We start from the raw sequence: 44,453 nt of genomic DNA, 5'->3' as shown, positions 1-44,453 counted from the left end.
TAAATTTAATCTATCCCTTTATACGCAATACATTTACTTTCCTCTTTTGATGATCTTAAATGTCTTATTTTTCGTAATGTGTATAACAAGGAATAGTGATGAAATTTAAAAAATGTCTTCTGCCTGTGGCAATGTTAGCGTCATTCACTCTGGCAGGATGCCAGTCAAATGCTGACGATCATGCCGCCGATGTTTATCAAACCGATCAACTGAATACCAAACAAGAAACTAAAACCGTTAATATTATTTCCATTCTTCCCGCAAAAGTTGCCGTAGACAACTCCCAAAATAAACGGAACGCACAAGCCTTCGGCGCGCTTATTGGCGCAGTCGCTGGCGGTGTTATCGGCCACAACGTCGGTTCTGGCAGCAATTCCGGAACGACGGCAGGGGCAGTTGGCGGCGGAGCTGTAGGCGCGGCAGCGGGTTCTATGGTGAATGATAAAACCTTAGTGGAAGGTGTTTCTTTAACATATAAGGAAGGCACCAAAGTGTATACCTCTACCCAGGTGGGTAAAGAGTGCCAGTTTACGACAGGTTTAGCCGTTGTTATTACCACAACGTATAACGAAACGCGTATTCAGCCAAATACTAAATGTCCTGAAAAGAGCTAATAATCAGGAGGAGTCATGAAGAAAGTTTTTCTTTGCGCCATCTTGGCCTCCTTAAGCTATCCGGCTATCGCCTCATCATTGCAGGATCAACTCTCTGCTGTAGCAGAAGCTGAACAGCAAGGTAAAAATGAAGAGCAAAGGCAGCATGACGAATGGGTCGCGGAGCGCAACAGGGAAATCCAGCAAGAGAAGCAACGTCGCGCAAATGCCCAGGCCGCCGCTAACAAAAGAGCGGCAACGGCAGCAGCAAATAAGAAAGCTCGTCAGGATAAACTGGACGCCGAAGCCTCTGCGGACAAAAAACGCGATCAAAGTTATGAAGATGAGCTACGCAGCTTAGAGATTCAGAAACAAAAACTGGCGCTGGCGAAAGAAGAAGCCCGCGTTAAGCGAGAAAACGAATTTATCGATCAGGAACTGAAGCACAAAGCTGCGCAAACCGATGTGGTGCAATCTGAAGCTGACGCCAACAGAAATATGACTGAAGGCGGTCGCGATCTGATGAAAAGCGTGGGCAAAGCAGAAGAGAACAAATCGGACAGCTGGTTTAATTAATCGATGTTAGTAACTTCAAGCCTATGATTCTTGAAGATAAAAAACCCTCTGTAGTAACAGAGGGTTTTGTTCATTCATAGTGCAGGGATTAAAATCATTCCCACTCAATGGTAGCTGGCGGCTTGCCGCTGATGTCATACACCACGCGGGAAATACCGTTCACTTCATTGATAATGCGGTTGGAAACGCGACCGAGGAAATCGTACGGCAGATGCGCCCAGTGTGCGGTCATAAAGTCGATGGTTTCGACAGCACGCAGAGAGACAACCCAGTCATACTTACGACCATCGCCCATTACGCCAACGGAACGTACCGGCAGGAACACAGTGAACGCCTGGCTGACTTTGTCGTACAGGTCCGCTTTACGCAGTTCTTCAATGAAGATGGCGTCAGCACGGCGCAGCAGGTCACAGTACTCTTTCTTCACTTCACCCAGCACACGAACGCCAAGGCCTGGTCCCGGGAACGGGTGACGGTACAGCATGTCGTACGGCAGGCCCAGCTCCAGACCAATCTTACGCACTTCGTCTTTGAACAGCTCTTTCAGCGGTTCAACCAGGCCCATCTTCATCTCTTTCGGCAGGCCGCCCACGTTGTGGTGAGATTTGATGACGTGTGCTTTACCGGTTGCAGAAGCCGCAGATTCGATAACGTCAGGGTAGATGGTGCCCTGCGCCAGCCACTTCACGTCTTCCAGTTTCAGCGCTTCTTCATCGAATACTTCAACGAAAACGCGCCCGATGATTTTACGTTTTGCTTCCGGATCGTTTTCGCCAGCCAGCGCTGACAGGAAGCGATCTTCTGCCGGTACGTGAACAATGTTAAGACCAAAGTGATCGCCAAACATATCCAGAACCTGCTCTGCTTCGTTGAGACGCAGCAGGCCGTTGTCGACGAATACGCAAGTCAGGTTTTTACCGATAGCGCGGTGCAGCAGCATTGCGGTTACGGAGGAATCCACACCACCAGAGAGGCCGAGGATGACTTTATCGTCGCCGACCTGCTCGCGGATGCGAGCTACAGCATCGTCGATAATTTTCGCTGGCGTCCACAGGGCTTCACACTGGCAGATATCACGCACAAAACGCTCCAGCATGCGCATACCCTGGCGGGTGTGAGTCACTTCCGGGTGGAACTGTACGCCATAGAAGCGTTTTTCTTCGTTAGCCATAATGGCAAACGGGCAGCTTTCGGTGCTGGCTACGGTGACGAAGTCGGACGGGATAGCGGTAACTTTATCGCCGTGGCTCATCCAGACATCGAGCAGCGGTTTTCCGTCTGCGGTCAGCGCATCTTCGATACCGCGAACCAGTGCGCTGTCGTTTACGACTTCAACCTGCGCGTAGCCAAATTCACGTTCGTTAGAGGCTTCAACGTGACCGCCCAACTGCATTGCCATGGTCTGCATGCCATAGCAAACGCCGAATACCGGTACGCCTGCTTCAAAGACATACTGCGGCGCACGCGGGCTGTTTTCTTCGGTGGTGCTTTCCGGGCCGCCGGAAAGAATAATGCCGCTTGGATTGAAGTCACGAATTTGTGCTTCTGTCACATCCCACGCCCACAGTTCGCAGTAAACACCCAGCTCACGCACGCGGCGCGCAACCAGTTGAGTGTACTGAGAACCGAAGTCCAGAATGAGGATGCGATGCTTATGAATGTTTTCCGTCATTGACGCTTATTCCGAGGCAAGTGAAACAGATAATATAAATCGCCCGACATGAAGTCGGGCGAAGAGAATCAGGAGCCCAGACGGTAGTTCGGGGACTCTTTAGTAATGGTCACGTCGTGAACGTGGCTTTCCTGAATGCCCGCACCGCTGATACGTACAAACTCCGCTTTAGTACGCAGTTCGTCGATAGTACCACAGCCGGTCAGACCCATACAGGAGCGCAGGCCGCCCATCTGCTGGTGAATGATCTCTTTCAGGCGACCTTTATAAGCTACGCGACCTTCGATACCTTCCGGCACCAGTTTGTCGGCAGCGTTATCGCTCTGGAAATAACGGTCAGAGGAACCTTTGGACATCGCGCCCAGGGAACCCATACCACGGTAAGATTTGTAAGAACGGCCCTGGTAGAGTTCGATTTCACCCGGAGATTCTTCAGTACCCGCCAGCATGGAACCTACCATCACCGCGCTTGCGCCAGCGGCGATAGCTTTGGCGATGTCGCCGGAGAAGCGAATACCACCATCTGCGATAACCGGAATACCGGTGCCTTCCAGGGCTTCAACTGCGTCAGCAACGGCAGTGATCTGCGGAACACCTACGCCAGTAACGATACGAGTCGTACAGATAGAACCAGGGCCGATACCGACTTTAACCGCGCTGCAACCAGCTTCTGCCAAAGCGCGTGCACCTGCAGCTGTTGCCACGTTGCCGCCGATGATTTGCAGATCCGGATATTTAGCACGGGTTTCACGGATACGCTGCAAAACGCCTTCTGAGTGACCGTGGGAGGAGTCGATCAGCAGAACGTCAACGCCAGCGGCAACCAGCGCGTCAACACGCTCTTCGTTACCCGCACCTGCGCCAACTGCAGCACCAACACGCAGACGGCCTTGCTCGTCTTTACAGGCGTTCGGTTTACGTTCCGCTTTCTGGAAGTCTTTCACGGTGATCATGCCGATCAGGTGGAATTCGTCATCAACCACCAGCGCTTTTTCAACGCGTTTTTCGTGCATTTTTGCCAGCACCACTTCACGGGCTTCACCTTCACGCACGGTGACCAGACGCTCTTTCGGCGTCATGTAAACGCTAACCGGCTGGTTCAGGTCGGTAACAAAACGCACGTCACGACCGGTGATAATACCCACCAGTTCGTTTTCTTCGGTAACGACCGGATAGCCCGCAAAACCGTTACGCTCAGTCAGTTCTTTCACTTCGCGCAGCGTCGTGGTTGGCAGAACAGTCTGCGGATCAGTCACCACACCAGATTCGTGTTTTTTCACACGGCGAACTTCTTCTGCCTGGCGTTCAATGGACATGTTTTTGTGGATAAAGCCGATACCGCCTTCCTGAGCCAGAGCAATAGCCAGGCGCGCTTCCGTTACGGTATCCATTGCTGCGGAAAGCATAGGGATATTCAGACGAATAGTTTTCGTCAGCTGGGTGCTGAGGTCAGCAGTATTCGGCAGAACGGTAGAATGAGCAGGAACGAGGAGAACGTCGTCAAACGTCAGAGCTTCTTTAGCGATACGTAGCATGGGCAATATCTCGACCAGAGTGGTTAATAAATATTGCCGCGGCATTATACAGAGCGTAACCGATTGCATCTACCCCTTTTTGCAAAAAATGCTTGCTATCCCCGAAGGGCGGGTTACTATCGACTGAATAACCTGCTGATTTAGAATTTGATCTCGCTCACATGTTACCTTCTCAATCCCCTGCAATTTTTACCGTTAGTCGCCTGAATCAAACGGTTCGTCTGCTGCTTGAGCATGAGATGGGACAGGTTTGGATCAGCGGCGAAATCTCTAATTTCACACAACCGGCTTCCGGTCACTGGTACTTTACACTCAAAGACGACACCGCCCAGGTACGCTGCGCGATGTTCCGCAACAGCAACCGCCGGGTGACCTTCCGTCCACAGCATGGACAACAAGTTTTAGTTCGCGCCAATATTACGCTCTACGAGCCGCGCGGTGACTACCAGATAATCGTTGAGAGTATGCAGCCGGCCGGTGAAGGGCTGCTGCAACAGAAGTACGAACAGCTCAAAGCGAAGTTGCAGGCTGAAGGTTTGTTCGATCAGCAATACAAAAAACCACTTCCCTCCCCTGCGCATTGCGTTGGTGTGATCACCTCAAAAACCGGTGCTGCGCTACATGATATTTTGCATGTGTTAAAACGTCGCGATCCTTCTCTACCGGTGATCATCTACCCCACCGCCGTTCAGGGCGATGACGCACCGGGGCAAATTGTTCGCGCCATTGAACTGGCGAATCAGCGCAATGAGTGCGACGTGTTGATCGTTGGGCGCGGCGGCGGTTCGCTGGAAGATTTATGGAGTTTTAACGACGAACGCGTAGCGCGGGCGATTTTTGCCAGCCGCATTCCGGTCGTCAGCGCCGTCGGGCATGAGACGGATGTGACCATTGCCGATTTTGTTGCCGATCTGCGTGCGCCAACGCCGTCTGCCGCCGCTGAAGTAGTGAGCCGTAATCAGCAAGAGTTACTGCGCCAGGTGCAATCGACCCGTCAACGGCTGGAGATGGCGATGGATTATTATCTCGCCAACCGCACGCGTCGCTTTACGCAGATCCATCACCGATTACAGCAACAGCATCCGCAGCTCCGGCTGGCACGCCAGCAAACCATGCTTGAGCGCCTGCAAAAGCGGATGAGCTTTGCGCTGGAAAATCAACTTAAGCGTACCGGGCAACAGCAGCAGCGGTTAACACAGCGGCTGAATCAGCAAAATCCACAGCCGAAGATTCATCGCGCGCAAACGCGCATTCAGCAACTGGAATATCGTTTAGCAGAAACCCTGCGCGTACAGCTTAGCGCCACGCGTGAACGTTTCGGTAATGCAGTAACGCACCTCGAAGCCGTAAGCCCACTGTCAACGCTGGCGCGTGGATACAGCGTTACTACTGCTACTGACGGCAATGTACTGAAAAAAGTGAAGCAAGTTAAAGCGGGTGAAATGCTAACCACACGTCTGGAAGACGGCTGGATAGAAAGTGAAGTTAAAAACATCCAGCCAGTAAAAAAATCGCGTAAAAAGGTGCATTAAGCCAGCACGAATTCAACGCGTTTTTTCGATATCAAGCCATGCCCGTGCTGACAGAAGTAATCTACTGCACCGCAGGCTTTTAACACCTGCAACGGTTGATGGCAGTCTGGACAAAGAGCTTTCATTTCAATAATTTCCCCGCAGGATGGGCAACGCGCATGGTCGTTATCCTGATCAAGCACATGCTGACATTGTGGACAATGCAGTTCCATATGAATTCCTCCGGTAGCCATCCCTCTACATTCATAGAGGGAATGGCAGATAAAATACTTACGGATAATTATTTATTTTTCTTGATGTGCTTCATCAGACGCTTACGTTTACGCATCTGGGTTGGCGTCAGGGTGTTACGCTTGTTCGCATACGGGTTTTCCCCTTCTTTGAACTGAATACGAATCGGCGATCCCATTACGTCCAGCGATTTGCGGAAGTAGTTCATCAAGTAGCGCTTGTAGGAATCAGGCAGGTCTTTCACCTGATTACCGTGAATCACCACAATCGGCGGGTTATAACCACCAGCGTGGGCATATTTCAGCTTCACACGACGACCGCGTACCAGCGGCGGTTGGTGATCTTCAACAGCCATCGTCATGATGCGCGTCAGCATAGAGGTCCCCACACGACGGGTGGAGCTGTCATACGCTTCACGTACTGATTCAAACAAGTTACCAACACCACTGCCGTGCAAGGCAGAGATAAAGTGCACACGAGCAAAATCGATAAAGCCCAGACGGAAGTCCAGCGTTTCTTTCACCTGCTCTTTCACTTCCTGGCTCAGGCCATCCCACTTATTCACCACAATGACAAGTGAGCGCCCACTATTGAGAATAAAGCCCAGCAGCGAGAGATCCTGATCGGAAATACCTTCGCGCGCATCAATCACTAACATCACCACGTTGGCATCTTCAATGGCCTGCAACGTTTTGATTACGGAGAATTTCTCTACAGCATCGGTGATTTTGCCGCGTTTACGTACGCCAGCGGTGTCAATGAGCACATACTCACGTCCATCGCGTTCCATTGGAATGTAGATACTGTCACGCGTCGTGCCAGGCATGTCATAAACAACAACGCGCTCTTCACCAAGAATACGGTTAGTGAGTGTAGACTTACCTACGTTCGGACGACCCACAATCGCCAGTTTGATCGGCAGACTTTGCGGGTCGAAGTCGTCTTCCTCTTCTTCTTCGCCGTTCTCTTCCGCTTCAAATTGCGCCCAGTATTCAGCGTCTTCGTCGACTTCCTCTTGCGGTGCGAGATCTTCCATCCACGGCAGCAGCACATGCTCCAGCAGACTTAATACGCCACGACCGTGAGACGCGGCGATCGGGTAGATTTCACCTAAGCCAAGCGAGTAGAAATCAACCACTGCCTGATCGGGATCCAGACCGTCAGTTTTGTTTGCCACCAGGAAGGTCGGTTTTTCACGGGAGCGCAGATGTTTGGCAATCGCTTCATCTGCCGGCATCAGGCCCGCGCGCGCATCCACCATAAACAGTACGACGTCCGCTTCTTCAATCGCCAGCAGCGACTGTTCCGCCATGCGGGTTTCTACACCGTCTTCTGTGCCATCAATCCCGCCGGTATCAATACAGATAAACTCACGGCCTTCAATTTCCGCACGACCGTACTTACGGTCACGAGTCAGACCCGGGAAATCCGCAACCAGCGCATCTCGGGTGCGAGTTAGACGGTTAAATAACGTGGATTTTCCTACGTTAGGGCGCCCGACAAGCGCGACCACAGGTACCATGTTTAAAGCCTCATTTTTATAAATCATCAGACAACGCACGCTATATTCGCGTCGTTGTTAAAAACAGGAAAACGGCCCCTGTCCAGGAGCCGTTTTCAAAGTGAACGACAGAGACGATTAACGTGTAATAGAGTACACGGTTCCGTCTTTTGCCTGGATCAGCAGTTTGCCGTCAGCGGCAACCGGTTCAGTCTGGAAACCGGAACTATCAACTTTTTGCTGGGCAACGAAACGACCATCTTCGACGTTAATCCAGTGCAGATAACCTTCACTGTCACCTACCACCAGGTTGCCATTATACAGCACCGGAGAAGTCAGCAGGCGATGCAACAGATCGCTTTGTGTCCACAGCGTAACGCCGCCATCAATGGTCAACGCCATCACCCGGTCATTTTGATCGACCAGATAGATGCGATTGCCGTCGACGATGAAATCATTCACCGAACCCAGTTCGCGTTTCCACATAATCTGACCACTGCGCAGATCAAGCGCCGTCAGGTTACCATTATAGGCCAGCGCGAAAACAACGCCGTTAACAACGACGGGAGTCGTGTCAACATCGCTCAGACGGTCAATTTCGGTAGAACCGGTCGCCTGGGAAATACGCTGCTGCCAAATCATCTGGCCCTGTTCCATCAGCACTGCGCTGACGCGACCATTATCGCCACCCACGACGGCCGCACCAAAAGCCGTTGCCGGCGCAGACTCGCCACGCAAAGAGAGCGAAGGCATATCGAGGTTAACTGTCCATTTGACAGCGCCGTCAGCCTCGTTCAGCGCTTGTAACTGACCGTTACTGGTGTGGATTAACACCAGACCGTCGCTGACCACCGGGCGCGAAAGTGCTTCACCCGCGACTTTAGTTTGCCATGCCACAGTACCATCGCTGGTATTCAGCGCGTAAACCTGCGCCTTTTCGCTGCCAATGTAGACATGCCCACCAGACACGGTCAGACCGCCAGAAAGTAATGCAGGCTCTTTAGAGAACCAGCCATCTTTCTCGGCCAGGCTGACAGACCAGATTTCTTTGCCATCATCCGCATTCAGCGCTTTTACCAAACCAGCGCGGTCCGCTGCATAGACAACGTTGTCCGCCAGTGCCGGATGAAGATTGGAATAGAAGTTGCCAATGCCGCTACCAACGGAAGTGCTCCACGCCGTGGTCGGCGTAAACTGGTTTTCAACGGTTGGCAATGGGGACATCTTTACCACATCTTCTTCGCTGTTAAACAGCGAACAGCCGCTTAAAAGGGTAACGGAAAGCAGTCCTGGCAGCAGTAATTTACGCAATTGCATCGGGTCCCTCTCAGATGGACAAATTATTAATTTTCATCTGCATCATTTCGCTCAGTGCCGGAGTAACATCGCTTTTCACGCCTGCTTCCCATGCACTACGCGCACCTTGCTTATCACCTTTGCTCAGCAATGCTTCACCACGCAGGTCGGCAACAATGGCAGCCCACCCTTCACCTTTGATGGTATCAAGGGTTTTCAGCGCGGCATCAGCCTGCTTGAGCTGTACCTGAACGCGAGCAAGACGCAGATTTATCACGGCTTTGAGATTTTCATCGCTCGTGTCTGCCAGCCCCTGTTGTAACTGGGCGGCAGCTTTCTCTAGTTCATTTTTGTCAACAAATTGCTGCGCAAGTTCCAAAGAAGCCAGCGCACCATAAGTATTTTTATTTTCAGCAGCAAATTTTTCCGCCGCCGGGATGCTATCCGGTTTGCCTTCGCTCACTGCGGTAACCGCATTTTGATAGGCAAGAGAAGCGGAGCGTGCAGAATCAACCTGATGGCTGTTCCAGTAGCGCCAGCCAATCAGTGCGCCAACGCCCAAAATCACCCCAACAGCCAGTGCTTTGCCATTTTCAGCAAAAAAGCGTTTAACCGCTTCTACCTGGTCGTTTTCGTTCTCGTAAATTTCCACGCTGTCCTTCTCCTTCCTTAACCCAGTAACGTGCGCAAATGCGCGGCTACGCTATCCTGCGCAACTGCCGTTTGCTCACCAGAGCGCAAATCCTTCACTACTGCTGTGCCGTTAGCCACTTCAGACTCACCCAGCACCACAGCAACGCGGGCACCCCATTTATCAGCACGGGCAAACTGTTTCTTAAAGTTGCCGCCGCCGTGGTTGGTCATCAATTTCACGCCCGGTAATTCATCACGCAGACGCTCAGCTAATGCCATAGCCGCAGATTGTGTATCAGCACCTGAAGCCACCAGGTATATATCGACAACAGGATCGGCTTTAAATTCCGGATTAACGGCCTGAACTAACAATACAAGACGTTCGAGGCCCATCGCAAAACCGACTGCCGGTGTTGCACGACCGCCCAGTTGTTCCACCAGACCGTCATAACGACCGCCTGCACACACGGTGCCCTGGGAGCCGAGACTGTTAGTCACCCACTCGAAAACGGTACGGTTATAGTAATCCAGACCACGCACCAGACGCTGGTTTACGGTGTAAGCGATCCCCGCGCTCTCAAGCAGTTTGCACAGACCGGCAAAATGCTCACGAGATTCCTCGTCCAGATAATCACCTAATGCCGGAGCGTCGTTGAGAAGCGCCTGCACTTCCGGATTTTTTGAATCCAGCACGCGCAGCGGGTTAGTGTACATGCGGCGTTTGCAGTCTTCGTCCAGCTTTTCTTTATGCTGCTCAAGGAATGCCACCAGCGCATCGCGGTAATTGGCGCGTGCTTCCAGCGAACCGATAGAATTCAGCTCAAGAGTTACGTGTTCGGAAATACCCAGCGCGCGCCACCAGCGGGCGGTGAGCATAATCAGTTCAGCGTCGATATCCGGACCTTGCAGACCGAAAACTTCGCAGCCCAACTGATGGAACTGACGATAACGCCCTTTCTGCGGACGCTCGTGACGGAACATCGGCCCGATATACCACAGACGCTGTTCCTGATTGTACAGAAGACCATGCTCGATGCCGGCGCGTACACAGCCCGCCGTCCCTTCAGGGCGCAGAGTCAGGCTGTCGCCATTGCGATCCTCAAAGGTGTACATCTCTTTTTCAACCACGTCGGTGACTTCACCAATCGCACGTTTGAATAGCGGGGTCTGCTCTACAATCGGCAAGCGGATTTCACTGTAACCGTAGCTGCCGAGCACGTTTTTCAGTGTGCCTTCAATGCGCTGCCAGATGGCCGTTTCGCCAGGCAGGTAATCGTTCATGCCGCGAATGGCTTGAATGTTTTTTGCCACGTTTATTCTCTTTCTGAATATAAAAATGAACCCTCAACGCTTCCCTCAATGTTTGGGGAGCCATGCGGGTTCAATCATACACGGGAAGCGAGGCGCTTCCCATCACGTTATTATTTTTCGACCTGCTGAACGTCAATTCGACGCGCTTCGTCCAGCTGACTGGCTTTCGCACGAATGCGTGCTTCCAGCTGGTCGATCATATCGTTGTTGTCCAGACGGTCTTTGCGCACGCCATCTTCATAGAGGCCGCTTTTCTTGTTGCCGCCGGTGACGCCGAGTGTAGAAACCAGCGCCTCACCTGGGCCATTCACCACGCAGCCGATAATCGAAACGTCCATCGGAGTGATGATATCTTCCAGGCGTTGCTCCAGCGCGTTAACCGTACCGATAACATCAAACTCCTGACGCGAACAGGTCGGACAGGCGATGAAGTTGATACCTCGCGAACGGATACGCAGCGATTTCAAAATATCGAAACCGACTTTGATCTCTTCGACCGGATCGGCCGCCAGTGATACGCGCAGCGTGTCGCCGATGCCTTCAGACAGCAGCAGACCTAAACCAATGGCGGATTTTACTGCCCCGCTGCGCGCGCCACCCGCTTCGGTGATCCCCAGATGCAGCGGCTGATCGATTTGTTTTGCCAGCAAACGATAAGACTCAACAGCGAGGAAGACGTCAGACGCTTTCACGCTGACTTTGAACTGATCGAAGTTCAGGCGATCGAGATGATCAACATGGCGCATGGCGGATTCCAGCAACGCCTGCGGCGTCGGTTCGCCATACTTTTCTTGCAGATCTTTTTCCAGCGATCCGGCGTTAACGCCAATGCGGATCGGAATGTTTTTATCGCGCGCACAGTCAACTACCATGCGAATACGCTCTTCATTACCGATATTGCCAGGGTTAATACGCAGACAATCGACGCCGTATTCCGCTACTTTCAGCGCAATGCGATAGTCGAAGTGGATGTCAGCCACCAGCGGCACGTTAACCCGCTGTTTGATGAGTTTGAACGCTTCTGCCGCGTCCATCGTCGGTACGGAGACACGGACGATATCAGCGCCAACGCGTTCCAGCGCCTTGATTTGATTGACCGTTGCTTCGACATCTGTCGTACGCGTATTGGTCATGGACTGTACGGCGATGGGAGCACCATCGCCAATCGGCACATTCCCAACGTAAATACGTGTTGATTTTCTACGTTGAATTGGAGCCTGGTTATGCATGAAAAATCTCCCGCGTTACCCGTCTGTTACTGCGCCGGTGATTGTTCGGCATTGAGGGTCAGACGCGCAACCTGGTTAGTTCTGATAAAACGACTCAGATCGACAGGTTTCCCTTGATACTGGATCTGTACTGCGGCTGGCGCACCAATTTTCAGTTTGTACGGTGCCTGGCCGGTTAAGTTCAAATTACCGTCTTTACGCTGCATACCGCTAAACAATTTTTTACCGGTAGCATCAGTAACCTCCAGCCAGCAATCGGCAGTAAAGTTCATCACCAGCGCATTCGGATCAGCCGCCGGCGTAGTCACGCCTGCCTGATCGGTTGGCAACGGCGCAGCGCCATCTGGCGTTGTTGTTGCCGTTGGTGCCGGGGTCGCGGCGGTATCAACATTTGCCTGCGAAGGCGAAACAACCGCATTCTGTTGCGGATCAACAGCTGGTGCTGGCGCAGTTACGGCAGGTGTTTGCGTGTTGGTTGCGGTAGTATCCACAGACGCTGGCGGCGTGGACGTTGTAGCCGGGTCTGTAGTTGTCGACGTATTTAACGGAACACTCTGCCCCTGCTCGCTATTACTGCTCAGTTCCGCCGAAGATTGATCGGCCATAGTGGTGATCTCTTCCTGCTGAGCTTTGTGGTCTTGCCACCACCAGGCACCGCTCAGGCCGATAACCACAAACAACACCAGCCAGGTGAAGGTCATCAGCCAGCCGTCACGTTTTTTGCGGCGTTTACCGAGGGAAAAACTCTGCATCGGCGCAACTTTCGCAGCCCGTAGTGGAGCCTGCTTTTCCAGCCCTGGCAGCAGTTCTTCTTCTGGAATATGTACCAGACGCGCATAAGAGCGGATATATCCGCGCAGGAATGTTGAAGCAAGATCGGCGGGTGCCTTATCTTCTTCAATGTCGCGTACCGTGGAAACCTTCAGGCAAAGTCGCTCGGCAACGGCCTGCTGACTAAGTCCTAGTTGTTCGCGAGCATTACGCAGGCGAGCGCCGGTAGTAAGTGCTTCATTTTGGTCGTGCGTGGCTTCAGTATTCATTCGCTGCAGGTACGTTTAAATGAGAATTGAGATGCCGGTGAACCATCATGCTCACCCACACCGCGAAACATCCGTTAAGTTAACCGTTATCATACAGTATAAGACCGTCTGTGTGCTCGTGACAAAGCCCACATTCACTAAGGCTAACTTACTGTTGCATCGTTACATACTGCCTTAAAGTCAGCAAAAACGCACCGTTAATATTGACCAGACAATTGCAACTTAATACTTCATTCATAAAAGATTACGCCACGGTACATAAAGTAACCGTGGCGTAATGGCTATCAGACCGCTTTAATGTCGATGGCTTCACCCTGCATCCGTTTACGCAGGGTACGTTTCGTACGGTCGATAACATCGCCCGCCAACTGACCACAGGCAGCATCGATATCATCACCACGGGTTTTACGCACAATAGTGGTGAAACCGTAGCTCATCAGCACTTTTGAGAAACGGTCGATACGGCTGTTCGAGCTGCGTCCATACGGCGCGCCCGGGAAGGGGTTCCACGGGATCAGGTTGATCTTACACGGCGTATCTTTCAGCAGTTCCGCCAGTTGGTGCGCGTGTTCAGTGCCGTCGTTAACGTGGTCAAGCATCACATACTCAATAGTGACACGGCCCTGATTGGCGTTGGATTTCTCCAGATAACGGCGCACCGCAGCAAGGAACGTTTCGATATTGTACTTTTTGTTGATCGGCACAATTTCGTCACGAATTTCGTCGTTCGGCGCGTGCAGGGAAATTGCCAGTGCAACGTCGATCATATCGCCCAGTTTATCCAGCGCCGGAACTACACCGGAAGTAGAAAGCGTGACGCGACGTTTAGACAGGCCAAAACCGAAATCATCAAGCATGATTTCCATCGCCGGAACGACGTTGTTCAGGTTGAGCAGCGGCTCGCCCATGCCCATCATCACTACGTTAGTGATTGGGCGCTGACCGGTGACTTTTGCTGCGCCGACGATTTTCGCCGCACGCCACACCTGGCCAATAATTTCCGATACCCGCAGGTTGCGGTTAAAGCCCTGCTGGGCGGTGGAACAGAATTTACACTCCAGCGCACACCCCACCTGCGAAGAGACGCAGAGCGTGGCACGGTCGTCTTCCGGGATATACACCGTTTCGACGCGCTGATCGCCAACGGCGATCGCCCATTTAATGGTGCCGTCGGATGAACGCTGTTCTTCAACCACTTCCGGTGCGCGGATCTCCGCCACCTCTTTCAGTTTGCCGCGCAACACTTTGTTGATGTCGGTCATCTCATCAAAGTTGTCGCAGCAATAGTGATACATCCACTTCATCACCTGATCGGCGCGGAAGGGTTTTTCACCTAAATCTTTAAAAAACTCCCGCATCTGCTGACGGTTGAGATCCAGCAGGTTGATTTTTCCATCTTTCGTGGTGACGTTTTCAGGTGTGACTAATTGTTCAGACATATGCTATTCCGGCCTCGTTATTACACGTTATGGCCCCTGGAGGGTTGAAAAAAGAAACGCCCCGGTGAGCGGCTGCTCGTCCGGGGGCGCTGCATTGTACAAATTCTGGCGCACGGATGCCACGTTTGCACGCGGCATTTACGAAATTATTAACGGGTGCGCGGGCACACTTCGCCTTCGCCAAAGAAATAAGCGATTTCGCGAGCGGCAGATTCGACGGAATCAGAACCGTGGGTACCGTTTTCGGTCAGGCTGTCAGCGTAATCAGCGCGCAGAGTACCAGCCAGTGCGTTTGCCGGATTGGTCGCGCCCAGCAGATCGCGGTGACGCTGCACGGCGTTTTCACCTTCCAGCACGGAAACCACGATCGGGCCAGAGGTCATGAATTCAACCAGACCATCAAAGAACGGTTTTCCATCGTGTTCAGCATAAAAGCCACGTGCCTGTTCAACGGTCAGGTGCAGCATTTTGGTGCCGACAATTTTGAACCCTGCAGCTTCAAAGCGCGCAAAGATATTACCAATGACGTTTTTTGCTACCGCGTTCGGTTTGATGATGGAAAAAGTACGTTCAATAGCCATTTTTACCTCTGTAAATTGTTCTGTTGTTGTCTGTACCAGCGTACGAGATGGCGCGGATTATAATGAGCAACAGGGCCGTTGACTATTGATGAAGGTAACATTTTTTTAAAATAAAATGAGTTTTAGCAACAATCAGGGGCAAAACAGACTATTGCATGACAAATTTCACTGTCGCGATTTGCCCCACATCATCCATCACCAGCAATTGATAATCACCTTTATCCGTCAAATGCAGGGTCACGTTGCGCCCGCGTTCAGTTAACGGTTCGCCATTCAGAAACCACCAGCGTTCACCTGCCCCTCCACTTGATTGCAACGGCAAAGTCGCTTCCGCTGCGCCCGGTAAACGTTTAATAATCGCGCCATCGCGAACGCCTGTCAGCTGCAGAGGGAGCTTGGCATCGTGACCGTATGGCGGGCAAATTGTCGAGGCCGGTGGTAAGCGCACAGCGCGACGTTCTGATGCGGGCAGCCAGGGTTCCAGCGGTAGCGGCCAGACATTTATCATTTCTTGTCGCGCTTGCGGGCAATCAGCGGCAACACGTTTGCCATTTTCATCCAGCCAGATGGGGAAACGAATGCCATTAATGCCTTCCTGCTCCGGCAGTAATAGAGTTGGCGGCTGACTCCCGTCCAGCAGCCAGGTTGCCAGGCGGCGGCGACAGTTACCGTCACCTTCCGGCAAAGACTGTCCGCCCGGCCAGCAGATAACGCCACGAGTGACTGAGTTCGGGCGCGGGTCTTCCGGCAGATTCGCACTGCGCGACAGTAAGATATTATTGACCTGATTCAACAATGGTACGGCACTGGCAAAGCCAAACTGACCAACAACGGGCGTGCCGTCCGGTCTGCCAGTCCAGATCCCAATGACATAGCGAGCGTTAACCCCAATCGCCCAGGCGTCACGATAGCCATAGCTGGTGCCCGTTTTCCATGCCAGTGGGGCGACGCGCGGCAAGGCACTATCCGGCAAGGGTTTCGCTTCATCAGCCATAATCCGGCGAATGATCCACGCCGCCCCCGACGACATTAAAGGCCGTTCAAGCAGCGGATCGTCAGGCTGTAAGCGCAATTTGCCTGCCTTGCCGTGGCGAGCAAACGCGGTATACGCTGCCGCCATATCTTCCAGTTTTGCACCAGCGCCGCCGAGAATGAGTGAAAGATTCGGCGCAGCACCGTTGGGCAAATATAACGGCAATCCAACATTGCGTAACTTTGCCGCAAACCGTTTCGGTCCATAGGCTTCCAGCACCTGCACAGCAGGTAAGTTCAGCGAGCGCACCAGCGCCTCGCTCATGCTGATCGGGCCATGAAAACCGCTATCAAAGTTACCTGGTCGATAATCACCGGTGCGCCGGGGGACGTCTTGCAGCAGTGATGCCGGGTGGATCAAGCCTTCATCCAGCGCCAGACCATAAACAAACGGTTTGAGCACCGATCCTGGCGATCGGATCGCATTGACCATATCAACATGACCAAAGCGTGAATCATCGTTGAGATCAACCGATCCCACCCAGCCGCGAACACGCATATCGGTATGATCAACCACGATCATCGCCAGTGAGCTGCGCGGTGGCAACCGCCCTTTCCAGTTTTGCGCCAGTTCTTCCAGACGTCGTTGAAGACCGGCATCCAGCGTAGTAACGATTTTGTCGCTTTTGCTTTTACCGAGCATCATGCGCGAAAACAGCGGTGCCAGTTGCGGCATTTGTCGGGGTGCCAGCCAGATGGGTTCTTCCCTTGACTCTTTTACCTGCTCACGGGACCACACACCTTGCACGGCCATCCGTTCGAGCACTTTATTACGCGCGGCTTCGGCACGCTCCGGCCAACGATCCGGGCGAAGACGGCTGGGCGCTTGCGGCAAAACCGCCAGCATTGCCGCCTCGGAATAGCTTAAATTCGCAGGCGACTTTCCGAGATAAGCCCAACTTGCCGCACCGATCCCCTGCAACGTACCGCCAAACGGAGCGCGGTTAAGATACAAGGTCAGAATTTCACGCTTAGACAGATGCCATTCCAGTTGCAACGCGCGCCAGAGCTGGCGAATTTTGCCGCCAAATGTTTTGGGGTGAGGATCAAGCAGACGAGCAACCTGCATAGTGAGCGTGCTGCCACCGGAAATAACCCGTCCCGAAGTGAGATCTTGCCATGCTGCGCGCGCCACCGAGAATGGATTCACCCCCGGATGCTTCCAGAACCAGCGATCTTCATAATTGATCAGCGCTTCAAGGTAACGTGGAGAAACATCTTCGATTGTTACCGGATAACGCCAGATGCCGTCAGCATCGGCGAAGCGCCATAGCGGCGTACCATCCTGCGCCACGACCACTCGTGCGGGATTGACTTCATGCAGCGGTAGAGGCCAGAGTTTATCTGCTCCCCACGCTGCAAGAAAAAGGAGAAATGGCGCAGCTGCCAGCGTTATCCAGCAGCCGCGTTTGGTTAACAAGCGAGGCATTTACGGTCGGACAATCAGCAGATCTTCAGCCGCGCCGGTCGCCCGCCATTGGGGAACATACATTGATTCCACCATCGGTTGCGGTACCTGATACGTTCCCGGCGTCACCGCCCGCGCCAGATACACCAGCGTTACCGGTTGGTATTCATCAACGGCAACCGCCGCCACAAAGCGATCGTCACGGAACTCAATGTGCTTAATGCTCGCCTGCTGCATCTGGTTCAGTAAGTTTTGCACTTCGCCACCACTTTGCTCCAGGCTGGCGCTACCGTTCGCCAGATTCTGATTTTCCAGTTCCAGACCCGCAGGCAGCAGATCCACGACTAACGCATCCGGCACGCTGTTACTGGCTTTTACCTGCAACCAGACCAGCACCAGATCGCCGCTACGTAACGAGTCCAGCGATTTGCTCTTACCATCAGTACCAAGAATATGACGCTCGATTTGCAGCACATTGTTCGCCGGTAAAGGTGCGGATTGCGGATAACCGCTGGCATCCATACGCAACCATAACGGCTGATCGCCACTGTTTCTCACCTGCAAGGTGGCAAGTTGATCGCTATTCAGATTGCTGTTTAGCGTTTTCTCGCCTGTCAGCGGCTCAGCTGAGAAAGAGGTTTGCGCCTGCCATTTACCCGGTAAATCCTGAATCGTACGGGCAGCCAGGAACAACGCGTTACTTTCCTGCGTCGATAGCCAGCGTTCACCAAACGCCTGCTGCGAAAGTGTGTTCAGCAAAGTGTACTGCTCATCGGGTAGCAGTTTATTTTCTTCCAGCAAGGAGAGCATTAACGCGTTGTCGCGCAGTGGACTACCGTAATCACCCAGCCATATCCGCTCATCACTATTTCTCGGCGTTTTCAGCGCCAGCACAATCGCTTCTTCACCACGCGTTGCATCACCCATGGTTTTCAGCGCAACGCCAAGTTGCAGCAGCGGTAAACCAGAAGCGGCATCTGCACGATGCTCCCAGATTTCACGCAGCGCACCCAGTGGTGCTTTTTGCTGACGGGCCAGCACCAGCGCAGCGTAAGACTGAACGGCGAATTTACTGGCTTTGAGATTATCCGCGTACGGGATCGACATCATGCCCGGATCTTGTAAATAGCGCAGCAGACGCTCATTACCCCGGTTAATGGCGTCTGTCGGCACGCTGTAACCCTGTTCGCCTGCGCGGACCAGGAAATCCATCACGTAAGCCGTCAGCCAGTACTCTTCGTCACCGTTTTTATCCCACAGCGCAAAGCCGCCGTTATCACGTTGCATTTGCAGCAAACGGGAAATGCCGATATCGACCGATGCACGGCGTTTCTCATCACTGTCGCCTTTGATGCCCAACGCCTGCAGTTGGGCTGCGTTGGTATAAAGTGACGGGAACAGGCCGCTGGCGGTTTGCTCAAGACAGCCGTACGGATACGCTTTTAACTCTTTGATATAACGTGCAATGTTCAGCGGTGGTTTGCCGCTCAACAACAATTGCCCTTCCAGCGTAACAGGCGAGAAGTTTTGCAATCCATCCGCCGGAATCGCCCATGTCTCACCAGGCTGTAACGCCGTACCGTAATTAACCGTTTGTGCCGGGAACGCCGGACGGACGCCGATTTTCCACTGCTTATGCTGATCGGCAACGGTTTCACCCGGTAACGCTAACCCGCTAATGGTGGCCTGAATTTCTCCATCGCCATAACCCGGCAATGCTCGCACCGGGATAAACAGCGTAGTACGCACACCTGGCGCTAATTCAACGGCTGCGGGTGAATCGCTGACCAGTTCAAGCAAACCACTGGCGGTCAGGGCAACGTTCAGTTTTTGCGGTTTATCGGTAAGATTAGTGATATCCAGCGTCAGACGCGAGGTATCGCCACTCGCCATAAAGCGCGGCATGTTCAGTTCAGCAATCACCGGTGCGGCAACTATCACTTTGCTTTCGTTGCTACCGAAATCATCTGCCGTCCAGGCTTGCGCCATGACGCGCAATTCACCGTTAAAATCGCCAATCGGCAGTGTAACCGAGCCTTCGCCCTGTTCGTTGAGCGTTACCGGCAGCGCCTGCTGCGCGACAATATTGACGTGATTGACCGGCGGTTTACCACCACGTTTCAGCTCATCACCATCGCCACCGAAACGCAGAGCTGCCAGACGCCCCTGACCTTCAATAACCTGACCGTAAATATCGTAAATGTCTGCGCCATAGCGTTTCTGACCAAAGAACGCCTGCCACGGATCTGGCGTGACGTAGTCAGTAATATTCAGCACACCACTATCAACGGCAGACACCAGCACATTCACCTGTTTAGGCTTCTCGCCATTTTTAGTGCTGGCTTTAATTTTCACGGTTAATGGTTGATTGGGACGCATTTTTGCTGGTGTTTCCAGCGCCAGATCGAGGCGACGGTTTTCATCGCCAAGCGGCAGATGCAACACACCAACCGCGCGTTTTGGCGTCGCGGAGCGAGATTTATCGCCAGGACGTACCACCAGCGTACTTAAATACAGATCATGACGATTCCAGGTTTTATCGACCGGAATCGTCAGATCCAGCCCTTGAGCCCGAACATCAATCTCTTGCCACCACAGCGGCCCTTCACTGGACTCGACCATCGCATAACCTTTACCCGCCGTTGGCGCGGCGATATGCAACTTAATGGTGTCGCCAGGGCGATAACTGGCTTTATCCAGTTTCAGCGTGACACGGTCGGGTCGCACTGCGCCGCTACCGTCGCTGTTGTCCTGCCAGCTATAGCCAGCCCAGAAACGAACACTACTGACCGCTTCATTCGGCGCTTTGACTTCCAGACGATAAGCGCCCCACTCTACCGGAAAACTGACCTTGCCGGTTTCGTCCGCTTTCAGATCCAGAGTTTGTTCATTTTCGATCAGATCTTTTTGATCAAACTGTGACTGCCAGCCTTCATCTTCTGACCAGTTCCAGTAGTAATCGCGGCGTTCGCGAATCAGGCGCACCTGCAAGCCCGACACGGCTTTTTTCACGCCTTGCGCATCGCTATAAACGATGTCAAAAGCGGCGTTACTGCCTTCATCAACAATGGGCTGTTTCACCGTGCTGTCAGTACGATAATCGTAAACCGATTTCGAGGCGAACTGCGGACGGATCCCCGGCAATGCATCGGCAGGCCAGATAGCCTGCTCAGCGCGGCGCGTCACCGGGCGACCGCCCGATTCCAGCAAACTACCCTGGAAAATAACCTGTAATGGGGAATGCGTTTCCTTCCACTGGCTTTCTGTAGAAACTTCGCCGCGCCCTTTATCATCCAGCGTCAACTGAACTTCATCCAGCGTGCGGGAAAGATTTTCGGCAGCTATATCGCCGAATTCAAAACCAGGTAAGGCTGACACAGCTTCACGCAGTGGGCGCAGGAAAAGTTGCCCTTGCAAAGTATTACCATTAGCAGGTGCACCATACAGGTAGTACCCCACCACGGAGAATTTCACTTCATCTTTCGGCGTTAGCGGGGTTTTCTCACCGGTCAGATTCAGCGCCATGCGCTCTGGCATAAAATCTTCGACGTGGAAATCCCACATCCGATACTGGTTATCGCCCGTGTTAGCGCGAATATGCCACATACCGGTTGCCGCATTGCTATCGAGTGGCCAGGTAAAGTGGTAGAGGCCATTCTCCGGCTGACTAACGACGCTCCTGAGTACCTGCCCATCGGGTTTAATCACGTCTAACTTGATGGGTTGATTGGGCAACGCTTTACCGTCTGCATCACGCAGCAAACCATTGAGGATTACCGTTTCACCTGGGCGATAAAGATCGCGTGGGCCAAACATGAAAAACTGTTTGCTATAGCCTGGCGCGCCAGCAATGTTAAATTCTGCTAAGTCCAGCGCCGGAAGTTTTAAATCGAGTAGCGTTGTCTGACCGTCTTTACGCGCCAACAGTAATGCCGCGTTTTTATCATTTTCCAGCTGCACATGCCCCTGAGCGTCACTGGTTGCCTGAGTCAGAGTCTGCCCTTTCTCATTTAATAAAGAGACTTCAATTCCTTGCTGGGCCGCGCCGTTTTCCAGACTTTGGGTAAAGATATCCAGACGATTGTGATAACGGTGAGCTGAAACGCCGATATCACTTAACGTAAACAGCGTCGCGGGATTACTGTAATCGTAACGTCCAGCCTGATTCATCACAGCCAGATACACGCCCGCCTGCTGAAGCGGTTTGATATCGCCCAGCGGCAGCAATAATTTTTCACGGGTGTTACGCGCAGGATTGAGATCAAACCGTCCGGTGTAGACCAGATCCGCCATCTGCAGCAGTTTGTCTGACTGCCAGTTCGCCAGCGAATTGCGGTATTCCCATTGGCTAATGAATGCTGGCAGAGATTCTGGCTTAACGCGGAAGAAGTTAACATCGACATTATTAACGTTGAGCGCCATTACCGGCAGCCCTTCAACGACTTTGCCAGGCAGCAGCGAACCACGGCTGGCAAAACCGACGCTGGGTTGGATGTCGCGGGTAGTTATAGTTTTTTCGTAATCTTTACTGAAGGTTGCGTTGTTGAGTGCTTTGACCTCCTTGCCAATAGTAACGATCAAATCACGTTTCGGTTCGAGGTGGCGTAAACGTAACTCTTTAAGATTATCTGACAGCTCCCAGGCACCATCCACTTTGCCGCTTTTTTTATCGACGACATGAATAACGCGTGAGAAATCCTGATCCGGGTCGAGAGGGATGGAGAACGTCAGCACCAGCGTGGCTGCACCATCAAGTTGGACTTCAGAGAGATCCAGCAATGTCAGCACCTTACCGGCACTCTGTTGGGCCAGTTTTTGTCTCTCCGGCACGGAGAGTTTTGCTGAACTCGCGTTTTCTGAAGAGGCCGCTTTAGTAACTTCAGAAGGCGCATCTTTTTTCACCGCTGTTGGCGCGTTATCGTTGTTGTCGCACCCTGCCAGCGCCAGCATTAGCATGCAGGCGGCTACGCGTAACTTTTTCATTTTTCATCCCTGCCACAATGGCCCGTTAGCAACGTCGAATAATTATTATGCGTGAGAATTTACGTTATGTAATTCAGTATCACGCCCATACAATCCGAATTTTAGTGAGAATTGTGGCTCAGACAGCCAAATCAGCCTCTTTCGCTTGTCGCTTTTCACTAAACATCCGACAATTTAGCCTAACCCCGGCAAAAATGGAGATGCCTATGTCCACGACATGGTTTGTAGGAGCCGACTGGCTCGCCGAACATATTGATGACCCGGAAATTCAGATTATTGATGCCCGCATGGCGTCGCCTGGACAGGAAGATCGTAACGTTGCTCAGGAGTATCTGAATGGACATATTCCCGGCGCAGTGTTTTTTGATATCGAAGCGCTTTCTGATCACACTTCCCCGCTTCCGCACATGCTGCCGCGCCCGGAAACGTTCGCCGTGGCGATGCGTGAATTAGGCGTTAACCAGGATAAGCACCTGATTGTCTATGACGAAGGTAATCTTTTCTCAGCCCCACGAGCATGGTGGATGCTGCGCACCTTTGGTGTAGAGAAAGTGTCGATTCTGGGGGGTGGACTTGCAGGCTGGCAGCGCGATGATCTGCTGTTAGAAGAAGGTGCAGTAGAGCTGCCGGAAGGAGAGTTTAACGCCGCGTTTAATCCTGAAGCCGTGGTGAAAGTAACCGATGTATTATTGGCAAGCCATGAAAATACGGCGCAAATTATTGATGCCCGCCCGGCTGCACGTTTTAACGCAGAAGTTGATGAACCTCGCCCAGGTTTACGTCGCGGACATATTCCCGGAGCACTGAATGTTCCGTGGACGGAACTGGTGCGCGAAGGCGAACTAAAAACGACCGATGAACTGGATGCGATATTTTTTGGTCGCGGCGTCAGCTACGACAAACCAATTATCGTCAGCTGCGGCTCTGGTGTAACGGCAGCCGTGGTTTTGTTAGCACTCGCGACGCTGGATGTGCCAAACGTGAAACTGTACGACGGCGCATGGAGTGAATGGGGCGCGCGGGCAGATTTACCGGTTGAGCCAGTGAAATAAGCTTTATACAGGCAATAAAAAACCGCCGAATTTGGCGGTTTTTTATTGCTGGTCTGGTTCGCGGCCTTTCCAGCAGGTTGTATTACCGTAGTAATGCAAGCGCGTCTCAGCGGAGACAATACTCGCCAGTAACTCTCTTTTTGTCAAGCAAAAGAGAGTTATTATTGTTCTGTTAGTGTATTATCCACTGCGGCCCTTTCCGCCGTCTCGCAAGCGGGCGCTGGCTTAAGGAAAGGATGTTCCGCGACCGTTAGAGCAAGCGCGTCTCAGCGCTTGCTATCGCGGCAATATCGCCAGTGGTGCTGTCGTGATGCGGTCTTCGCATGGACCGCACAATGAAGATACGGTGCTTCTGTATCGTACTTATTGTTTCTGGTGCGCTGTTTTCCCAAGTAAATAATAACCGGAGTCTCTCCGGCGACAATTTACTGGTGGTTAACAACCTTCAGAGCAGCAAGTAAGCCCGAATGCCGCCCTTTAGGGCGGCATATTTTAGATTATCCGGTTTTGTTTAAAGTCACGCAAAAAACCACCCCAGCGACGTTCATAGAATGGCACAATATGTTCGGTAATAAAGTGGCTAATTCCTTTTTCCCCTTTTTTCACCTGACAAATATCGATTGGTTCATCGCCAGGTAATGTATCGGTCGCTACACTTCCCGTCGCCTGAATAATTTCTTCGATATCACCATCGGCTTCAATGCCAATAAGTAAATTAGGCTGTGCCTCTTCGTTCTCTTTAATTGAACAAATAAAAGCACGCTTCACCGGCTTAATGGTTTTAAATAAGGTGGTGAGTGAATCAATCATTTGTGCTGGCGGCTCTGCGACTTCCGATAATATCAGCGATTCACCGCCTTCCAGGATTTCCTGGCTGCTCAGCGGATTTCCCTCTTCACCAATCAACAAACTGATTTCACGCGGCATAAATTCTTTACCGGTCGGCAGTTTGGCATTAAGGAAGAGCGTTTCGCCAAGGGTCATCTCAAACAATGTGCGAACGGGCATTACGACAAATGCCTGTTCGTCTTCAACCGCCTGTTGAAGCGCTTCTAACGAGGTGAAAAAAGGAATGACGCTGGTGCCGTCTTCTTTTTCCCAGTGCTGTAAATCAAGCGCACTATCTTCAACCACAGCCTCGCCCTGCGCCGCCGTACCAGGCACCCAGACAGTGGATTCCAGTAGAGTACGGAAAAAGGCCGGGCGGTGCGCCGGTTCGGTTGCTGCTTTTTCCAGCAGGTCTTCAAGTTCGTTTTTTGTTTCGGACATAAGAACCACAATTCATTCAACGTTCGGGGCGCAAATGCCTGATGCGCTACGCTTATCAGGCCTACAAGGGATTCGCAATTTGTTGAATTTGCAGAATTTGTAGGCCGGATAAGGCGTTTACGCCGCATCCGGCATATTAGTTTACGCCGTTAACAGATTAGCTATCGTGCGCACACCAAGTCCCGTAGCGCCCGCAGACCACTGTTCAACCGGCGCTTTACGGTAAGTCGCCGAGCAGTCGATATGCAGCCAGCCTTGCTGATAGTTCTCAACAAAGTGCGACAGGAAGCCCGCCGCCGTGCTCGCGCCTGCCGGATACGCCGCGCTTCCGGTATTGTTCAGTTCGGCAAAGTTAGACGGCAGCTGGCTGCGGTGGAACTCCGCCAGCGGCAGACGCCAGAATGGTTCGTTCTCTTGTGAGGCACTCGCCAGCAAACGACCGGCAAGCGCATCGTCAAAACTGAACAGCGCGTGATAATCATTACCCAGCGCAGTTTTCGCCGCCCCGGTGAGGGTCGCCGCATCAATGATCATTTCCGGTTTCTGCGCACTGGCATCAATCAGACCATCGGCAAGCACCAGACGCCCTTCGGCATCAGTGTTCATCACTTCAACTTTTTTACCGTTGCGATAGGTGATGATATCGCCCAGCTTGAACGCATTGCCGCTAATCAGGTTATCCGCACAGCAGAGGAACAGCTTCACGCGCTTGTTCAGTCCGCGCGTAATGGCAAATGCCAGCGCCCCGGTAACCGTTGCCGCGCCGCCCATGTCCGACTTCATCGAGTCCATAAACGCAGTCTGTTTGATGCTGTAGCCGCCGGAGTCAAAAGTGATACCTTTACCTACCAGGCACGCGTACACTGGCGCTTCTTTATCGCCAGTTGGGTTGTAATCCAGCGCCAGCAATACCGGAGAACGTTCTGAACCGCGTCCGACGGTGTGCAGCCCCATATAACCTTGCTCACGCAGATCTTCGCCTTTGGTGATCCGATAAGTCACACGATCGCCCGCGACGTTGCTGATCAGATCAACAGCACGCTGTGCCAATTGCGATGGTCCCAATTCTTCTGCCGGTGCGTTGATGGTGTCACGCACCCAGTCGATGATCATCAGGCGGTTATCCAGTTCCTGGCGCTGGGCATCGTCCAGATCCGGCCACTCCACTTTACGCGTGCCTTTCGGGGCTTTGTAACCTTGCCAGAATGCCCAGCAGCGATCCGCATCCCAGCCTTCACCGCTTAACTGAACATGCTTGATGCCCAGACCGTCAATCTTGCGCGCCGCACGCTGGATCAGCCCCAGATCGTCTGCCCCGTTCAAATGCAGGGTAATGCCGTCATTATTAATGCTGTAAGTTGCTTTTTCTCCCCAGCGCGCGTCGGCAGGTTGGGTAGAGAGGGTAATCTTCATCGCTTCTGTCATTTTAGTTATCCTTCTTTGTAAAAGGGCCGCCAGTTGGCAGCCCCAGGATTTTTCCGCTAAATGATTCGCGTTGCAGGAAGGCGGCAAGTGAGTGAAGCCCCAGGAGCATAGATAACTATGTGACTGGGGTGAACGAGCGCAGCCAACGCATCTGCGGCGTGAAGCATGACGCGGAAATTATTCGGCCTCGTCCAGCCAGACTAACAAAATCGCTTCGAGGATTTTCTCGTTGGATGCCTGCGGGTCGTCGTCGAAATCTTCCAGATCGCAAATCCACTGATGCATATCGGTGAATCGAACCGTTTTCGGATCAAGATCGGGATACGCATCGTACAGTGCCTCGCCAATTTCGCGGCTATCGGTCCACTTAAGTCCCATACTAACCTCTGTTAATGCTCACGCGCATGGTTGATAGTGTAACGCGGGATTTCGACTACTAAATCTTCGTCGGTAACGCGCGCCTGGCAGCTTAAACGGCTTTCGGGCTCCAGTCCCCAGGCTTTGTCCAGCATGTCGTCTTCCTGCTCTGAGCTTTCCGGCAGCGAGTCAAAACCTTCACGAACGATGCAGTGGCAGGTGGTGCAAGCACAGGATTTTTCACAGGCGTGTTCAATCTCGATACCGTTACGCAGAGCTGCGTCGAGAATGGTTTCACCGCTATTAGCTTCCAGAACAGCGCCATCAGGACAGAGATCCTGATGAGGCAAAATAACAATCTTTGGCATATTAAACCTCGTCCACGGAATGGCCTTTCAGCGCACGACGAACCGACTGGTCCATGCGGCGAGCGGCGAAATCCTGGGTTTGTTTGTCTACGTTTTTAATCGCTTGTTCGATGGCGTCAACGTCATCGCCCTGCGCCACTTCACTCAGGTGAGCGGCAGCATCGTCAATGACCTGACGTTCTGCGGCGCTTAACAGCGCGGCATCAGCAGCCAGCGCGCCGTGCAGACTTTCCAGCACACGCGCCGCTTCTACTTTTTGTTCTGCCAGCATTCGGGCTTTTACGTCCTGCTCGGCATAGCTCATTGAGTCTTTGATCATCGAAGCGATTTCGCTATCGGTCAGACCGTAAGACGGTTTGACCTGAATAGACGCCTCAACGCCGGTGGATTTCTCCATCGCCGTCACGCTCAAAAGACCGTCGGCATCGACCTGGAACGTCACGCGAATATGCGCACCGCCAGCCGGTAGCGCCGGAATACCACGCAGCGCAAAACGCGCCAGTGAGCGGCAGTCCTGCACCAGTTCGCGCTCACCCTGCATTACATGGATAGACATCGCCATCTGACCATCTTTAAAGGTGGTGAAATCCTGAGCGCGGGCCACCGGAATAGTGGTATTACGCGGAATCACTTTCTCCACCAGGCCGCCCATCGTTTCGAGGCCCAGCGACAGTGGGATCACATCAAGCAGCAGCATTTCGCTGTCTGGCTTGTTACCCACCAGAATATCCGCCTGAATCGCCGCGCCAATAGCGACGACTTTATCCGGGTCGATGGAAGTCAGCGGTGGACGACCGAAAAATTCGCCTACCCGTTCACGCACCAGCGGCACGCGAGTAGAACCGCCCACCATCACCACTTCCAGCACTTCATCAGCTTCTACGCCCGCGTCTTTCAGCGCGCGACGACAAGCCAGTAAGGTTCGTTTTACCAGTGGCGCGATCAGTTCATTGAATTGTTCACGGCTGATTTCGCCCTGCCAGCCCGCAACGTTAACGGTCACGGAGTCCGCATCGCTCAGGGCGATTTTGGCCGCAATGGCGGCATCCAGCAGTTCACGCTGAACGCGGTTATCGCTACGATCAGGAATGCCCGCCTGTTCGCGAATGTAATCCGCCAGTAGATGGTCGAAATCATCGCCGCCGAGCGCGGAATCACCGCCGGTTGCCAGCACTTCAAACACGCCGCGACTTAAGCGCAGAATGGAAATATCAAACGTCCCGCCACCGAGGTCATAAACAGCGATCACGCCTTCCTGACCGGAATCCAGCCCGTAGGCGATAGCCGCAGCGGTCGGTTCGTTAAGTAAGCGCAGGACGTGAAGGCCCGCCAGACGCGCCGCGTCTTTGGTGCCCTGACGCTGGGCATCGTCAAAGTACGCCGGAACGGTGATAACTACACCATCCAGCTCGCCTGCCAGGGCTTCAGTTGCCCGCGCCGCCAGTGCTTTGAGGATGTCCGCAGAAACGCGCACCGGGTTCAGCAGCCCCGCCGCCGTTTCAATCATCGGCAGGCCGTTTTCGCTGGCCTGGAATTGATAAGGCAGATGCGGATAGCGTTGCTGGATATCAGCCAGCGAGCGCCCCATCAGGCGTTTAACAGAACTAATGGTGTTGGCGGTGTCAAGCGCTGCGTTAGTACGCGCGTCATAACCCACCGAATGCCCTTGCTGTTGATAGTGAACAACAGATGGCAGCAGGTGACGGCCTTCATGGTCGGCTAACGTTTCGGCCTGACCGCTGCGCACTGTCGCCACCAGCGAGTTGGTTGTGCCCAGGTCAATACCAGCCGCCAGACGACGCTGATGCGGCGCAGCACTCAAACCAGGTTCACTAATTTGTAATAAGGCCATGTTTAGCTTCCAGAAATTAAAAATCGAGCAGTTTTTCTTCGAGTTGTTCGGCACTGCTCCGCAGTTTATCGAGAAAACGCAGCTTACGCACGGTATCCGCCGCCGCGTCCCACGCCTCGTTGTCTAACTGTTCAACCATCAACTGATGGCGGGTATCAAACATCTTTTTCACACGTTTGATAAAGCTTTCCAGCCGCGCTTCATCTTTCGCCTGTTCGATCTCGTCCAGCTCTTCGCGCAGCTCCAACTGTTCCATCAGGAACGCGGTGTCGCGCACAGTATGCTGCTCGCTGGCGAGATCAAAACCGTGTAAAGAAAGCAAATATTCCGCGCGCATTAACGGATGACGCAGCGTTTGCCAGGCCTGGTTAATGGTTGCAGATTGCTGTACGGCGGCGAGTTGTTCCGCCTGGCTTCCGCTGGCGAATTTATCAGGATGATACTGACGTTGTAGATCCTGAAAACGCAGGCTCAGCGCCTGGGTATCGAGTTGATAACGGGCAGGCAAGCCAAAGAGGGTGAAGTAATCCATAACATTCTCAGGGCTGCGATCCGCCGCGATAACGGCGAATCAGGTAAAACAAACCCCACGCGCAGGCGACCACGGTGGGGTTATCGGTATGCGCATCAAACGTGGAAGCTTTCGCCGCAACCACACTCATCTTTAACGTTCGGGTTGGTGAATTTAAACCCTTCATTCAGGCCTTCTTTTACGAAGTCCAGCTGCGTACCGTCCAGAAATTGCAGGCTTTTGCCATCGACCACGACTTTCACGCCTTTGTCTTCAAACACGATGTCTTCCGGCGTCGGTTCGTCAACAAATTCCAGTACATAAGCCATACCTGAACATCCGGAGGTTCTCACGCCCAGACGCAGGCCAAACCCTTTGCCGCGGTTAGCCAGAAAGGTATTTACTCGCGCTGCTGCACTGTCGCTCAGTGTAATCGACATAACCAAACCTCAACTCTTATTTTGCTTCACGTTTGCTTTTATAGTCCGCAATGGCGACTTTGATCGCGTCTTCTGCCAGAATAGAACAGTGAATTTTCACCGGCGGCAGTTCAAGTTCTTCAGCAATATCGGTGTTTTTGATCGCCTGCGCTTCGTCGAGAGACTTCCCTTTCACCCATTCGGTGACCAGGGAGCTGGAAGCGATAGCAGAACCGCAGCCGTAAGTTTTAAAACGCGCGTCTTCAATGATACCTTCATCGTTGACTTTAATCTGCAACTTCATCACGTCGCCACAGGCCGGTGCCCCCACCATGCCGCTGCCGACGTTCTCGTCGTTGTTGTCAAAGGAACCCAGGTTACGCGGATTCTCGTAATGGTCGATAACTTTTTCGCTGTAAGCCATTATAAATTCTCCTGATTCCGATACCGATTAATGATGAGCCCATTCGATGCTGTTCAGATCCACGCCCTGCTTGTACATTTCCCACAGCGGAGAAAGGTCACGCAGACGACCGATGGATTTACGAACTAACTCGATGGTGTAGTCGATCTCTTCTTCAGTAGTAAAACGACCTAAAGAGAAACGGATAGAGCTATGTGCCAGCTCGTCGTTCAGCCCCAGCGCGCGCAGCACGTAGGACGGTTCGAGGCTTGCTGACGTACAGGCGGAACCTGAAGAAACTGCGAGGTCTTTCAGCGCCATAATCAGCGACTCACCTTCAACGTAGTTGAAGCTGACGTTGAGAATGTTCGGCGCACCGTGTTCCAGGTCACCGTTCAGGTAAACTTCTTCGATATCTTTGATGCCGTTCCACAGACGGTTACGCAGGCCGCGCAGACGTTCCATCTCGGTCGCCATCTCTTCTTTTGCGATGCGATAGGCCTCGCCCATTCCGACGATCTGGTGAACAGGCAGAGTGCCGGAACGCATACCGCGCTCGTGACCGCCGCCGTGCATTTGCGCTTCGATGCGTACGCGCGGTTTACGACGTACATACAGCGCACCGATACCTTTCGGGCCATAGATTTTGTGACCGGAGAAAGACATCAGGTCAACTTTCAACTGGCTCAGGTCGATAGGCAGTTTACCCACGCTCTGGGTTGCATCAACGTGATAGATAATGCCACGAGCACGGCACATTTCGCCGATAGCCGCGATATCCTGCACCACGCCGATTTCGTTATTTACGTGCATGATGGAAACAAGGATGGTGTCGTCACGCATCGCTGCTTCAAGTTCTTTCAGGTCGATAATGCCGTTACGCTGCGGTGCCAGGTAGGTGACTTCAAAACCTTCGCGCTCCAGCTGACGGCAGGTATCCAGTACCGCTTTGTGTTCGGTTTTGCTGGTGATGATGTGCTTGCCTTTTTTCTGATAAAAGTTGGCTGCACCTTTGATCGCCAGGTTGTCAGATTCGGTTGCACCAGAGGTAAAGACGATTTCACGCGGATCAGCGCCGACCAGATCGGCAATCTGATTACGGGCGATATCTACCGCTTCTTCAGCCTGCCAGCCGAAACGGTGAGAACGAGAGGCCGGGTTACCAAAGGTTCCGTCCATCGTCATGAACTGCATCATTTTCTCGGCAACACGCGGGTCCACCGGCGTGGTTGCGGAGTAGTCGAGATAAATCGGTAATTTCATTGCTCTATAAACTCCGTACATCACTCAATGCAAGGAATCAGGCTACCGGCTGGATGTACGACCGTGTTTACGGAGTATTTAGCACTCCGGCCTGATTCTGAATTCTTTTTATTAAGCGCGTAACTTAACGTCGATCGCGTCTTGTGTGCGGGTGCGTGGCGCGTCGTGAGTATGCTGACGACCAGACACATCCAGCACTTCCTGGTTATTAACCAGTTCGCCTAAAGTAATGTTGTTGAGAAAACCGGTGAGACGGTCGCTCAAATCACGCCACAGCGCGTGGGTCAGGCATTTATCGCCGCCCTGGCAGCCGCCTTTACCCTGACAACGGGTGGCATCTACAGATTCGTCAACGGCGCTAATCACTTCGCCAACGGCGATGCTGCTGGCATCTTTGCCTAACAGATAACCACCGCCTGGTCCACGTACGCTGGAAACCAGACCATTTTTACGCAGACGGGAAAACAGTTGTTCCAGATAAGAAAGGGAAATTCCCTGACGTTCGGAAATATCAGCCAACGGTACCGGGCCCGCTTCAGAGTTGAGCGCAACGTCAAGCATTGCGGTCACGGCATAGCGCCCTTTAGATGTCAGTCTCATGTCTTACTTCACCTCAAACTCGCCCCTGCCCGGGGTTTTTTATTGTAAAAGTGGGGGTATTGCATAGCAGGGTCAAGTCTGACATTCCCGAGTAAATTGGTCAACTATTTACTTGACTGATTTAGTCGGGTATTTAACCTTCAGTGCCATTTTTTTATCGTGGCGTTTGTACCTGTTGTCGGATGCGGTGTGAACACCTTATCCGACCTACGGTTCTGTACATTGTAGGCCTGATAAGACGCGTTAAGCGTCGCATCAGGCAACTACTGTTATTCGGCCTTGTTACCTTTATTCTGCTGCTCAATAGAAGCCAGAATCCCGCGCAGGATATTCAATTCCTGGCTTTCCGGGCGCGCACGGGTAAACAGACGGCGCAATTTATTCATCACCTGCCCCGGATGGTTTTCACGGATAAAACCGGTTGCCAGCAGCGTTTGTTCCAGATGACCATAAAAACGCTCCAGATCATCGACCAGCGGATACGGCGTCTCTTCATGCTCGACCTGCTCGCCGTTTTCCTGAGTTGCCAGCCAGGCCATGCGCACTTCATAGGCAATAACCTGAACCGCCATCGCCAGGTTCAGCGAGCTGTATTCCGGGTTAGCCGCAATCGCGACATGATAATGGCATTTCTGCAACTCTTCATTGGTCAAGCCGACGCGCTCACGACCAAACACCAGCGCCACCGGGGTATTTGCCGCTTCAGCGACGCTTTTCAGACCGCATTCGCGCGGGTCGAGCATCGGCCACGGCAGCGTGCGGGAGCGTGCGCTGGTGCCCACCACCAGGCTACAACCGGCTAACGCTTCGTCGAGCGTATCGACGATGTGAGCATTACCAATCACATCGCTGGCCCCTGCTGCCAGGGCAATCGCCTGGGAGTCGGGTTTCACCAGTGGATTAACCAGCCACAGATTGGTTAATCCCATTGTTTTCATGGCACGGGCAACAGAACCCATATTGCCGGTGTGTGACGTCTCCACCAGCACAATTCGAATATTTTGCAGCATTGTCTTTCTTCATCTAAAGATTATTCACGCATCTTATCATAAAACGAAGACAGATGCCGATCTCGCTGCTATACTCTGCGCCGTTTTCCCGTTCTTTAACATCCAGTGAGAGAGACCGATGCATCCGATGCTGAACATCGCCGTGCGCGCAGCGCGCAAGGCGGGTAATTTAATTGCCAAAAACTATGAAACCCCGGACGCTGTAGAAGCGAGCCAGAAAGGCAGTAACGATTTCGTGACCAACGTAGATAAAGCTGCCGAAGCGGTGATTATCGACACGATTCGTAAATCTTACCCACAGCACACCATCATCACCGAAGAAAGCGGTGAACTTGAAGGTACTGATCAGGATGTTCAATGGGTTATCGATCCACTGGATGGTACTACCAACTTTATCAAACGTCTGCCGCACTTCGCGGTATCTATCGCCGTTCGTATCAAAGGCCGCACCGAAGTTGCTGTGGTATACGATCCTATGCGTAACGAACTGTTCACCGCCACTCGCGGTCAGGGCGCACAGCTGAACGGCTACCGTCTGCGCGGTAGCACCGCTCGCGATCTCGACGGTACCATTCTGGCGACCGGCTTCCCGTTCAAAGCAAAACAGTACGCCACTACCTACATCAACATCGTCGGCAAACTGTTCAACGAATGTGCAGACTTCCGTCGTACCGGTTCTGCGGCGCTGGATCTGGCTTACGTCGCTGCGGGTCGTGTTGACGGTTTCTTTGAAATCGGTCTGCGTCCGTGGGATTTCGCGGCAGGCGAGCTGCTGGTTCGTGAAGCGGGCGGCATCGTCAGCGACTTCACCGGTGGTCATAACTATATGCTGACCGGTAACATCGTTGCTGGTAACCCACGTGTTGTGAAAGCCATGCTGGCGAACATGCGTGACGAGTTAAGCGACGCTCTGAAGCGTTAATGACTCAGGCGGGTGATGTCACTCACCCGCCCTCGCCTTTCAGGCGCTATTCTGAAATACTTCCTCACCGCTTTACTTTCTTTCGTCACTCTCCCACCATCTTTCCCCGATTAATGGATGATAAAGAAGTCGCAAGGAAAGGTTATGGCACTGCCAGTGAACAAACGCGTTCCCAAAATTCTGTTTATTCTCTTTGTTGTTGCCTTCTGCGTTTATTTAGTGCCGCGCGTTGCCATCAACTTCTTCTATTATCCTGACGATAAAATTTACGGTCCCGACCCCTGGTCGGCGGAATCCGTCGAATTTACGGCTAAGGACGGTACTCGTCTGCAAGGCTGGTTTATTCCTTCTTCGACGGGCCCTGCTGACAACGCCATCGCAACCATCATTCATGCTCACGGCAATGCCGGAAATATGTCCGCCCACTGGCCGCTGGTCAGTTGGTTACCTGAGCGTAATTTCAACGTTTTTATGTTTGATTATCGCGGGTTTGGTAAATCAAAAGGCACGCCGTCCCAAGCCGGATTGCTGGACGATACGCAAAGTGCCATCAATGTGGTGCGCCATCGCAGTGATGTAAACCCACAACGTCTGGTGCTGTTCGGGCAGAGTATTGGCGGGGCGAATATTCTGGATGTTATTGGTCGGGGTGATCGTGAAGGCATACGTGCGGTGATCCTCGACTCCACATTTGCCTCTTATGCAACCATCGCCAACCAGATGATCCCCGGCAGTGGCTACTTACTTGATGAGAGTTACAGCGGCGAAAATTATATCGCCAGCGTCAGCCCGATCCCGCTTTTACTCATTCACGGTAAAGCTGATCACGTTATCCCATGGCAGCACAGCGAAAAGTTGTATAGCCTGGCAAAAGAGCCAAAACGGTTGATCCTAATCCCGGATGGCGAACACATTGATGCTTTTTCCGATCGCCACGGCGATGTTTATCGCGAACAGATGGTGGACTTTATCCTTAGCGCGTTGAATCCGCAGAACTAACCCATGATCGCTAGCACGATAATCATTCACAAAACCACCTTAAGACATGCTAATCCACTGGTCAGAACAGTTTAAGATGAGAAAAATTCTGTGACGCTTGCCAACATTTCTGATGATTAGCATTCCCTTCGTCATTTCCCTGAGCAAACTTTAGCTATTCTTATCAATTATGCTTATGGGAGATCTACAGATGATGCCTACGCTTGCTCCACCATCTGTCCTTTCGGCTCCCCAGCGCCGCTGCCAGATCTTGCTGACGCTCTTTCAGCCGGGGTTGACCGCCACCACGGCAACTTTCAGCGAGCTTAATGGTGTGGATGATGATATTGCCAGTCTTGATATCAGCGAAACAGGACAGGAGATCCTGCGCTATCATCAACTCACACTGACGGCTGGTTATGACGGTAGCTACCGGGTTGAAGGTACAGTGCTTAACCAACGTTTGTGTTTATTTCACTGGCTACGACGTGGTTTCCGTCTGTGTCCATCATTTATTACCAGCCATTTCACCCCCGCCCTGAAGAGTGAACTGAAGCGGCGCGGAATTGCGCGTAACTTTTACGACGATACCAATCTACAAGCGTTAGTGAATCTCTGCTCCCGACGGCTGCAAAAACGCTTTGAAACGCGCGATATTCATTTCCTGTGTCTGTATCTGCAATATTGTTTGCTGCAACACCACGCTGGAATTACGCCTCAGTTTAATCCGCTCCAACGTCGCTGGGCGGAATCCTGCCTTGAATTTCAGGTAGCGCAGGAAATTGGACGCCACTGGCAGCGTCGGGCGCTCCAGCCTGTACCACCTGATGAGCCACTGTTTATGGCACTACTTTTTTCCATGTTGCGGGTTCCCGATCCACTGCGGGATGCGCATCAGCGAGACAGACAATTGCGTCAGTCTATCAAACGTCTGGTAAACCATTTTCGTGAGCTGGGAAATGTTCGTTTTTATGATGAACAGGGGTTATGTGATCAGCTTTATACCCACCTCGCCCAGGCGTTAAATCGCAGTTTGTTTGCCATCGGTATTGATAATACCCTGCCGGAAGAGTTCGCCAGACTGTACCCACGCCTGGTGCGCACCACCCGCGCGGCGCTGGCCGGATTTGAAAGTGAATACGGCGTCCATCTTTCTGATGAGGAAAGTGGTCTGGTCGCGGTGATTTTCGGTGCCTGGCTAATGCAGGAAAACGATCTGCATGAAAAACAGATTATTCTACTGACCGGGAATGATAGCGAGCGAGAAGCGCAGATTGAGCAGCAGTTACGCGAACTAACGTTACTGCCGCTCAACATTAAGCATATGTCGGTAAAGGCATTTTTGCAGACAGGCGCTCCGCGTGGCGCGGCACTGATTATTGCGCCTTATACCATGCCATTACCGCTCTTTTCACCACCGCTGATCTATACGGACCTGACGCTGACAACACATCAACAGGAGCAGATCCGCAAAATGCTCGAATCAGCATGAGGGAACAACTTTCGGGCGCAAAAACATTGCCGGAAGCGCCACCAGCGCCATTACCCAGAACACGCCGTGGCCCAGATATTGATACAGGAAACCGGCGAAAACGGTCATGATAGCGATACTGCCGCCCATCGCGACGGCAGAGTAAACCGCCTGTAAACGGATGACTTCGCTACCCTGGCGAGCAGCAATATAACGCATGGCGGCCAGGTGGCAGACCGTGAAGGTGCCGCAATGCAGAATTTGCACCACTATCAACCACGGCAACGCCGTAGTTGCTCCCATAATGCCCCAGCGCACTACGCCGCAAATCGCCGAGATCAACAGCATATCGCGTGCACTACAACGGCGGAAAAGTTTATTACTCAGCGCAAAGATAATGACTTCCGCCACCACGCCCAGCGACCACAAATACCCCACCGCCGAGGCCGAGTAGCCAGCTGCCTGCCAGTAAATGGCGCTAAAACCGTAATAGGCCGCATGTGCCCCCTGCAATAAACAAACGCAGGCCAGAAAGCGCCAGTTCTGGCGAACCAGCGCCAACCACGCTGACCAACCGGTGCTCTCCTGCTGGCGGCTTGCCCCTTGTGGCTGAATCGTCGGACGGATGAGAAAGCCGAGCAGCATGGATGCCACGCCCAACGTCAACAGCGCGAGGATCACCCGATAATCAAACATAGTGACCAGTTTGCCCGTCAGCGCCGAGCCAATGACAAACGCCACCGAGCCCCACAGTCGCACTTTGCCGTAATCAAGCGGGAACTGCTTTTGCCACGTATTCGCCAGTGCATCGGTCAACGGTACCAGCGGTGAGAAAAAGAGGTTAAAGCCAATCATCACCAGCATCAGCCACGCTACGTGCGCCCCCGCCCAGAAGGCGACAGCAAAGAGAAGTGTCAGCAGTGCCAGCACGCGCAAGGCGGAAATCAGGCGGGAAGGATCGCTGACGCGGGGCGCGATGAGCAAACTCCCGAGAAAACGGGCAACCAGACCTGCCCCCAATAACAGGCCGATGGTTTCTGGCGTTAAACCAATCCCTTTAAGCCAGACGCTCCAGAAAGGTAGAAAAATGCCGTAACTAAAAAAGTATGTGAAATAGCCGAGCGCCAACCAGCGCGTGGATTGCAAAACCATGAGTCCCTCCCGTCAGGAGGCGTTAGTCTGGGGTTAATCGAATGTTGGTGCAAGTTGAAAAATAAGAATATTCGAGCCTGCTTCCCGATGTCTGTAACGCCAGTTCACAAGCACTAAAAAACTGAGATCCGCGACGCATGTTGCAAAAATAATGCGTAATTATGCCGTTACGCTTGCCAAACGTTCCTGCACAATGGCGATGAAATCGCGTAATGCCGGCTTCATCTCCCCTTTCTTCCACGCCATCAGTAAAGCAATGGAAGGCACATTTCCGGCAATGGAACGAAAAACAACCTGCCCGGTATTAAAATTATTCATATAACCGGGTATCAAAGTGACGCCCAGCCCCATGCCCACCAGATTCATGGTCACCAGAATATTCGTTGCCACCTGGACGATATTTGGCTGGCTGTTTTCTTGCGCAAACCACGCTTTAACGATCGGCGCAAGCGAACCGGAATACGCCGGATCGGTACTGACGAAATTCACGCCATCCAGTTGCGCGGCGGTGATCTCTTTTTCATGTGCTAAAGGGTGATCAACCGGTAACACCACCACTAATGGTTCGTCAAAAAGCTCCAGATAATCAATCTCCGGGCTATAAACAGGATGGCGCATTAAGCCGACGTCGAGTTCACCACGGCGAATTTTTTCCTCCTGTTGCGTGGTGATTAAACTCACCAGCTCAATCAAGGTGTCTGGCTGTCTGAGACGAAACATCGGTAATACTTTTGGCAATAAATTCACTTCCGCCGATGGCACAAAGCCAATGGTTAATTGTCTGTCTTCCTGAACAATTTTCCGCGCCCGTAATTTGGCATTTTCCGCTTGTTCGAGGATTGCCAGCGCGTCCTGGAGAAAACATTCTCCCGCCGCCGTCAACGCGACTTTGCGCTTATCCCTCACCAGTAACGGAACACCGACACAGTTTTCAAGATCGCGGATCTGGCTGCTTAACGAAGGCTGTGAGGTATGCAGTTTTTCCGCCGCACGGGTAAAGTTCAGTGCCTGCGCCACTGCGACGAAATAGCGTAAATGCCGTAGTTCCATCACCTTCCCCTTGTTATCGAAAAAACGTCTCAGCTGGTAGAAATTAACTATTTCACATATTAGCAACCAACCAGCAACATCCTTATGGCACAAAAATAGAAGGTCAATACATCTTATCTTTCAGGATTAAAAAATATGACCACACCCTCAGATTTGAACATTTACCAACTGATTGATACCCAAAATGGTCGGGTCACTCCGCGTATTTATACCGACCCAGATATTTACCAACTGGAGCTTGAACGTATTTTCGGCCGTTGCTGGTTATTTCTCGCCCACGAAAGCCAGATCCCAAAACCCGGTGATTTCTTTAACACCTACATGGGAGAAGATGCGGTTGTCGTAGTGCGTCAGAAAGACGGCAGCATCAAGGCGTTTCTCAACCAATGCCGCCACCGGGCCATGCGTGTGAGTTATGCAGATTGCGGCAACACTCGCGCCTTTACCTGCCCGTATCACGGCTGGTCTTATGGCATTAACGGCGAGTTGATCGATGTACCGCTGGAACCTCGCGCCTACCCACAAGGGTTGTGTAAATCCCACTGGGGACTAAACGAAGTTCCTTGTGTGGAGAGTTATAAAGGGCTAATTTTTGGCAACTGGGATACCAGCGCACCGGGCCTGCGTGATTACCTGGGTGACATTGCCTGGTATCTGGATGGCATGCTGGATCGTCGCGAAGGCGGCACCGAAATTGTCGGCGGCGTACAAAAGTGGGTGATCAACTGTAACTGGAAATTCCCGGCAGAGCAGTTCGCCAGTGACCAGTATCATGCTCTGTTCAGCCATGCTTCTGCCGTTCAGGTATTAGGGGCGAAAGATGATGGCAGCGATAAGCGCCTCGGTGATGGACAAACCGCCCGCCCGGTGTGGGAAACCGCCAAAGATGCGCTGCAATTTGGTCAGGACGGTCACGGTAGCGGTTTCTTCTTTACTGAAAAACCGGATGCTAATGTCTGGGTCGATGGCGCAGTTTCAAGCTATTACCGCGAAACCTATGCCGAAGCAGAACAACGTTTAGGTGAAGTTCGCGCCCTGCGCCTGGCGGGTCATAACAATATTTTCCCCACGCTTTCATGGCTAAACGGCACTGCCACACTCCGCGTCTGGCATCCGCGCGGCCCTGATCAAGTTGAAGTGTGGGCGTTCTGTATTACTGACAAAGCCGCCTCCGATGAAGTTAAAGCCGCTTTTGAAAACAGCGCCACTCGTGCTTTTGGTCCTGCTGGTTTTCTCGAGCAGGATGACTCGGAGAACTGGTGTGAAATCCAGAAATTGCTTAAAGGCCACCGCGCCCGCAACAGCAAACTGTGTCTGGAAATGGGGCTTGGTCAGGAAAAGCGCCGCGACGACGGCATTCCTGGCATTACTAACTATATCTTTTCAGAAACTGCCGCTCGTGGAATGTACCAACGCTGGGCCGATCTTCTGAGTAGCGAAAGCTGGCAGGAAGTGCTCGATAAAACCGCCGCTTACCAGCAGGAGGTGATGAAATGAGTGCGCAAGTTTCACTAGAGTTACATCACCGCATTAGCCAGTTTCTCTTTCACGAAGCCAGCTTACTGGACGACTGGAAATTTCGTGACTGGCTGGCGCAGCTCGACGAAGAGATTCGTTACACCATGCGCACCACAGTTAACGCGCAAACACGCGACCGCCGCAAAGGCGTCCAGCCACCGACAACCTGGATTTTTAATGACACCAAAGACCAGCTGGAGCGGCGAATCGCCCGTCTGGAAACGGGCATGGCCTGGGCAGAAGAGCCGCCGTCACGCACCCGTCACTTAATCAGCAACTGCCAGATAAGCGAAACCGACATCCCAAACGTATTTGCTGTGCGGGTAAATTATCTGCTTTATCGGGCACAAAAAGAGCGCGATGAAACATTCTATGTTGGAACGCGTTTCGACAAAGTTCGCCGTCTGGAAGATGACAACTGGCGCTTGCTGGAACGGGATATCGTCCTGGATCAAGCGGTAATCACTTCCCATAACCTGAGTGTACTGTTCTGATGAATCGAATTTATGCGTGTCCCGTTGCGGATGTGCCGGAGGGTGAGGCTCTCCGGATCGATACCTCGCCCGTCATCGCCCTGTTCAACGTTGGCGGCGAGTTTTATGCCATTAACGATCGTTGCAGCCATGGTAATGCGTCAATGTCAGAAGGGTATCTGGAAGATGACGCCACGGTGGAGTGCCCGCTACACGCCGCCAGTTTTTGCCTGAAAACGGGGAAAGCGTTATGCCTGCCCGCCACCGATCCGCTCACCACTTATCCAGTACACGTTGAAGGTGGTGACATTTTCATCGACTTACCGGAGGCGCAGCCATGAGCGATCTGCATAACGAGTCCATTTTTATTACCGGCGGCGGATCGGGATTAGGGCTGGCGCTGGTCGAGCGATTTATCGAAGAAGGCGCGCAGGTTGCCACGCTGGAACTGTCGGCGGCAAAAGTCGCCAGTCTGCGTCAGCGATTTGGCGAACATATTCTGGCGGTGGAAGGTAACGTGACCTGTTATGCCGATTATCAACGCGCGGTCGATCAGATCCTGACTCGTTCCGGCAAGCTGGATTGTTTTATCGGCAATGCAGGCATCTGGGATCACAATGCCTCACTGGTTAATACTCCCGCAGAGACGCTCGAAACCGGCTTCCACGAGCTGTTTAACGTCAATGTTCTCGGTTACCTGCTGGGCGCAAAAGCCTGCGCTCCGGCGTTAATCGCCAGTGAAGGCAGCATGATTTTCACACTGTCAAATGCCGCCTGGTATCCTGGCGGCGGTGGCCCGCTGTACACCGCCAGTAAACATGCCGCAACCGGACTTATTCGCCAACTGGCTTATGAACTGGCACCGAAAGTGCGGGTGAATGGCGTCGGCCCGTGTGGTATGGCCAGCGACCTGCGCGGCCCACAGGCGCTCGGGCAAAGTGAAACCTCGATAATGCAGTCTCTGACGCCGGAGAAAATTGCCGCCATTTTACCGCTGCAATTTTTCCCGCAACCGGCGGATTTTACGGGGCCGTATGTGATGTTGGCATCGCGGCGCAATAATCGCGCATTAAGCGGTGTGATGATCAACGCTGATGCGGGTTTAGCGATTCGCGGCATTCGCCACGTAGCGGCTGGGCTGGATCTTTAAGGAAGCACGATGAAAGAAAAAACCATCATTATTGTCGGTGGCGGGCAAGCGGCGGCAATGGCTGCGGCCTCGCTACGCCAGCAAGGGTTCACCGGTGAGCTGCATCTGTTTTCCGATGAGCGACATCTTCCTTATGAACGACCTCCACTCTCGAAATCCATGTTGCTGGAAGATTCCCCGCAGTTACAGCAGGTGTTACCCGCTAACTGGTGGCAGGAAAACAATGTTCATCTGCATTCCGGTGTAACCATCAAAACGCTGGGTCGCGACACACGAGAGTTAGTGTTAACCAACGGCGAAAGCTGGCACTGGGATCAGCTTTTTATAGCAACCGGCGCGGCAGCTCGACCGCTGCCGTTGCTTGATGCACTGGGAGAACGCTGCTTTACCCTACGCCATGCCGGTGATGCCGCCAGACTGCGAGAAGTTCTGCAGCCCGAACGGTCAGTCGTGATTGTCGGTGCCGGAACTATTGGTCTGGAACTGGCTGCCAGCGCCACGCAGCGCAGATGTAAGGTGACAGTGATTGAACTGGCGGCAACCGTCATGGGCCGTAATGCACCACCGCCCGTGCAACGCTATCTTTTACAGCGCCACCAGCAGGCTGGTGTGCGCATTCTGCTCAATAATGCCATTGAACATGTGGTCGATGGTGAAAAAGTAGAACTGACGCTGCAAAGTGGGGAAACGCTTCAGGCTGATGTGGTGATTTACGGTATTGGTATCAGCGCCAACGAGCAACTGGCTCGCGAGGCCAACCTTGATACTGCCAATGGCATTGTCATTGATGAGGCTTGCCGCACCTGCGATCCCGCGATCTTTGCCGGTGGCGATGTGGCAATCACTCGTCTTGATAATGGTGCACTACACCGCTGCGAAAGCTGGGAAAACGCCAATAACCAGGCGCAAATTGCCGCTGCCGCAATGTTAGGGCTACCGCTACCGCTACTGCCGCCGCCGTGGTTCTGGAGCGATCAGTACAGTGATAACTTACAGTTTATTGGCGATATGCGTGGCGATGACTGGCTTTGTCGTGGCAACCCAGAAACTCAGAAGGCGATTTGGTTTAATCTGCAAAACGGCGTGCTTATCGGTGCGGTCACGCTGAATCAGGGGCGTGAGATTCGCCCAATTCGCAAATGGATCCAGAGCGGCAAAACGTTTGATGCGAAACTGCTGATAGATGAGAACATCGCGCTTAAATCACTGTAACCAGGATAATTAGCGAATATCTCAATGCCTGGGGCGTGGCGAGGTGCAAGAGTGTGTATTACGTTTAAATCACATTATCTTGCAAAGGGATTGGTTATGAACACACTACGTTATTTTGATTTTGGAGCTGCCCGCCCCGTTTTGTTATTAATTGCCCGTATCGCCGTGGTCTTAATTTTCATTATTTTTGGTTTTCCCAAAATGATGGGCTTTGACGGTACGGTCCAATATATGGCCTCGTTGGGCGCGCCAATGCCGATGCTGGCAGCGATTATTGCGGTAGTTATGGAAGTGCCCGCCGCGATATTAATCGTGCTTGGCTTTTTCACCCGTCCGCTGGCGGTGCTGTTTATTTTCTACACGCTGGGTACGGCGGTGATTGGTCACCATTACTGGGATATGACCGGCGATGCGGTTGGGCCAAATATGATTAATTTCTGGAAGAATGTCAGTATCGCTGGCGCATTCCTGCTGCTGGCAATTACCGGGCCGGGGGCAATTTCTCTCGATCGGCGTTAGGAAAGATGCCGGATGCGGCGTGAACGCCTTATCCGGCATTTAATAAATTACAGCCACTCTACCCGCAACGACATCTCTGAAGTTGTTGATTCCCCTGGTGCTAGCGCAATGAGATCACCCCCTTCCGGGCGATGATGATCATCCGGCGCATGGCTCATCGGTTCCAGACAGAAGAAATCAAACGCATATCCTTTATCAAACGCAGGGTCGGAAACAAAGATGAAATAACACGGTGCAGGTGGCGTCGTTTCCATGATGATGGCATAACCTTCCTGCGGCTGCTCGATGCGGGCCTGACCATTCCATCCGGCAAAACCATTGTTCACCCACTGGCGCGGCAACGGCGCGGGCTGGTTAAAATCCAGTTCCTGCGGTAGCTGCTCGCAAAACTCACCCGCCAGCCACTGCTCCCGCTCCAGCCAGTAACCGCTCGCCTGTGCCTGAATCCGCGTTTGCGGCGACAACGGAAAATAAGGATGCCAGCCGGTACCAAATGGCAGCGTCTCTGCCCCCTGATTGGTGACAGAGAGCGTCACCGTCAGCGTATCCGCCGTTAAATGAAACGCCTGACTTACCCGATAGTGATAGACACCGCTGCGATGTTCATACACCAGACACAAACTATCATCGCTGTGCGAGACACATTGCCACTCGCCCAGCCAGCCATCGCCGTGTAGATAGTGCGCATCCCACTCAACATTCGGTTGCAGTTGATACTCACGCCCCTGCCAGACAAAACGATTGCCGCTCACCCGGTTTGCAAATGGCACCAGCGGAAAACATGAGGCATCGGTTGCCACCCCGCTTTTTTTACCAGGACGTAAGAGCGGAGTCGTATCGCGCCAGAAGCCTTCGATTACGCCGCCCTGGTCAGAAACGTCCAGCTT

Annotated in this window: 41 protein-coding genes; 14 read left to right on the top strand and 27 right to left on the bottom strand. The window is 52.7% G+C overall.

Annotated elements, in window-relative coordinates:
• Positions 1 to 95: 95 nt before the first annotated feature.
• Positions 96 to 614, top strand: coding sequence for a glycine zipper 2TM domain-containing protein (locus tag QZF50_RS07270; RefSeq protein ID WP_001295476.1), 519 nt, complete (start codon positions 96 to 98; stop codon positions 612 to 614).
• A gap of 15 nt (positions 615 to 629) precedes the next feature.
• A complete protein-coding gene (locus tag QZF50_RS07265) occupies positions 630 to 1,169 on the top strand; it encodes a DUF5384 family protein (protein ID WP_000755173.1) in 540 nt (179 codons plus the stop codon).
• Positions 1,170 to 1,263: 94 nt separating this feature from the next.
• Here the strand turns inward: QZF50_RS07265 and guaA are convergent, their stop codons facing one another.
• Together guaA and guaB are read right to left on the bottom strand one after the other, a co-directional pair.
• The gene (gene guaA, locus QZF50_RS07260) at positions 1,264 to 2,841 is read right to left on the bottom strand and encodes a glutamine-hydrolyzing GMP synthase (protein WP_000138282.1); all 1,578 of its coding nucleotides are present in this window, start codon (positions 2,839 to 2,841) and stop codon (positions 1,264 to 1,266) included.
• 68 nt (positions 2,842 to 2,909) lie between these two features.
• Entirely contained in the window at positions 2,910 to 4,376 is a 1,467-nt protein-coding gene (guaB, locus tag QZF50_RS07255; RefSeq protein ID WP_001299507.1) for an IMP dehydrogenase, read from the bottom strand.
• Positions 4,377 to 4,537: 161 nt separating this feature from the next.
• Here guaB and xseA point away from each other — a divergent pair, with 161 nt between their 5' ends.
• On the top strand, positions 4,538 to 5,908 hold the full coding sequence (gene xseA, locus QZF50_RS07250) for an exodeoxyribonuclease VII large subunit (RefSeq protein ID WP_000937933.1): 1,371 nt from the start codon (positions 4,538 to 4,540) through the stop codon (positions 5,906 to 5,908).
• Here xseA and QZF50_RS07245 read toward each other — a convergent pair.
• From QZF50_RS07245 to yfhM, 11 genes are all read right to left on the bottom strand, one after another.
• Positions 5,905 to 6,120: a zinc ribbon domain-containing protein gene (locus QZF50_RS07245; protein WP_001341622.1), complete on the bottom strand. Its 216-nt coding sequence runs from the start codon at positions 6,118 to 6,120 to the stop codon at positions 5,905 to 5,907. The genes xseA and QZF50_RS07245 overlap by 4 nt on opposite strands.
• Positions 6,121 to 6,188: 68 nt before the next feature.
• Positions 6,189 to 7,661, bottom strand: coding sequence for a ribosome biogenesis GTPase Der (gene der, locus QZF50_RS07240; protein ID WP_000249410.1), 1,473 nt, complete (start codon positions 7,659 to 7,661; stop codon positions 6,189 to 6,191).
• A 117-nt stretch (positions 7,662 to 7,778) separates the two neighbouring features.
• Positions 7,779 to 8,957 (bottom strand): outer membrane protein assembly factor BamB, encoded by a 1,179-nt coding sequence (bamB, locus tag QZF50_RS07235; protein ID WP_001177037.1) that lies wholly within the window; start codon positions 8,955 to 8,957, stop codon positions 7,779 to 7,781.
• A gap of 10 nt (positions 8,958 to 8,967) precedes the next feature.
• On the bottom strand, positions 8,968 to 9,588 hold the full coding sequence (yfgM, locus tag QZF50_RS07230) for an ancillary SecYEG translocon subunit YfgM (protein WP_000409205.1): 621 nt from the start codon (positions 9,586 to 9,588) through the stop codon (positions 8,968 to 8,970).
• A gap of 17 nt (positions 9,589 to 9,605) precedes the next feature.
• Complete coding sequence (gene hisS / locus QZF50_RS07225; RefSeq protein ID WP_001107167.1) at positions 9,606 to 10,880, bottom strand: histidine--tRNA ligase; 1,275 nt, start codon at positions 10,878 to 10,880, stop codon at positions 9,606 to 9,608.
• A 110-nt stretch (positions 10,881 to 10,990) separates the two neighbouring features.
• On the bottom strand, positions 10,991 to 12,109 hold the full coding sequence (gene ispG / locus QZF50_RS07220) for a flavodoxin-dependent (E)-4-hydroxy-3-methylbut-2-enyl-diphosphate synthase (RefSeq protein ID WP_000551818.1): 1,119 nt from the start codon (positions 12,107 to 12,109) through the stop codon (positions 10,991 to 10,993).
• Positions 12,110 to 12,135: 26 nt separating this feature from the next.
• Positions 12,136 to 13,149, bottom strand: a complete 1,014-nt coding sequence (gene rodZ, locus QZF50_RS07215; RefSeq protein ID WP_001090850.1) for a cytoskeleton protein RodZ — start codon at positions 13,147 to 13,149, stop codon at positions 12,136 to 12,138.
• 284 nt (positions 13,150 to 13,433) lie between these two features.
• The gene (locus tag QZF50_RS07210) at positions 13,434 to 14,588 is read right to left on the bottom strand and encodes a bifunctional tRNA (adenosine(37)-C2)-methyltransferase TrmG/ribosomal RNA large subunit methyltransferase RlmN (protein WP_000003317.1); all 1,155 of its coding nucleotides are present in this window, start codon (positions 14,586 to 14,588) and stop codon (positions 13,434 to 13,436) included.
• Between the two features lie 149 nt (positions 14,589 to 14,737).
• Complete coding sequence (gene ndk / locus QZF50_RS07205) at positions 14,738 to 15,169, bottom strand: nucleoside-diphosphate kinase (RefSeq protein WP_000963837.1); 432 nt, start codon at positions 15,167 to 15,169, stop codon at positions 14,738 to 14,740.
• Positions 15,170 to 15,317: 148 nt separating this feature from the next.
• A complete protein-coding gene (gene pbpC / locus QZF50_RS07200) occupies positions 15,318 to 17,630 on the bottom strand; it encodes a peptidoglycan glycosyltransferase PbpC (RefSeq protein WP_001137682.1) in 2,313 nt (770 codons plus the stop codon).
• A complete protein-coding gene (gene yfhM / locus QZF50_RS07195; RefSeq protein WP_000736307.1) occupies positions 17,631 to 22,592 on the bottom strand; it encodes an alpha2-macroglobulin in 4,962 nt (1,653 codons plus the stop codon). It abuts the gene before it with no gap.
• 206 nt (positions 22,593 to 22,798) lie between these two features.
• Between yfhM and sseA the strand changes: the two genes are divergently transcribed.
• Positions 22,799 to 23,644, top strand: a complete 846-nt coding sequence (gene sseA, locus QZF50_RS07190; RefSeq protein ID WP_000108626.1) for a 3-mercaptopyruvate sulfurtransferase — start codon at positions 22,799 to 22,801, stop codon at positions 23,642 to 23,644.
• A 335-nt stretch (positions 23,645 to 23,979) separates the two neighbouring features.
• Positions 23,980 to 24,105 carry a small toxic inner membrane protein TimP gene (gene timP / locus QZF50_RS07185; protein ID WP_001385884.1) on the top strand — a complete coding sequence of 42 codons (126 nt, stop codon included), beginning with the start codon at positions 23,980 to 23,982 and terminating at the stop codon, positions 24,103 to 24,105.
• 31 nt (positions 24,106 to 24,136) lie between these two features.
• On the opposite strand, the gene sseB is transcribed toward timP, so the two are convergent.
• The 11 genes from sseB to trmJ form a co-directional block, all read right to left on the bottom strand.
• Positions 24,137 to 24,913 carry an enhanced serine sensitivity protein SseB gene (gene sseB, locus QZF50_RS07180; protein WP_001299505.1) on the bottom strand — a complete coding sequence of 259 codons (777 nt, stop codon included), beginning with the start codon at positions 24,911 to 24,913 and terminating at the stop codon, positions 24,137 to 24,139.
• Positions 24,914 to 25,054: 141 nt separating this feature from the next.
• The gene (gene pepB, locus QZF50_RS07175; RefSeq protein ID WP_000133582.1) at positions 25,055 to 26,338 is read right to left on the bottom strand and encodes an aminopeptidase PepB; all 1,284 of its coding nucleotides are present in this window, start codon (positions 26,336 to 26,338) and stop codon (positions 25,055 to 25,057) included.
• A 177-nt stretch (positions 26,339 to 26,515) separates the two neighbouring features.
• Entirely contained in the window at positions 26,516 to 26,716 is a 201-nt protein-coding gene (gene iscX, locus QZF50_RS07170; RefSeq protein ID WP_000523616.1) for a Fe-S cluster assembly protein IscX, read from the bottom strand.
• Between the two features lie 11 nt (positions 26,717 to 26,727).
• Complete coding sequence (gene fdx / locus QZF50_RS07165) at positions 26,728 to 27,063, bottom strand: ISC system 2Fe-2S type ferredoxin (protein ID WP_001124469.1); 336 nt, start codon at positions 27,061 to 27,063, stop codon at positions 26,728 to 26,730.
• 1 nt (position 27,064) lies between these two features.
• Positions 27,065 to 28,915 carry a Fe-S protein assembly chaperone HscA gene (gene hscA / locus QZF50_RS07160; protein ID WP_001196605.1) on the bottom strand — a complete coding sequence of 617 codons (1,851 nt, stop codon included), beginning with the start codon at positions 28,913 to 28,915 and terminating at the stop codon, positions 27,065 to 27,067.
• A 16-nt stretch (positions 28,916 to 28,931) separates the two neighbouring features.
• Complete coding sequence (gene hscB, locus QZF50_RS07155; RefSeq protein WP_000384411.1) at positions 28,932 to 29,447, bottom strand: co-chaperone HscB; 516 nt, start codon at positions 29,445 to 29,447, stop codon at positions 28,932 to 28,934.
• Between the two features lie 95 nt (positions 29,448 to 29,542).
• A complete protein-coding gene (iscA, locus tag QZF50_RS07150) occupies positions 29,543 to 29,866 on the bottom strand; it encodes an iron-sulfur cluster assembly protein IscA (RefSeq protein ID WP_000028953.1) in 324 nt (107 codons plus the stop codon).
• 16 nt (positions 29,867 to 29,882) lie between these two features.
• Positions 29,883 to 30,269, bottom strand: a complete 387-nt coding sequence (iscU, locus tag QZF50_RS07145) for a Fe-S cluster assembly scaffold IscU (protein WP_290388841.1) — start codon at positions 30,267 to 30,269, stop codon at positions 29,883 to 29,885.
• 27 nt (positions 30,270 to 30,296) lie between these two features.
• Positions 30,297 to 31,511, bottom strand: coding sequence for a cysteine desulfurase (gene iscS, locus QZF50_RS07140; protein WP_001295373.1), 1,215 nt, complete (start codon positions 31,509 to 31,511; stop codon positions 30,297 to 30,299).
• Positions 31,512 to 31,622: 111 nt separating this feature from the next.
• The gene (iscR, locus tag QZF50_RS07135) at positions 31,623 to 32,111 is read right to left on the bottom strand and encodes a Fe-S cluster assembly transcriptional regulator IscR (protein ID WP_001241357.1); all 489 of its coding nucleotides are present in this window, start codon (positions 32,109 to 32,111) and stop codon (positions 31,623 to 31,625) included.
• A gap of 269 nt (positions 32,112 to 32,380) precedes the next feature.
• Positions 32,381 to 33,121, bottom strand: a complete 741-nt coding sequence (trmJ, locus tag QZF50_RS07130) for a tRNA (cytosine(32)/uridine(32)-2'-O)-methyltransferase TrmJ (protein ID WP_000940019.1) — start codon at positions 33,119 to 33,121, stop codon at positions 32,381 to 32,383.
• Positions 33,122 to 33,239: 118 nt separating this feature from the next.
• Between trmJ and suhB the strand changes: the two genes are divergently transcribed.
• The 3 genes from suhB (at position 33,240) to csiE (ending at position 36,513) form a co-directional block, all read left to right on the top strand.
• A complete protein-coding gene (gene suhB, locus QZF50_RS07125) occupies positions 33,240 to 34,043 on the top strand; it encodes an inositol-1-monophosphatase (protein ID WP_000553451.1) in 804 nt (267 codons plus the stop codon).
• A gap of 144 nt (positions 34,044 to 34,187) precedes the next feature.
• Positions 34,188 to 35,042 carry an alpha/beta hydrolase gene (locus tag QZF50_RS07120; protein ID WP_001297705.1) on the top strand — a complete coding sequence of 285 codons (855 nt, stop codon included), beginning with the start codon at positions 34,188 to 34,190 and terminating at the stop codon, positions 35,040 to 35,042.
• Positions 35,043 to 35,232: 190 nt separating this feature from the next.
• Positions 35,233 to 36,513, top strand: coding sequence for a stationary phase inducible protein CsiE (gene csiE, locus QZF50_RS07115; protein ID WP_000983009.1), 1,281 nt, complete (start codon positions 35,233 to 35,235; stop codon positions 36,511 to 36,513).
• Here csiE and QZF50_RS07110 read toward each other — a convergent pair.
• Together QZF50_RS07110 and hcaR are read right to left on the bottom strand one after the other, a co-directional pair.
• On the bottom strand, positions 36,505 to 37,644 hold the full coding sequence (locus QZF50_RS07110; RefSeq protein ID WP_000244193.1) for a 3-phenylpropionate MFS transporter: 1,140 nt from the start codon (positions 37,642 to 37,644) through the stop codon (positions 36,505 to 36,507). The genes csiE and QZF50_RS07110 overlap by 9 nt on opposite strands.
• A 159-nt stretch (positions 37,645 to 37,803) precedes the next feature.
• A complete protein-coding gene (gene hcaR / locus QZF50_RS07105) occupies positions 37,804 to 38,694 on the bottom strand; it encodes a DNA-binding transcriptional regulator HcaR (protein ID WP_000423259.1) in 891 nt (296 codons plus the stop codon).
• Positions 38,695 to 38,829: 135 nt separating this feature from the next.
• Here hcaR and hcaE point away from each other — a divergent pair, with 135 nt between their 5' ends.
• The 6 genes from hcaE to QZF50_RS07075 all read left to right on the top strand — a co-directional run bounded on the left by hcaE (position 38,830) and on the right by QZF50_RS07075 (position 43,566).
• Positions 38,830 to 40,191 carry a 3-phenylpropionate/cinnamic acid dioxygenase subunit alpha gene (gene hcaE, locus QZF50_RS07100; RefSeq protein WP_000211172.1) on the top strand — a complete coding sequence of 454 codons (1,362 nt, stop codon included), beginning with the start codon at positions 38,830 to 38,832 and terminating at the stop codon, positions 40,189 to 40,191.
• Positions 40,188 to 40,706 (top strand): 3-phenylpropionate/cinnamic acid dioxygenase subunit beta, encoded by a 519-nt coding sequence (gene hcaF / locus QZF50_RS07095; RefSeq protein ID WP_001276072.1) that lies wholly within the window; start codon positions 40,188 to 40,190, stop codon positions 40,704 to 40,706. Before hcaE ends, hcaF begins: the two co-directional genes overlap by 4 nt.
• Positions 40,706 to 41,026 (top strand): bifunctional 3-phenylpropionate/cinnamic acid dioxygenase ferredoxin subunit, encoded by a 321-nt coding sequence (locus QZF50_RS07090; RefSeq protein WP_001080102.1) that lies wholly within the window; start codon positions 40,706 to 40,708, stop codon positions 41,024 to 41,026. The genes hcaF and QZF50_RS07090 overlap by 1 nt, the downstream gene beginning before the upstream one ends.
• A complete protein-coding gene (hcaB, locus tag QZF50_RS07085) occupies positions 41,023 to 41,835 on the top strand; it encodes a 3-phenylpropionate-dihydrodiol/cinnamic acid-dihydrodiol dehydrogenase (RefSeq protein WP_001281377.1) in 813 nt (270 codons plus the stop codon). The genes QZF50_RS07090 and hcaB overlap by 4 nt, the downstream gene beginning before the upstream one ends.
• 9 nt (positions 41,836 to 41,844) lie before the next feature.
• Complete coding sequence (gene hcaD / locus QZF50_RS07080; protein ID WP_000660797.1) at positions 41,845 to 43,047, top strand: phenylpropionate dioxygenase ferredoxin reductase subunit; 1,203 nt, start codon at positions 41,845 to 41,847, stop codon at positions 43,045 to 43,047.
• A gap of 96 nt (positions 43,048 to 43,143) precedes the next feature.
• Positions 43,144 to 43,566: a DoxX family protein gene (locus tag QZF50_RS07075; RefSeq protein ID WP_001094726.1), complete on the top strand. Its 423-nt coding sequence runs from the start codon at positions 43,144 to 43,146 to the stop codon at positions 43,564 to 43,566.
• Positions 43,567 to 43,613: 47 nt separating this feature from the next.
• On the opposite strand, the gene QZF50_RS07070 is transcribed toward QZF50_RS07075, so the two are convergent.
• The coding region (locus QZF50_RS07070; protein ID WP_290388840.1) for an aldose 1-epimerase at positions 43,614 to 44,453 on the bottom strand (840 nt) is incomplete at its 5' end.

Origin of the sequence: uncultured Escherichia sp., from assembly GCF_948475835.1 — a bacterium.
GTDB lineage: Bacteria > Pseudomonadota > Gammaproteobacteria > Enterobacterales > Enterobacteriaceae > ECMA0423.
The sequence above is the reverse complement of the archived record's forward strand: the minus strand, read 5'-3'. Positions and strand labels throughout refer to the sequence as shown.

Bases quoted from the DNA above. Each gene is read 5' to 3' on its own strand.
- timP (WP_001385884.1), top strand. From the start codon at position 23,980: ATGAAGATACGGTGCTTCTGTATCGTACTTATTGTTTCTGGTGCGCTG.
- yfhM (WP_000736307.1), bottom strand. From the start codon at position 22,592: ATGAAAAAGTTACGCGTAGCCGCCTGCATGCTAATGCTGGCGCTGGCA.
- xseA (WP_000937933.1), top strand. From the start codon at position 4,538: ATGTTACCTTCTCAATCCCCTGCAATTTTTACCGTTAGTCGCCTGAAT.
- pepB (WP_000133582.1), bottom strand. From the start codon at position 26,338: ATGACAGAAGCGATGAAGATTACCCTCTCTACCCAACCTGCCGACGCG.
- suhB (WP_000553451.1), top strand. From the start codon at position 33,240: ATGCATCCGATGCTGAACATCGCCGTGCGCGCAGCGCGCAAGGCGGGT.
- hcaD (WP_000660797.1), top strand. From the start codon at position 41,845: ATGAAAGAAAAAACCATCATTATTGTCGGTGGCGGGCAAGCGGCGGCA.
- QZF50_RS07210 (WP_000003317.1), bottom strand. From the start codon at position 14,588: ATGTCTGAACAATTAGTCACACCTGAAAACGTCACCACGAAAGATGGA.
- QZF50_RS07245 (WP_001341622.1), bottom strand. From the start codon at position 6,120: ATGGAACTGCATTGTCCACAATGTCAGCATGTGCTTGATCAGGATAAC.
- iscX (WP_000523616.1), bottom strand. From the start codon at position 26,716: ATGGGACTTAAGTGGACCGATAGCCGCGAAATTGGCGAGGCACTGTAC.
- trmJ (WP_000940019.1), bottom strand. From the start codon at position 33,121: ATGCTGCAAAATATTCGAATTGTGCTGGTGGAGACGTCACACACCGGC.
- iscS (WP_001295373.1), bottom strand. From the start codon at position 31,511: ATGAAATTACCGATTTATCTCGACTACTCCGCAACCACGCCGGTGGAC.
- QZF50_RS07110 (WP_000244193.1), bottom strand. From the start codon at position 37,644: ATGGTTTTGCAATCCACGCGCTGGTTGGCGCTCGGCTATTTCACATAC.
- QZF50_RS07075 (WP_001094726.1), top strand. From the start codon at position 43,144: ATGAACACACTACGTTATTTTGATTTTGGAGCTGCCCGCCCCGTTTTG.
- pbpC (WP_001137682.1), bottom strand. From the start codon at position 17,630: ATGCCTCGCTTGTTAACCAAACGCGGCTGCTGGATAACGCTGGCAGCT.
- guaA (WP_000138282.1), bottom strand. From the start codon at position 2,841: ATGACGGAAAACATTCATAAGCATCGCATCCTCATTCTGGACTTCGGT.
- hcaR (WP_000423259.1), bottom strand. From the start codon at position 38,694: ATGGAACTACGGCATTTACGCTATTTCGTCGCAGTGGCGCAGGCACTG.
- hcaF (WP_001276072.1), top strand. From the start codon at position 40,188: ATGAGTGCGCAAGTTTCACTAGAGTTACATCACCGCATTAGCCAGTTT.
- hscB (WP_000384411.1), bottom strand. From the start codon at position 29,447: ATGGATTACTTCACCCTCTTTGGCTTGCCTGCCCGTTATCAACTCGAT.
- sseB (WP_001299505.1), bottom strand. From the start codon at position 24,913: ATGTCCGAAACAAAAAACGAACTTGAAGACCTGCTGGAAAAAGCAGCA.
- iscA (WP_000028953.1), bottom strand. From the start codon at position 29,866: ATGTCGATTACACTGAGCGACAGTGCAGCAGCGCGAGTAAATACCTTT.
- QZF50_RS07265 (WP_000755173.1), top strand. From the start codon at position 630: ATGAAGAAAGTTTTTCTTTGCGCCATCTTGGCCTCCTTAAGCTATCCG.
- iscU (WP_290388841.1), bottom strand. From the start codon at position 30,269: ATGGCTTACAGCGAAAAAGTTATCGACCATTACGAGAATCCGCGTAAC.
- rodZ (WP_001090850.1), bottom strand. From the start codon at position 13,149: ATGAATACTGAAGCCACGCACGACCAAAATGAAGCACTTACTACCGGC.
- QZF50_RS07090 (WP_001080102.1), top strand. From the start codon at position 40,706: ATGAATCGAATTTATGCGTGTCCCGTTGCGGATGTGCCGGAGGGTGAG.
- guaB (WP_001299507.1), bottom strand. From the start codon at position 4,376: ATGCTACGTATCGCTAAAGAAGCTCTGACGTTTGACGACGTTCTCCTC.
- ispG (WP_000551818.1), bottom strand. From the start codon at position 12,109: ATGCATAACCAGGCTCCAATTCAACGTAGAAAATCAACACGTATTTAC.
- sseA (WP_000108626.1), top strand. From the start codon at position 22,799: ATGTCCACGACATGGTTTGTAGGAGCCGACTGGCTCGCCGAACATATT.
- ndk (WP_000963837.1), bottom strand. From the start codon at position 15,169: ATGGCTATTGAACGTACTTTTTCCATCATCAAACCGAACGCGGTAGCA.
- fdx (WP_001124469.1), bottom strand. From the start codon at position 27,063: ATGCCAAAGATTGTTATTTTGCCTCATCAGGATCTCTGTCCTGATGGC.
- csiE (WP_000983009.1), top strand. From the start codon at position 35,233: ATGATGCCTACGCTTGCTCCACCATCTGTCCTTTCGGCTCCCCAGCGC.
- bamB (WP_001177037.1), bottom strand. From the start codon at position 8,957: ATGCAATTGCGTAAATTACTGCTGCCAGGACTGCTTTCCGTTACCCTT.
- QZF50_RS07120 (WP_001297705.1), top strand. From the start codon at position 34,188: ATGGCACTGCCAGTGAACAAACGCGTTCCCAAAATTCTGTTTATTCTC.
- der (WP_000249410.1), bottom strand. From the start codon at position 7,661: ATGGTACCTGTGGTCGCGCTTGTCGGGCGCCCTAACGTAGGAAAATCC.
- hcaB (WP_001281377.1), top strand. From the start codon at position 41,023: ATGAGCGATCTGCATAACGAGTCCATTTTTATTACCGGCGGCGGATCG.
- hcaE (WP_000211172.1), top strand. From the start codon at position 38,830: ATGACCACACCCTCAGATTTGAACATTTACCAACTGATTGATACCCAA.
- hscA (WP_001196605.1), bottom strand. From the start codon at position 28,915: ATGGCCTTATTACAAATTAGTGAACCTGGTTTGAGTGCTGCGCCGCAT.
- iscR (WP_001241357.1), bottom strand. From the start codon at position 32,111: ATGAGACTGACATCTAAAGGGCGCTATGCCGTGACCGCAATGCTTGAC.